At 74.1% G+C, this 55,334-nt stretch carries 50 protein-coding genes and 4 tRNA genes (1 of these 54 running past the window's edge); 23 read left to right on the top strand and 31 right to left on the bottom strand.

The window, feature by feature from the left end; genetic code table 11:
* Nucleotides 1–595: the 3' portion of a serine hydrolase domain-containing protein gene (locus ACFXDE_RS12280; protein WP_380439289.1), read on the top strand. The gene continues 245 nt to the left of window position 1, outside the view; the window shows 595 of its 840 coding nt (coding positions 246–840); its start codon lies off the left edge, out of view; it ends in the stop codon at nt 593–595.
* A 54-nt stretch (nt 596–649) separates the two neighbouring features.
* Here the strand turns inward: ACFXDE_RS12280 and ACFXDE_RS12275 are convergent, their stop codons facing one another.
* A complete protein-coding gene (locus ACFXDE_RS12275; protein WP_380493429.1) occupies nt 650–1,426 on the bottom strand; it encodes a pirin family protein in 777 nt (258 codons plus the stop codon).
* A gap of 206 nt (nt 1,427–1,632) precedes the next feature.
* Here ACFXDE_RS12275 and ACFXDE_RS12270 point away from each other — a divergent pair, with 206 nt between their 5' ends.
* The 5 genes from ACFXDE_RS12270 (at nt 1,633) to fabF (ending at nt 6,783) form a co-directional block, all read left to right on the top strand.
* Nucleotides 1,633–2,829 carry a PucR family transcriptional regulator gene (locus tag ACFXDE_RS12270; protein WP_380439440.1) on the top strand — a complete coding sequence of 399 codons (1,197 nt, stop codon included), beginning with the start codon at nt 1,633–1,635 and terminating at the stop codon, nt 2,827–2,829.
* A 90-nt stretch (nt 2,830–2,919) separates the two neighbouring features.
* On the top strand, nt 2,920–3,870 hold the full coding sequence (locus tag ACFXDE_RS12265) for an ACP S-malonyltransferase (protein ID WP_380439285.1): 951 nt from the start codon (nt 2,920–2,922) through the stop codon (nt 3,868–3,870).
* Between the two features lie 150 nt (nt 3,871–4,020).
* Nucleotides 4,021–5,052, top strand: coding sequence for a beta-ketoacyl-ACP synthase III (locus ACFXDE_RS12260; protein ID WP_380439283.1), 1,032 nt, complete (start codon nt 4,021–4,023; stop codon nt 5,050–5,052).
* A gap of 80 nt (nt 5,053–5,132) precedes the next feature.
* Nucleotides 5,133–5,381, top strand: coding sequence for an acyl carrier protein (locus ACFXDE_RS12255; RefSeq protein ID WP_380439280.1), 249 nt, complete (start codon nt 5,133–5,135; stop codon nt 5,379–5,381).
* A 133-nt stretch (nt 5,382–5,514) separates the two neighbouring features.
* Nucleotides 5,515–6,783: a beta-ketoacyl-ACP synthase II gene (gene fabF, locus ACFXDE_RS12250; RefSeq protein WP_380439278.1), complete on the top strand. Its 1,269-nt coding sequence runs from the start codon at nt 5,515–5,517 to the stop codon at nt 6,781–6,783.
* Nucleotides 6,784–6,863: 80 nt separating this feature from the next.
* On the opposite strand, the gene ACFXDE_RS12245 is transcribed toward fabF, so the two are convergent.
* Together ACFXDE_RS12245 and ACFXDE_RS12240 are read right to left on the bottom strand one after the other, a co-directional pair.
* On the bottom strand, nt 6,864–7,358 hold the full coding sequence (locus ACFXDE_RS12245; protein ID WP_359969683.1) for a DUF3145 domain-containing protein: 495 nt from the start codon (nt 7,356–7,358) through the stop codon (nt 6,864–6,866).
* A gap of 351 nt (nt 7,359–7,709) precedes the next feature.
* Nucleotides 7,710–8,735: an NADP-dependent oxidoreductase gene (locus tag ACFXDE_RS12240; RefSeq protein WP_380493425.1), complete on the bottom strand. Its 1,026-nt coding sequence runs from the start codon at nt 8,733–8,735 to the stop codon at nt 7,710–7,712.
* Nucleotides 8,736–8,856: 121 nt separating this feature from the next.
* On the opposite strand from ACFXDE_RS12240, the gene ACFXDE_RS12235 reads away from it, so the two are divergent.
* Entirely contained in the window at nt 8,857–9,324 is a 468-nt protein-coding gene (locus tag ACFXDE_RS12235) for a MarR family transcriptional regulator (protein ID WP_329931053.1), read from the top strand.
* Nucleotides 9,325–9,443: 119 nt separating this feature from the next.
* Nucleotides 9,444–10,934 carry an LCP family protein gene (locus ACFXDE_RS12230; protein WP_380493423.1) on the top strand — a complete coding sequence of 497 codons (1,491 nt, stop codon included), beginning with the start codon at nt 9,444–9,446 and terminating at the stop codon, nt 10,932–10,934.
* 15 nt (nt 10,935–10,949) lie between these two features.
* Here ACFXDE_RS12230 and ACFXDE_RS12225 read toward each other — a convergent pair whose 3' ends face one another.
* The 9 genes from ACFXDE_RS12225 to ACFXDE_RS12185 form a co-directional block, all read right to left on the bottom strand.
* Nucleotides 10,950–11,867 (bottom strand): 1-aminocyclopropane-1-carboxylate deaminase/D-cysteine desulfhydrase, encoded by a 918-nt coding sequence (locus tag ACFXDE_RS12225; RefSeq protein WP_380493421.1) that lies wholly within the window; start codon nt 11,865–11,867, stop codon nt 10,950–10,952.
* 9 nt (nt 11,868–11,876) lie between these two features.
* Nucleotides 11,877–12,524: a response regulator gene (locus tag ACFXDE_RS12220; RefSeq protein WP_380445347.1), complete on the bottom strand. Its 648-nt coding sequence runs from the start codon at nt 12,522–12,524 to the stop codon at nt 11,877–11,879.
* Between the two features lie 11 nt (nt 12,525–12,535).
* Complete coding sequence (locus tag ACFXDE_RS12215; protein WP_380493544.1) at nt 12,536–13,825, bottom strand: sensor histidine kinase; 1,290 nt, start codon at nt 13,823–13,825, stop codon at nt 12,536–12,538.
* Nucleotides 13,822–14,571, bottom strand: a complete 750-nt coding sequence (locus ACFXDE_RS12210; protein ID WP_380493419.1) for an ABC transporter permease — start codon at nt 14,569–14,571, stop codon at nt 13,822–13,824. Before ACFXDE_RS12210 ends, ACFXDE_RS12215 begins: the two co-directional genes overlap by 4 nt.
* Nucleotides 14,572–14,602: 31 nt before the next feature.
* Complete coding sequence (locus tag ACFXDE_RS12205) at nt 14,603–15,505, bottom strand: ABC transporter ATP-binding protein (protein ID WP_380493417.1); 903 nt, start codon at nt 15,503–15,505, stop codon at nt 14,603–14,605.
* Between the two features lie 242 nt (nt 15,506–15,747).
* Nucleotides 15,748–16,377, bottom strand: coding sequence for a GPP34 family phosphoprotein (locus tag ACFXDE_RS12200; RefSeq protein ID WP_380493416.1), 630 nt, complete (start codon nt 16,375–16,377; stop codon nt 15,748–15,750).
* Nucleotides 16,378–16,417: 40 nt separating this feature from the next.
* On the bottom strand, nt 16,418–16,642 hold the full coding sequence (locus tag ACFXDE_RS12195; protein ID WP_380445343.1) for a hypothetical protein: 225 nt from the start codon (nt 16,640–16,642) through the stop codon (nt 16,418–16,420).
* 14 nt (nt 16,643–16,656) lie between these two features.
* Entirely contained in the window at nt 16,657–17,616 is a 960-nt protein-coding gene (locus ACFXDE_RS12190; protein WP_380445342.1) for an SPFH domain-containing protein, read from the bottom strand.
* A gap of 271 nt (nt 17,617–17,887) precedes the next feature.
* Nucleotides 17,888–17,961 (bottom strand) — tRNA-Ile (locus ACFXDE_RS12185).
* 197 nt (nt 17,962–18,158) lie between these two features.
* Between ACFXDE_RS12185 and ACFXDE_RS12180 the strand changes: the two genes are divergently transcribed.
* Together ACFXDE_RS12180 and ACFXDE_RS12175 are read left to right on the top strand one after the other, a co-directional pair.
* Nucleotides 18,159–19,019: a hypothetical protein gene (locus ACFXDE_RS12180; RefSeq protein WP_380445351.1), complete on the top strand. Its 861-nt coding sequence runs from the start codon at nt 18,159–18,161 to the stop codon at nt 19,017–19,019.
* A gap of 138 nt (nt 19,020–19,157) precedes the next feature.
* Nucleotides 19,158–19,904 (top strand): trypsin-like serine peptidase, encoded by a 747-nt coding sequence (locus ACFXDE_RS12175; protein ID WP_380445341.1) that lies wholly within the window; start codon nt 19,158–19,160, stop codon nt 19,902–19,904.
* Between the two features lie 134 nt (nt 19,905–20,038).
* Here the strand turns inward: ACFXDE_RS12175 and ACFXDE_RS12170 are convergent.
* Nucleotides 20,039–20,111 (bottom strand) — tRNA-Asn (locus ACFXDE_RS12170).
* 62 nt (nt 20,112–20,173) lie between these two features.
* A tRNA-Asn gene (locus ACFXDE_RS12165) sits at nt 20,174–20,246 on the bottom strand.
* Nucleotides 20,247–20,489: 243 nt separating this feature from the next.
* On the opposite strand from ACFXDE_RS12165, the gene ACFXDE_RS12160 reads away from it, so the two are divergent.
* The 4 genes from ACFXDE_RS12160 to ACFXDE_RS12145 all read left to right on the top strand — a co-directional run bounded on the left by ACFXDE_RS12160 (nt 20,490) and on the right by ACFXDE_RS12145 (nt 25,296).
* Complete coding sequence (locus ACFXDE_RS12160) at nt 20,490–20,783, top strand: hypothetical protein (protein ID WP_380445340.1); 294 nt, start codon at nt 20,490–20,492, stop codon at nt 20,781–20,783.
* A gap of 116 nt (nt 20,784–20,899) precedes the next feature.
* The gene (locus ACFXDE_RS12155; protein WP_380493414.1) at nt 20,900–22,333 is read left to right on the top strand and encodes an FGGY family carbohydrate kinase; all 1,434 of its coding nucleotides are present in this window, start codon (nt 20,900–20,902) and stop codon (nt 22,331–22,333) included.
* A 103-nt stretch (nt 22,334–22,436) separates the two neighbouring features.
* Nucleotides 22,437–23,840 (top strand): glutamate decarboxylase, encoded by a 1,404-nt coding sequence (locus ACFXDE_RS12150; RefSeq protein WP_380493412.1) that lies wholly within the window; start codon nt 22,437–22,439, stop codon nt 23,838–23,840.
* A 427-nt stretch (nt 23,841–24,267) separates the two neighbouring features.
* Nucleotides 24,268–25,296, top strand: a complete 1,029-nt coding sequence (locus tag ACFXDE_RS12145; protein ID WP_380493410.1) for a helix-turn-helix domain-containing protein — start codon at nt 24,268–24,270, stop codon at nt 25,294–25,296.
* Between the two features lie 9 nt (nt 25,297–25,305).
* Here the strand turns inward: ACFXDE_RS12145 and ACFXDE_RS12140 are convergent, their stop codons facing one another.
* From ACFXDE_RS12140 to ACFXDE_RS12120, 5 genes are all read right to left on the bottom strand, one after another.
* Nucleotides 25,306–26,487 carry a sigma-70 family RNA polymerase sigma factor gene (locus tag ACFXDE_RS12140; protein ID WP_380493408.1) on the bottom strand — a complete coding sequence of 394 codons (1,182 nt, stop codon included), beginning with the start codon at nt 26,485–26,487 and terminating at the stop codon, nt 25,306–25,308.
* A gap of 140 nt (nt 26,488–26,627) precedes the next feature.
* Nucleotides 26,628–28,529 (bottom strand): DNA primase, encoded by a 1,902-nt coding sequence (gene dnaG, locus ACFXDE_RS12135; RefSeq protein ID WP_380493406.1) that lies wholly within the window; start codon nt 28,527–28,529, stop codon nt 26,628–26,630.
* 60 nt (nt 28,530–28,589) lie between these two features.
* Nucleotides 28,590–29,903 carry a deoxyguanosinetriphosphate triphosphohydrolase gene (locus ACFXDE_RS12130; protein WP_380445334.1) on the bottom strand — a complete coding sequence of 438 codons (1,314 nt, stop codon included), beginning with the start codon at nt 29,901–29,903 and terminating at the stop codon, nt 28,590–28,592.
* A 161-nt stretch (nt 29,904–30,064) separates the two neighbouring features.
* Nucleotides 30,065–31,069, bottom strand: coding sequence for an SGNH/GDSL hydrolase family protein (locus ACFXDE_RS12125; protein WP_380493404.1), 1,005 nt, complete (start codon nt 31,067–31,069; stop codon nt 30,065–30,067).
* 120 nt (nt 31,070–31,189) lie between these two features.
* Entirely contained in the window at nt 31,190–32,134 is a 945-nt protein-coding gene (locus ACFXDE_RS12120; protein ID WP_380445332.1) for a PAC2 family protein, read from the bottom strand.
* 667 nt (nt 32,135–32,801) lie between these two features.
* Here ACFXDE_RS12120 and ACFXDE_RS12115 point away from each other — a divergent pair.
* A complete protein-coding gene (locus tag ACFXDE_RS12115; protein ID WP_359969740.1) occupies nt 32,802–33,548 on the top strand; it encodes a GNAT family protein in 747 nt (248 codons plus the stop codon).
* Here the strand turns inward: ACFXDE_RS12115 and ACFXDE_RS12110 are convergent.
* Entirely contained in the window at nt 33,538–34,755 is a 1,218-nt protein-coding gene (locus ACFXDE_RS12110) for an ADP-ribosylglycohydrolase family protein (protein ID WP_380493401.1), read from the bottom strand. The genes ACFXDE_RS12115 and ACFXDE_RS12110 overlap by 11 nt on opposite strands.
* A 109-nt stretch (nt 34,756–34,864) precedes the next feature.
* Between ACFXDE_RS12110 and ACFXDE_RS12105 the strand changes: the two genes are divergently transcribed.
* On the top strand, nt 34,865–35,869 hold the full coding sequence (locus tag ACFXDE_RS12105; protein ID WP_380493400.1) for a hypothetical protein: 1,005 nt from the start codon (nt 34,865–34,867) through the stop codon (nt 35,867–35,869).
* Nucleotides 35,870–35,965: 96 nt separating this feature from the next.
* Here the strand turns inward: ACFXDE_RS12105 and ACFXDE_RS12100 are convergent, their stop codons facing one another.
* The 3 genes from ACFXDE_RS12100 to dhaK all read right to left on the bottom strand — a co-directional run bounded on the left by ACFXDE_RS12100 (nt 35,966) and on the right by dhaK (nt 38,272).
* Nucleotides 35,966–36,499, bottom strand: coding sequence for a ribonuclease (locus ACFXDE_RS12100; protein WP_380493398.1), 534 nt, complete (start codon nt 36,497–36,499; stop codon nt 35,966–35,968).
* Between the two features lie 120 nt (nt 36,500–36,619).
* Complete coding sequence (gene dhaL / locus ACFXDE_RS12095) at nt 36,620–37,255, bottom strand: dihydroxyacetone kinase subunit DhaL (protein WP_380493396.1); 636 nt, start codon at nt 37,253–37,255, stop codon at nt 36,620–36,622.
* Between the two features lie 21 nt (nt 37,256–37,276).
* Complete coding sequence (dhaK, locus tag ACFXDE_RS12090) at nt 37,277–38,272, bottom strand: dihydroxyacetone kinase subunit DhaK (RefSeq protein WP_380436663.1); 996 nt, start codon at nt 38,270–38,272, stop codon at nt 37,277–37,279.
* A 218-nt stretch (nt 38,273–38,490) separates the two neighbouring features.
* Between dhaK and dhaM the strand changes: the two genes are divergently transcribed.
* Complete coding sequence (gene dhaM, locus ACFXDE_RS12085; protein WP_359966560.1) at nt 38,491–38,883, top strand: dihydroxyacetone kinase phosphoryl donor subunit DhaM; 393 nt, start codon at nt 38,491–38,493, stop codon at nt 38,881–38,883.
* 28 nt (nt 38,884–38,911) lie between these two features.
* Here dhaM and ACFXDE_RS12080 read toward each other — a convergent pair whose 3' ends face one another.
* Nucleotides 38,912–40,642: a bifunctional 3'-5' exonuclease/DNA polymerase gene (locus ACFXDE_RS12080; protein ID WP_380493394.1), complete on the bottom strand. Its 1,731-nt coding sequence runs from the start codon at nt 40,640–40,642 to the stop codon at nt 38,912–38,914.
* 212 nt (nt 40,643–40,854) lie between these two features.
* Here ACFXDE_RS12080 and ACFXDE_RS12075 point away from each other — a divergent pair, with 212 nt between their 5' ends.
* Nucleotides 40,855–42,879, top strand: a complete 2,025-nt coding sequence (locus ACFXDE_RS12075; RefSeq protein ID WP_380493392.1) for a M3 family metallopeptidase — start codon at nt 40,855–40,857, stop codon at nt 42,877–42,879.
* 9 nt (nt 42,880–42,888) lie between these two features.
* Here the strand turns inward: ACFXDE_RS12075 and ACFXDE_RS12070 are convergent, their stop codons facing one another.
* A complete protein-coding gene (locus ACFXDE_RS12070; protein WP_380493390.1) occupies nt 42,889–44,340 on the bottom strand; it encodes a cellulase family glycosylhydrolase in 1,452 nt (483 codons plus the stop codon).
* A 79-nt stretch (nt 44,341–44,419) separates the two neighbouring features.
* Complete coding sequence (locus ACFXDE_RS12065) at nt 44,420–45,058, bottom strand: TetR family transcriptional regulator (RefSeq protein WP_380436669.1); 639 nt, start codon at nt 45,056–45,058, stop codon at nt 44,420–44,422.
* Between the two features lie 148 nt (nt 45,059–45,206).
* Here ACFXDE_RS12065 and ACFXDE_RS12060 point away from each other — a divergent pair, with 148 nt between their 5' ends.
* Nucleotides 45,207–46,430 (top strand): acyl-CoA dehydrogenase family protein, encoded by a 1,224-nt coding sequence (locus ACFXDE_RS12060; RefSeq protein WP_380436671.1) that lies wholly within the window; start codon nt 45,207–45,209, stop codon nt 46,428–46,430.
* A 7-nt stretch (nt 46,431–46,437) separates the two neighbouring features.
* Here the strand turns inward: ACFXDE_RS12060 and ACFXDE_RS12055 are convergent, their stop codons facing one another.
* The 3 genes from ACFXDE_RS12055 to ACFXDE_RS12045 all read right to left on the bottom strand — a co-directional run bounded on the left by ACFXDE_RS12055 (nt 46,438) and on the right by ACFXDE_RS12045 (nt 48,805).
* Complete coding sequence (locus ACFXDE_RS12055; protein ID WP_380493387.1) at nt 46,438–47,037, bottom strand: hypothetical protein; 600 nt, start codon at nt 47,035–47,037, stop codon at nt 46,438–46,440.
* 174 nt (nt 47,038–47,211) lie between these two features.
* The gene (locus ACFXDE_RS12050) at nt 47,212–48,075 is read right to left on the bottom strand and encodes an enoyl-CoA hydratase/isomerase family protein (protein ID WP_380493386.1); all 864 of its coding nucleotides are present in this window, start codon (nt 48,073–48,075) and stop codon (nt 47,212–47,214) included.
* Nucleotides 48,076–48,115: 40 nt separating this feature from the next.
* Entirely contained in the window at nt 48,116–48,805 is a 690-nt protein-coding gene (locus ACFXDE_RS12045; protein WP_380436677.1) for a TetR family transcriptional regulator, read from the bottom strand.
* Nucleotides 48,806–48,976: 171 nt separating this feature from the next.
* Here ACFXDE_RS12045 and ACFXDE_RS12040 point away from each other — a divergent pair, with 171 nt between their 5' ends.
* The gene (locus tag ACFXDE_RS12040; protein ID WP_380493383.1) at nt 48,977–50,476 is read left to right on the top strand and encodes an MFS transporter; all 1,500 of its coding nucleotides are present in this window, start codon (nt 48,977–48,979) and stop codon (nt 50,474–50,476) included.
* Between the two features lie 91 nt (nt 50,477–50,567).
* Here the strand turns inward: ACFXDE_RS12040 and ACFXDE_RS12035 are convergent, their stop codons facing one another.
* Nucleotides 50,568–51,116, bottom strand: a complete 549-nt coding sequence (locus ACFXDE_RS12035) for a GNAT family N-acetyltransferase (protein ID WP_380436681.1) — start codon at nt 51,114–51,116, stop codon at nt 50,568–50,570.
* Nucleotides 51,117–51,204: 88 nt separating this feature from the next.
* Between ACFXDE_RS12035 and ACFXDE_RS12030 the strand changes: the two genes are divergently transcribed.
* Nucleotides 51,205–51,882: a TetR/AcrR family transcriptional regulator gene (locus tag ACFXDE_RS12030; protein ID WP_380493381.1), complete on the top strand. Its 678-nt coding sequence runs from the start codon at nt 51,205–51,207 to the stop codon at nt 51,880–51,882.
* A 234-nt stretch (nt 51,883–52,116) separates the two neighbouring features.
* Here ACFXDE_RS12030 and ACFXDE_RS12025 read toward each other — a convergent pair.
* Nucleotides 52,117–52,192, bottom strand: a tRNA-Arg gene (locus tag ACFXDE_RS12025).
* A gap of 635 nt (nt 52,193–52,827) precedes the next feature.
* Here ACFXDE_RS12025 and ACFXDE_RS12020 point away from each other — a divergent pair.
* The gene (locus tag ACFXDE_RS12020; protein WP_380493379.1) at nt 52,828–53,454 is read left to right on the top strand and encodes a single-stranded DNA-binding protein; all 627 of its coding nucleotides are present in this window, start codon (nt 52,828–52,830) and stop codon (nt 53,452–53,454) included.
* Nucleotides 53,455–53,808: 354 nt separating this feature from the next.
* Nucleotides 53,809–55,266 (top strand): Cys-Gln thioester bond-forming surface protein, encoded by a 1,458-nt coding sequence (locus ACFXDE_RS12015; protein WP_380436688.1) that lies wholly within the window; start codon nt 53,809–53,811, stop codon nt 55,264–55,266.
* Nucleotides 55,267–55,334 lie beyond the last annotated feature (68 nt).

Raw genomic sequence — 55,334 nt, 5'->3', positions numbered from 1 at the left:
CGGCCTCGGCTTCGACGAGGACCGGGTGTTCGGCGAGCCGGGCAAGCGCCGCCTCTACTCCAACGCCGGCTTCGACGCGCTGGCGAACGCTCTCGCCACGGCCGCCGGGATCGAGTTCTCGCGCTACGCCGCCGAGGCCGTGTTCGAGCCGCTGGGCATGCACGACACCCTGGTCAACACCGCCCACAAGTCCCCGGCCGGCGCCGGCGGCCTGTCCACGCTCGCCGACCTCACCCGGTTCGCCGCCGAGCTGCAGTCCCCCAAGCTGCTCGACCCGTCCACCGTCCACCGGGCCACCCGCGAGGTCGCCTTCCCCGGCACCAGCGGCGTGCTGCCCGGCTACGGCCACCGCCGCCCCAACGACTGGGGCCTCGGCTTCGAGATCCGCGACGGCAAGACCCCGCACTGGACGGGCACCGCCAACTCCCCCGCGACCTTCGGCCACTTCGGCCAGTCCGGCACCTTCCTGTGGGTCGACCCGGCGGCCGGGGCCGCCTGCATCGCCCTCACCGACCGGGACTTCGGCCCCTGGGCGGCCGAGGCCTGGCCGCAGCTGTCCGACGCGGTGCTGGCCGAACTGCCGGGGCTGGCCTAGCTGCCGGGACTGGCCTGGCTGCCGGGGGCTGGCCGGCCGAGTCAGCCGGCCGAGTCAGCCGTACGAGACCGACGAGTGCATCTCCCACAGCAGGAGTTCGGCGCCGGTCCCACCGGCCGACGGATCCGCGAACGCGTCACCGGTGATCCGCACGCTGTCCCCCGGCACCATCGAACGCCCCTCGCCCTTCGGGCCCGGCACCGTCCGGTAGCCCAGCGCGCCGGCCGTCAGATGCGCGTAGCGCCAAGCGGCGGAGGGCAGTCGCGGCAGCGGCTGCCACGGCCCCGCGGTCGCCAGCCAGAGCGCGGCGTCGCTGCGCCGCAGCCGCAGGACGTCCGCCCCGGCGTCGCGCTCCAGCCCGGAGGCCAGCAGCGTCAACCCGTCCGCGGCCGCTTCCACCCGGCGCAGCCCGTACGCCGGGGGCGCGTCGAACGCGTCCGGCTGGAGCCACATCTGGACGAACCGGACCGGCCCCTCGGCACCGCCGACGTTGCGCTCGGTGTGGGTCACGCCCGAGCCCGCGCTCAGGTGCTGGACCATCCCCGGGCGCACCACGCCGCTGTGGCCGTGCGAATCCCGGTGCGCCAGCGCGCCCTCCAGGACCCAGGTGAGGATCTCGGTGTCCCGGTGCTTGTGCTCGTCGAACCCGGCCCCGGGCGCGAGGAGTTCCTCGTTGCAGGCGAGCAGCGCGCCGAAGTGCGTGTTCTTCGGGTCGTAGTGCCCCGAGAAGGAGAACGCGTGCCTGGTCTCGACGCCCTCCGCCGGGGTGGAGAGGTAACGCTCGGCGGTGCGGCGGTGGTCCGCGCGGGGGCGGGCGGGGGCGTCGGTCACGGCCCCACCGTAACCGGTGTGACGGGTGCCACCGCGGCGCTCCGCCGGGGGGTGTGCACGAGCAGTGACTCACGTGAGGCAGTCTTGTCCTTGTGCCAGCCGCTTCCTCAGACGCCACCAGCGACCCCACCGAGAATCCCGCGCCGGGCGGGAAGGCCCCGGCCTCCGCACCGGGCCGCCACCGCCCCGGCCGCTCCGCGCCGCGCCTGACCCCGCAGGAGCGCAGAAACGCCGCGGACCGCGCCGAGCGCCGGGCCGCGACGCTCAAGCGGCTGGAGAAGTCCTCGGGCAAGCTGGCCAGCGCCGCGATCGCGCGGATGGACGACCAGCTCGGCTGGTACCGGCGGATGCCGCCGGAGCACCGCTCCTGGATCGGCCTGGTCGCCCAGGCGGGCATCGCCGCCTTCACCGAGTGGTACCGCCAGCCGGAGGCCGCGCAGGCGATCTCCACCGACGTCTTCGGCACCGCCCCGCGCGAGCTGACCAGGGCGATCACGCTGCGCCAGACCGTCGAGCTGATCCGCACCACGATCGAGGTGATGGAGGAGGCCATCGAGGAGGTGGCCGCCCCCGGCGACGAGGCGGACATGCGCGAGTCCGTGCTGGTCTACGCCCGGGAGATCGCCTTCGCCACCGCCCAGGTCTACGCCCAGGCGGCCGAGGCGCGCGGCGCCTGGGACGCCCGGCTGGAGGCGCTGGTCGTCAACTCGCTGCTCTCCGGCGATGCGGACGAGGGAGTGCTCTCGCGCGCCGCGGCGCTCGGCTGGGGCCAGCCGAGCCAGGTCCGGGTGGTGATGGGCAGCGCCCCGGACGGCGACAGCGAGCTGGTCGTCGAGGCGATCCGCCGGGCCGCCCGCTACGCCAAGCTGAACGTGCTGACCGGCGTCCTGGGCAAGCGCCTGGTGGTCGTGGTGGGCGGCGACAAGGAGCCGGTGCACGCGGCCCGGGCGCTGATCGGCCAGTTCGCGCCGGGCCCGGTCGTGGTCGGCCCGACCGTGCCCGACCTGCTCTCGGCCACCCGTTCGGCGCACGCCGCCGCGGCCGGCCTGCGGGCCTGCGCCGCCTGGCCGGACGCCCCCCGCCCGGTGCTGGCCGACGACCTGCTGCCCGAACGCGCGCTCGCCGGCGACGAGGCGGCCCGCCGCCAGCTGGTGGAGGAGATCTACACACCGCTCGACGAGGCGGGCTCGGCCCTGCTGGAGACGCTGAGCGTCTACCTGGAGCAGGCCTCCTCGCTGGAGGGCGCCGCCCGGATGCTCTTCGTCCACCCGAACACGGTGCGCTACCGGCTCCGACGTGTGACCGACGTCACGGGCTACGCGCCATCGGACGTTCGATCGGCGTTCACGCTGCGGATCGCCCTGGCCCTCGGCCGACTGACGTCCGTCGGCGAGCAGGGCTGACCAGGATGTAGGGAACTTACAATCCCGGATGGTTTTCTTCGTTACCGTCGCCTACCCGCCCCCGGGCGCCTGGCGAGAGAGGGTTGAACCGTGCTCGTAATCGTCGCCCCTGGACAGGGTGCCCAGACCCCCGGTTTCCTCAGCCCCTGGCTGGAGGTCGACGGTGTCGCCGACCGCCTGAGCGGCTGGTCGGAGGTCGCCGGACTCGACCTCCTGCACGCCGGCACGGAGGCTTCCGCGGAGGAGATCAAGGACACCGCCGTCGCCCAGCCGCTGCTGGTCGCCGCCGGCCTGGTCACCGCCCGCGCGCTCTTCCCCGACGAGACCGCCGCCCGTTCCCTGGTCGGCGCCGTGGCCGGCCACAGCGTCGGTGAGATCACCGCCGCCGCCGGCGCCGGTGTGCTCGGCGCCCACGACGCGCTGACCTTCGTCCGGGAGCGCAGCCGCGCGATGGCCGAGGCCGCCGCCGTCACCGAGACCGGCATGACCGCCGTCCTCGGCGGCGACCCGGAGGCCGTCGCGGCCAAGCTGACCGAGCACGGCCTGACCCCGGCCAACAACAACGGCGGCGGCCAGATCGTCGCCGCCGGCACGCTCGCCCAGCTGGAGGCGCTGAAGGCGGACCCGCCGACCGGCGCCCGGCTGATCCCGCTGAAGGTGGCGGGCGCCTTCCACACCGAGCACATGGCCCCGGGCGTCGAGCGGCTGGCGAAGCTGGCCCCGACCCTGACCGTGGCCGATCCGCAGGTGCGCTACGTCTCCAACCGGGACGGCGCGGTGGTCTCCTCCGGCACCGAGGTGCTGGAGCGTCTGGTGTCGCAGGTCTCCAACCCGGTCCGCTGGGACCTCTGCATGGAGACGCTGGCCGCGCTGGGCGCGACCGCCGTGATCGAGCTGGCCCCCGCGGGCACGCTCACCGGCCTGGTCAAGCGCAACCTCAAGGGTGTGGCGACGCTCGCCCTCAAGACCCCCGCCGACCTCGACAAGGCTCGCGAGCTGATCGCGGAGCACGGCGGTAAGGACCAGGAGAGCCAGGCATGAGTGAGCGCAGCGAACGAATGATCGGCAGGTGCGCATCTTGCGAAGCGACCGCCGAGCGCAGCGAGGTGGCCGCATGAGTGAGCACAGCGAACGAATGATCAGCAGGTGCGCATCTTGCGAAGCGACCGCCGAGCGCAGCGAGGTGGCCGCATGAGCAAGCCGCAGATTCGTCCTTCGACCGGGGCCGAGTACTCACGGATCCACGGCGTGGGCGGTTACCGTCCCGTCCGCGTGATCCCGAACTCCGAGGTCCTGGAGTGGATCGAGTCCTCGGACGAGTGGATCCGCACCCGCAGCGGCATCGCCGAGCGCCGTTGGGCCGGTCCGGAGGAGAGCGTCGCCGAGATGTCGGTGCAGGCTGCCGGCAAGGCCATCGCCCAGGCCGGGATCGCCCCCGACCAGATCGGCGGCGTCATCGTCGCGACCGTCTCGCACCTCAAGCAGACCCCCGCGATCGCCACCGAGATCGCCGAGCGCCTGGGCTGCGGCACCGCCCCGGCCTTCGACATCTCGGCCGCCTGCGCCGGCTTCGGCTACGGCCTGGGCCTGGCCGACGGCATGATCCGCGGTGGCAGCGCCGAGTACGTGCTGGTGATCGGCGTCGAGCGGCTGAGCGACCTGACCGACCAGTCGGACCGCTCGACCGCGTTCATCTTCGGCGACGGCGCCGGCGCCGCGATCGTCGGCCCCTCCGACACCCCCGGCATCGGCAAGGTGATCTGGGGCTCGGACGGCTCGCAGAAGGACGTCATCTCGCAGACCCAGGCCTGGGACACCGCGTTCGCCAAGCCCGACGCCGTCAACGGCGCGGGTGAGGAGGCCAAGTGGCCGGCCCTGCGGATGGAGGGCCAGACGGTCTTCCGCTGGGCCGTCTGGGAGATGGCCAAGGTGGCCCAGCAGGCGCTGGACGCCGCCGGCATCACCGCCGACCAGCTCGGCGCCTTCATCCCGCACCAGGCCAACATGCGCATCACCGATGCCATGATCAAGGCCCTCAAGCTGCCCGACTCGGTGCCGGTCGCCCGCGACATCACCGAAACCGGGAACACCTCGGCGGCCTCCATCCCGTTGGCGATGGAGCGCATGCTGGAGAGCGGCGAGGCCCGCAGCGGAGACCTCGCGCTGATCATCGGGTTCGGGGCGGGTCTCGTGTACGCCGCGGCAGTCGTTACGCTCCCCTAGGCGCGTTTCGCCCCACTCATCCGCAAGCCTGCGTCCGTCCGCCGGTCGGACGCGTTCAACACCGAAGAGGAGCAGCCAGTATGGCTATGGACAAGGCCGAGGTCCTGGAAGGTCTCGCCGAGATCGTCAACGAGATCGCCGGCATCCCGACCGAGGACGTCCAGATCGACAAGTCGTTCACCGACGACCTGGACGTCGACTCGCTCTCCATGGTCGAGGTCGTCGTGGCCGCCGAGGAGCGCTTCGACGTCAAGATCCCGGACGACGAGGTCAAGAACCTGAAGACCGTCGGCGACGCCGTCGAGTACATCGTCACCAACGCCGCCTGAGCGGTCGCGTGATCGTCGGTCGGCTCGCCGAGTCGGCCGACCCGCCGGCCGGGCCGCCCCCACCGGGCGCCCGGCCGGGCCCCACCCCCCGGCTCGCCGCCGACCCCGCACCAACGTGAGAGAAGAAGAACCAGTGACCGCTGAAAACCGTACCGTGGTCGTCACGGGTATCGGCGCCTTCACGCCGCTGGGCGGCGACGCCGCCACCACCTGGGAGAACCTGGTGGCGGGCCGTTCCGGAGTGTCGGCCCTGACCGAGGAGTGGGCCGCGGACCTGCCCGTCCGCATCGCCGCCCGCACCGCGGTCGACCCCGGCGAGATCCTGCCCCGCCCGCTGGCCCGCAAGCTGGACCGCTCGGCGCAGTTCGCGCTGATCGCCGCCCGCGAGGCCTGGGCCGACGCCGGCTACGAGACCCCGGCCACCGACGAGTCCTCCAAGCTCGCCCCCGAGCGCCTCGGCGCGGTCATCGCCTCCGGCATCGGCGGCGTGACCACCCTCCTCGACCAGTACGACGTACTGAAGGAGAAGGGCTCCCGCAAGGTCTCCCCGCACACCGTCCCGATGCTGATGCCCAACTCCCCGGCGGCCAACGTCGGCCTGGAGGTCGGCGCCCGCGCGGGTGTGCACACCCCCGTCTCCGCCTGCGCCTCCGGCGCCGAGGCGATCGGCTACGCGATCGAGATGATCCGCAGCGGCCGCGCCGACGTCGTGGTGGCCGGCGGCACCGAGGCCGCGATCCACCCGCTGCCGATCGCCGCGTTCGCCAACATGATGGCGATGTCCAAGAACAACGACGACCCCGAGCGCGCCTCGCGCCCGTACGACAAGGGTCGCGACGGCTTCGTCCTCGGCGAGGGCGCCGGCGTCGTCGTGCTGGAGTCGGTCGAGCACGCCGAGGCCCGCGGGGCCCGGATCTACTGCGAGGCCGTGGGCCAGGGCCTGTCCTCGGACGCCCACCACATCGCCCAGCCCGAGCCGACCGGCGCCGGCGTGGCCCGCGCGCTGGCCGACCTGTTCGACCGCAACACCCTCGACAAGGCCGAGATCGTGCACGTCAACGCGCACGCCACCTCGACCCCGCAGGGCGACACCGCCGAGCTGAAGGCGCTGCGCAAGGAGCTCGGCGAGCACCTGGACCACATCGCCGTCTCGGCCACCAAGTCGATGACCGGCCACCTGCTGGGCGGCGCCGGCGGCATCGAGACCGTCGCCACCGTGCTGGCCCTCTACAACCGGCTCGCCCCGCCGACCATCAACGTCGAGGAGCTCGACGACGACGTGGACGCGGACATCGTGCGCGACGAGGCCCGCGCGCTGCCCGCCGAGGGCCGGATCGCGGCGCTGAACAACTCGTTCGGCTTCGGCGGCCACAACGTGGTGCTGGCCTTCCGCACCCGCTGACCCGCCCGTACGTCCGGAAGGGGCCGGCGCTCTTCGTGAGCGCCGGCCCCTTCCGTCGTTCCGGGGGTGCGTGCCGGAGGTCAGACCACCTGGTGCAGCCAGCGCACCGGCGCACCCTCACCGGCGTACCGGAACGGCTCCAGCTCGTCGTCCCAGGGCTTGCCGAGCAGCCGGGAGATCTCGGCCTCCAGGTCGGCCCCCTCGCTGCGGGCGCGCAGCAGGACGGCGCGCAGCCGGTCCTCGGGGATCAGGATGTCCCCGTGGATGCCCGTGACGGCGTGGAAGATGCCGAGCGAGGGCGTGCTGCTGTAGCGCTCGCCCTCCGCCGTGGCGCAGGGCTCGCTGGTGACCTCGTACCGCATCAGCTGCCAGCCGCGCAGCGCGGAGGCGAGCTTCGAGGCCGTACCGGGCTCACCCTGCCAGGAGAGCTCGGCGCGCCAGTGTCCGGGTGCGACCGGCTGGCGGATCCAGTCCAGGCTCACCCGCACACCGAGCACTCCCGCGACGGCCCACTCGACGTGCGGGCACAGCGCGCGGGGCGCGGAGTGGATGTAGAGAACTCCACGTGTCGTCACCGGGACCTCCAGGCTGTGGACGAGGGTCGCCTTCCCCAGCTGCCTCGTGCCTGCAGTTGATCCACAGTTACCCACGTTTGCCGACATTAAGCCACTAAATTGAGCAAAACGGACAGGCTTTCGCTCAATGCTAGTCGAATCCTCAACGAGGTCTACCCCTCGGCCGGATCTCTCCCCCGAACGGCCCCATCGCCAGGCGGGACCACCGTACCGCGCCGCCCCGCACGATGGATGACGTGCTTTCGGATCCGGCCGGAATACGGTAGTGCGACGCCCCTCCCTGCGCCGTGCATGCAAACCGCCCCGCGCGCCCGGGCGGGCGGCGGGGCGGTCGGATTCCCTGATGACGGGTCAGGCGCCCAGGCGGACGACCATCTTGCCGGTGTTGGCGCCGCGCAGCAGGTCGATGAAGGCCTCCACCGCGTTCTCGAAGCCGTCCACCACGGTTTCGTCGGAACGGAGTTCACCGGCCGCGAGCCAGCCCGCGACCTCGCCGACGAACTGCGGCTGGAGCGCGGCGTGGTCGCCGACCAGCATGCCCTCCAGGCGTAGCCGCTTGCCGATCGCGAGCGCGAGGTTGCGCGGGGCGGCGGGCGCGGTGGTGTCGTTGTACTGGGCGATGGCGCCGCAGAGCACCGCGCGGCCGTGCACGCCGAGCGCGCCGAGCGCGGCCTCCAGGTGGTCGCCGCCGACGTTGTCGAAGTAGAGGTCGATGCCCTCCGGGGCGACCTTGGCGAGCTGCTCGGCGACCGGGCCGTCCTTGTAGTTGAAGGCGGCGTCGAAGCCGTACTCGTCCACCAGCTTGGCGACCTTCTCCGCGGAGCCGGCCGAGCCGACCACCAGGGAGGCGCCCTTGAGCCGGGCGATCTGGCCGACCAGCGAGCCGACCGCGCCGGCCGCGCCGGAGACGAAGACCTTGTCCCCCTCCTTGAGGGCGCCCACGGCGAGCAGGCCCGCGTAGGCGGTCAGGCCGGGCATGCCGAGCACGCCGAGGTAGGCGGAGAGCGGGGCGGCGGTGGCGTCGACCTTGACGGCGCGCTTGGCGTCGACGGTCGCGTACTCGCGCCAGCCGAGGCCGTGCAGCACGGCGTCGCCGGGGGCGAAGCCCTCGGCCTCCGAGGCGACGACGTAGCCGACGGCGCCGCCGTCCATGGCCTCGCCCAGCCGGAACGGCGGCAGGTAGGACTTCACGTCGTTCATCCGGCCGCGCATGTACGGGTCGACCGAGAGGAAGGCGTTGCGGACCAGGATCTCGCCCGGGCCGGGGGTGCGGACCGGGGCCTCGACGAGGGCGAAGTCGGCCGGGACCGGCCAGCCCTGCGGACGCGCGGCGAGGTGCCACTCACGGGCGGTGGCCGGCGCTGCCTGCTCTGCCATCGGATTGTTCCTTTGTTCCTGGGAGTGATCGGCGGTGTCTCACACCTGAAAGGTTGAGTGAATGAAGTAACGATGGACATGAAAGGTTCAGGTTGTCAACTTTTCAGGTAGACTGTGCCCCATGGAGACGCAGCCGACCGCGGCCGCCACGCCGCAGCAGCCCGACGAGATCACCCGCGAGGTCGTCGACCTCATGGCCAACCTGGTCGCACTCTTCCACCGCGAGTACGAGGACGCCGCGGCCGCCCGGTCGCTCACCGGGGCCCAGGCCAAGGTGCTCGCCCTCCTGCGCCGGGGGCCGATGCCGATGCGGCAGATCGCCCAGACGCTCAGCTGTGAGCCGTCGAACATCACCGGCATCGTCGACCGCCTGGAGTCCCGCGGCTTCGTGACCAGGGAGGCCGACCGGCAGGACCGCCGGGTCAAGCTCGTCGCCGCCACCGACAGCGGCGCCGCCGCCTCCGAGGAGTTGCGCGAGTCGCTGAACTTCGCCCGCGAGCCGCTGGCCGCGCTCGGCCAGGACGAGCGGACGGTCCTGCGCGACCTGCTCCGACGGATGCTCACGGGCGCCTCCGGACCCGGAGCGTGACCAGCATCACAGGCGCGGGCGCCGAACCCGGACCTTCACCGAGGTAACCGAACGCCTTCCCGAAACGTCTAATGTTCGAACACCGAACAGCAACAGACGAAGACGGGGGGACCGCGACGATGAGCAGCAGCTCGCCCAGGCGGCGTTTCCTGCGGACCGCCATCGGCCTGGCCGCCGTCCTGGTGCTGTCCGTCGTGGGGGCCGGGGCCTGGTTCTACCACCGGCTCGACCACAACATCACCACGTTCGACGCGGGCGGCGTCGCCACCGAGCGCCCGCCCGCGCCCGCCCCGGCGACGCCGGGCGCCCAGGTGCCGGTCAACGTCCTGCTGCTCGGCTCGGACACCCGGGACGACGGCAACGACGCGCTCGGCGGCGGCGACGAGGGCGTCGGCAACTCGGACACCGCGATCCTGGTGCACATATACGCGGACCACAAGCACGCCGTCGGCGTCTCGATACCCCGGGACACCCTGGTCACGATCCCGTCCTGCAAGCTGCAGGACGGCACCTGGACCAGGCCGCGCAACGACCAGATGTTCAACTCGGCCTTCAGCCTGGGCCAGTTCGCGCACGGCAACCCGGCCTGCACGCAGAACACCGTCGAGAGCCTCACCGGCCTGCGGATCGACCACACCGTCGTGGTCGACTTCAAGGGCGCGGCCGCGATGACCGAGGCCATCGGCGGCGTGGACGCCTGCGTGCCCAACGACGTCGACCAGTACGGCATCCACCTCAAGAAGGGCCTGCAGAAGCTCTCCGGGCAGTCCGCGGTGGACTACCTGAGGACGCGGCACGGCATCGGCGACGGCTCGGACATAGGCCGGATGAAGCGCCAGCAGGCCTTCCTCTCCTCGATGATCAAGAAGGTCCAGGCCCAGGGCTTCTCGCTGCCCACCCTGCTGCCGCTGGCCGACGCGGCCACCAAGTCGCTCACCGTGGACGAGGGCCTCGGCACCGCGATGAAGCTCGTGGACTTCGCCCGGTCCGTCCAGGACATCAAGCTCTCCGACGTCACCTTCGTCACCGCGCCCTGGCGCTTCGCCGGGGAGCGCGTCCGGCTGGTGCAGCCCGACGCGGACACCCTGTGGAAGCTGCTCAAGGAGGACCGCACCCTCGACGGTCAGGGCACCGCGGGCACGGGCGCGGCCACCGCGTCCGCGAGCGCCGGCGCGACGGCGTCCGCCTCCGCCGGTCCGCTCGCGCCCGAGCAGGCCGCGGCGCCGGTCATCGTGGTCAACGGGGTCGGCACCTCGGGCCTGGCCGGCTCCGGCGCGGCGGCGCTCAAGGCGCGCGGCTTCACGAACGTCACGCTCGGCGCCAACGACCCCGGGCGGCAGACCACCCAGGTCTCCTACGACCCGGCGCTGAAGGCCGCCGCCGACCAGGTGGCCGCCCTCTTCCCGGGCGCCAAGGCCGTCGAGGAACCCGGCAGCGGGGCGGTCACCGTCACCCTCGGCCGCGACTACCAGCCGGCCGGCACCCAGATCAACGACCTGGGCGCGAGCCCGAGCCCGACCGCGACGGTGCCCGGCGGGATCCCGACGGGCATAGCGGAGAACGAGCGCAACGCCGACACCGACCCCTGCACGAACCTGACGTTCGGGTAGGACACCGGGCAGGGCTCAGACCGGGTCCGGCAGGCCCGTGACGACGGCCGTCAGACGGGTGCCGCGGGGGAACTCCCCCGCGGCGGCCAGGTCGTGGAGGGCGGCCAGGAGCTTCGCGACGTACCGGCGCTCCAGCGCGACGCCGTGCCGGCGCTCGAACCGCTCGGCGAAGGCGGCGAGTTCGGGCCGGACCTTGCCGTAGCCGCCGCCGTGGTGGGCGTGGTCGATCCGCCAGTTGCCGAACTCCCGCCCGTACGCGGCCCGGTGGAGCCGCGCGACCTCGTCCTCCAGGTAACCCGCGCCGCCGCGCAGCACCGCCACGCCGAGCGCCCGGGCGCCGGACGGCAGGCCGGCCGCGATCCCGGCCAGCGTGCCGCCGGTGCCGACCGGACAGCAGACGACGTCACGGGCGCCGAGGTCGGTCAGCTCGGCCGGGATCGCCGCCGCGCCGATCGCGGCGAGCGCGTTGGAACCGCCCTCGGGGAGCACCAGGCACGGGCCCCACCGCCGTTGCAGCGCCGCCCGGCCCTCCGCATCGGCGGAGCCATCGCGGCCGGTCGCCTCGCGATACTCCGTGCGGGACAGGAAGGCGAGCTCCATCCCGGCCGCCTCGGCCGCCCGCAGCGACCAGTTGCGCGGCCGGCCGGCCAGCTCGTCGCCGCGGACGAGTCCGACGCTCTCCAGCCCCAGCGCCGCGGCGGCCACCGCGACCGCGCGCAGGTGCGTGGAGTACGCGCCGCCGAAGGTGAGCAGCCGGGTGTGGCCCTGCTCGACCGCCGCCGCCAGGTTGGGCCCGAGCTTGCGCCACTTGTTGCCGGGGACGGCCGGGTGCAGGAGGTCGTCCCGCTTGAGCCGGAGCTCGACCCCGGCCCGGGCGAGCGCCTCGTCGGTGCAGTCCACCAGCGGGGTCGGCAGCAGAGCGGGTTCGAGCACCGTCCCAGGTTACCGAGGCGGCGTCGGCGTCAGCAGGCCCAGGTTGTAGCCGGCGGCGACGGCGGACGCGCGGTCCTTGACGTCGAGCTTCGTGTAGATGTGGATGAGGTGGGTCTTCACCGTCGCCTCGCTGATGAACAGCCGGGCCGCGGCCTCCCGGTTGGTCGCGCCGGAGGCGACCAGCTCCAGCACCTCCACCTCGCGCGGGCTGAGCGCCTCCCGGACCGGCTCGCGGACCTGGCCGAGCAGTTTGGCGGCGACCGTCGGCGCGATCACCGAGGCGCCGCGGGCGGCCTCCCGGACGGCGTGGAAGAGCTCCTCGCGGGCCGCGTCCTTGAGCAGGTAGCCGGTGGCGCCGGCCCGGACGGCGGGCAGCACGTCCGCGTCGGTGTCGTACGTCGTGAGCACCAGCACCCGGCTGGTCAGGCCGCGCTCGGCCATCGTGCGGATCGTCGTGACGCCGTCCATCCGCGGCATCCGCAGGTCCATCAGCACGACGTCCGGGAGCAGCGCGGCGATCAACGGCAGCGCCTCCGCGCCGTCGCCGGCCTCGCCGACCACCTCGAAGCCGGGGGCGGCGGTGAACATGCCGCGCAGCCCGTCCCTGACCACCGGGTGGTCGTCGACCAGCAGCAGCCTGATCGGTGCCTCGTTCACGAAGGTCCCCCTCATTCCTCGATGCCGATCGCCGGCAGGGTCGCGGTCACCGTGGTGCCGGCGCCCGGTTCGGTCTCCAGGTCGAGCCGGCCCGCGAGGCGCTCGGCGCGGCGGCGCATCACGGCGAGACCGTAGCCGCCGCCGGTGGCGCGGGAGGCCGGTTCGGCGGCCGGGTCGAAGCCGACGCCGTCGTCCCGGACGTCCAGGGTGACGAGGCCGGGCATGTAGGAGAGCGTCAGTCCGACCCGGCCCGCCCGCGCGTACTTGGCGGCGTTGGCGAGCGACTCCTGGGCGATCCGCAGCAGCGTCACCTCGACCTCGGGGTGCAGCGGGCGGGCCTCGCCGGTGACGGTCAGCCCGGCGGTCGTGCCGTTGCGCTCCTGCCACTGCTCGGCGAGCTCGGCCAGCGCCTCCGGCAGGGCGGCGCGCTCCAGTTCCAGCGGGCGCAGCGCGTGGACGGCCCGGCGGGCCTGGGTGAGGCTCTCACGGGCGAGGCCGGCCGCGTTGTCGAGGTGGCGGCGCCACTGCTCGACCGGGGTGTCCTGCTCGCGGGCCAGGTCGGCGGCCTGGAGCTGGGTGACGATGCCGGCCAGGCCCTGGGCGACGGTGTCGTGCAGTTCGCGGGCGAGCCGGCGGCGCTCGTCGGCGGCCCCGGCCTCGCGGGCCTGGACCAGGAGCTGGGCGTGCAGTCCGGCGTTCTCGGCGAGCATCTCGGTCAGCAGCCGGTTGGCCTCGGCGAGTTCGGCGTTGGTGGCCTTGCGGCGCAGGCTCAGCCGGTCGGTGACCTCGCTGAGCGCGAGGATCACGCCGACGACCACCAGGTTGAAGGCCATGACCGCGAGGAGCCCGCCGACCTGGGCGGCGCCGGCGGGCAGCACCCCGCCGGTCTGGGAGAGCGCGCTCGGCACGGTGGTGGCCGCCGCGCCGGCGATCCGGGCCCGGCCGCGCAGGTACCGGGCGGCGTGCAGGTAGCCGGTGAAGGCGAAGAACCCGAAGTACGGGTTGTCCAGCACCAGGACGGTGATCAGCACCAGCAGGACGGCGAAGTGGGCACCGGCCCAGCGGGCGCGCCCGTCCGGGACCGGCCGGCGGTCGAGGGCGGAGCGCAGCACCAGCCACAGGAACGCGGCGGCCGCCGCCGGGAGGGTGGCGGCGGCGGAGCGCGCGGTCGGGACCGGGACCAGGAGGGCCAGCGCGAGGGCGATCAGCAGGGCGACGTAGCACAGCGGGCCGATCAGCCGGTCCAGGCGGTGCTGCCAGTCGCCGAGGGTGTTCTCGTCCGCGGCCGGCTCCTTGATCATTCCCACCGGAACAGCTTGGCAGCGGCGGCGCCCGCGAGCACCGCGTACGCGGCGAGTGTGAGCAGGCCCACGGCGTGCGGGAAGTGTCCGTTCCAGGAGTCCTGGAGGGCCTGGACGGCGGCGCCGCTCGGGGTGAAGTCGCCGATCCGGTCGAGCAGCGCGGGCGACATGTCGCGGGGCAGCCAGATCCCGGAGAAGAACATCATCGGGAAGAAGGCGAGGGCGCCGACCGCGTTGCCGGCCTTGGCCGAGGGGACGAACGAGGCGATCAGCAGGCCGACCGACATCATCGCGGCGGCGGCGAGCACGAAGGCCAGCAGGAAGCCCAGCGGCTGGCGCGGCAGCGGCACCCCGAGGGCCAGCCCGCCGAGGACGACCAGCAGCACCGAGACGGTCGCGATGCCGACGTACATCGGCACGAGCGCGCCGAACAGCAGCCCCGGGCGGACCGGGCTGGCCGACATCCGGCGCAGCACGCCGCGCTCGCGGTAGGCGGAGAGCAGCGACGGCAGGCCGTTGAGGCCGAGCAGCAGCAGGGTGAAGACGGCCAGGATCGGCGCGTACAGCTGGATGGTACTCATGCCGTGCAGGTCGGGCGAGGTGCGGCGCAGGGCCGGGATGCAGCCGAGGACGACCAGCAGCAGGACCGGGAAGGCCAGGCTGAAGAACGCGGTCAGCGGGTCGCGGAGGAACAGGCGGGCCTCGACGGTGGCCAGCCGGCGGACGGCGTGGACGGTGTGGTTCATGGCGGTGGGTCCGTTTCTGGAGTGCGGTGGCTCAGGCGTGGTGGCGGGTGAGGGCGAGGTAGGCGTCGTCGAGGCTGTGCTCGCGGATCCGCAGGCCGGTGACGACGATGCCCTCGCGGGCGAGCAGGCCGGTCACCTCGTCGGCGAAGTCCCCGGTGCCGGTGACCTCGATCCGGCCGTCCCGCTCCTCGACGGCGGTGACCCCGGGCAGGGCGGCCAGCCGGGCGGTGTCCAGCGGCGCGGTGGGACGGAAGCCCAGGGTGCCACCGGTGCCGGAGCGGGCGACCAGCTCGGCCGGGGTGCCGGCGGCGACGATCCGCCCGCCGTCCAGGACGGCGGCCCGGTCGCAGAGCGCCTCGACCTCGTCCATGAAGTGCGAGACCAGCACCACCGTCACGCCGTTGTCGCGGATCCGGCGGACCAGCTCCCAGGTGTCCCGACGGCCCTGCGGGTCGAGCGCGGTGGTCAGCTCGTCCAGGAACGCCACCTCCGGGTCGCCGACCAGCGCGAGGGCGATGAACAGCCGCTGGCGCTGGCCGCCGGAGAGCTTGTCGAAGGGCGTCCGGACCTCGCCGGCCAGCCCCCACTCGTCGAGCAGCTCGCGCGGCTCCCGCGGCTTCGGGTAGAGGGCGGCGTACAGCTCCAGCGCCTCGCCGACCCGCAGCGCGCCCTGCAGCTGGGCCTGCTGGAGCTGGATGCCGATCCGGGGGCGCAGCCTGTGCGCGTCGCGGACCGGGTCCAGGCCGAGCACCCGGACGGTCCCGGAGTCGGCCCGGCGCAGGCCCTCGCAGCACTCGACGGCGGTGGTCTTGCCGGCGCCGTTCGGGCCCAGCAGGCCGAACACCTCGCCGCGCTCCACGGTGAAGGACACGTCCTCCAGCACCTGGCGCCGCCCGTACGCCTTCCGCAGGCCCGCCACCTCGATCACGGCCATCGTGCCGCTCCCTCCCGTTCGTCCCGGGCGCTCCCCGGCTCACAACGAGCTTCCCGCGCGGGGGCCTTGCGGCGGATCGACCAGCCGGTCCTATCGCTCGGACGATGCGGTGGAGCGCCGATCAACCGATCGGTGGATGGCGGGTGGCGGCGCCGGGGGCGGACAGCACGGAGCCCGGCCGCCGGATCGGCGGCCGGGCTCACGGTCGAGCGGTCGTGCGGTCGTGCGGTCGTGCGGTCGGGTCAGCCCGCCCCGCCGTCCGAGTTCCGTGCGTCGACCGCGCGGCGCAGGGCGCGCCGGATGGGGCCGGTGACGGGGGCCAGCTTGTCGATCCTGGCCCGGAACTCGCGGCGCCGGCGCCACGTCAGGACCGAGCCCAGCCGGGCGCCGTCGGCCAGCGCGACCAGGGCGGCGTCGGCCCGGTCGACCCGGCTGAGCGGGCCCTTCAGCGCCGACGTGATGCCCGAGGCCAACGCCTTGTGCACCCGGGGCTCCGGCAGGGTGACCCGGGCGACCGGGAAGATCCCGAGGACCCGGCGCTTCTCGACCCGGATCCGGCCGTCGGCGGCGAGCCCGTCGCGAACCATGTGCGACGGAAATCCCTGGCGCCCGATCCAGCTCTTCCAGCTGCGCCGGCGTCCCTGGCGAATCTGCTCCAGCAGCCGGGCGGACAGCGGGTCGAGGCCGTCGGCCGCGCCGTCGACGCCGACCGGGTGCCGGCCGTCGTCGCGGATCAGCCCGCGGTGGAGGAGTTCGGTGAGCGCCGCCGCCCGCAGGGCCGGGTCGAGGTTCAGGGTGCCGGTGTGCCGCCCGCGCTCGGGGTCGTAGGCCAGCAGGTACAGCTTCTCCGGGAGGGTGGTGGGCACGTCCATCGTGGGCTCCAGGCTGGGGACGGTTGGGTGGGCCGCCCGGTCAGTCGGCGTCGGGGCCGTCCTCCGGGCTCTCCTTGGGCGGTCGGCCGCGCCGGGGAAGCGTCGCCGCACCGCTGGGCATCCGCCCCGCGTCGGTGAGGGCTCGGCGGAGCAGGAACTCGATCTGTGCATTCGCACTGCGCAGTTCGTCCGCCGCCCACCGGGCCAGCGCGTCGTGCACCGCCGGGTCCAGGCGCAGCAGGATCTTCTTCCGCTCGGTCGCCAACGCCGCGCCGCTCCTTACTGGTAGAGGGAGCCCGTGTTCACGACCGGCTGGGTGCCGCGGTCTCCGCAGAGCACCACGAGGAGGTTGCTCACCATGGCCGCCTTGCGCTCCTCGTCCAGTTCGACGACGTCGCGCTCGGCCAGCCGGTCCAGGGCCTCCTCGACCATACCGACGGCGCCCTCGACGATCAGCCTGCGCGCGGCCACCACGGCCCCGGCCTGCTGGCGCTGCAGCATCACCTGGGCGACCTCGGGCGCGTACGCGAGCCGGGTGATCCGGGACTCGACGACCCGCACGCCGGCCGACACGACCCGGGCGCCGATCTCGGCGGAGAGCTTGCGGGTGATCTCCTCGGCGCCGTCGCGCAGCGACAACTCGCCCTCGCGGTGGGCGTCGTAGGGGTAGCTGCCGGCGATGTGCCGGACGGCGGTCTCGGTCTGGATGGCGACGAAGTCGGTGTAGTCGTCGACCTCGAACACGGCCTTGGCGGTGTCCTCGACCTGCCAGACCACGACGGCGGCCATCTCGATCGGGTTGCCGTCGGCGTCGTTGACCTTGCTGGTCTCGGTCTCGTGGTTGCGGATCCGGGTGGAGATCCGGCGACGGCTGGTGAAGGGGTTCACCCAGCTCAGGCCCTCGGTGCGGATGGTGCCGCGGTAGTCGCCGAGCAGCTGGACCACCCGGGCCTCGCCGGGCGAGACCACGGTCAGGCCGGCCAGCACCACCAGCGAGGCCAGCGCGAGCACCGGCCCGGCGACCACCAGGGCGGTGCCGAGGCCCTTAGTGCCGCCGGCGATCTGCACGCCGCCGACGATGACCAGGGCGGCGCCCGCGACCAGCCCGAGCAGGCCGGCCCCGAGGACCGGCAGGCCGGCACGGGGGGTGATGAGGCGTTCGGTGATCTTGGGGACCGGGAGGTCCAGGACGGGGCCGTCTTCGTCGTCGACGTCGACGGGGATGCGCGGTGTGGTCATGGGACCGGCTCCTCCAGCGAGTGATTCCGCCTAGCAATCAAAGTGATATCACTTTTCGCGCAAGCGGGCCAGGGGCCGGAACGGAACGACGGGAGGTGGCGGCCGAGAGACCGCAAACGCGCTGCTCAGGCGCCCGGAACGTCAGCGAAACGTTCCCGGGCCCTTACCGAGCGGGTGAACTTCGGCGTGTAATCACCGCCGGACGGTCGCCGTTCGCCTACAGTTCTCGCAGGTCAGCGACCCCGCGGCCCGATGGGCCGGTCGATCTGGGTGGGGCGGGTGGGACTCGAACCCACGACCAAGGGATTATGAGTCCCCTGCTCTAACCGGCTGAGCTACCGCCCCGGTTCGCCGCGCGCGCCGGTCGTCGGCCACGGCAGCAGCAGACGGCCCCGAAAGGCCGTCCCGGGCAGCATAGCCGGTCGATCACCCGCGGTGCGCGCCGGGGGCGCACATGGGGTGCGCAGGCGTGCACGCGGTTTCCGTGCGGACCAGTCCGGTTGGCACGCGCGGCGGCGGGCGGGCAGCCTGAGCGGGTGACGATGCGTGAGGCGGGAGTGGCGGCGGGCACCGTGCTGGTGCTGCTGGCGGCGGCCGGCTGCACCACGGCGGCCCGGCCCGGCGCCGGCGCCCCGACCGTCACCTCGGCCCCGGCCTCGCCCGGTGCCTCGTCCGCCACGTCGGACGGCGCCCACGGCTGGAGCCGCCAGCGCCTCAAGGGCGCGATCGGCAAGCACACCGGGATCACCCGCACCGCCCGGCCCACCGTGCTCAACGGCCTGGTCGGCGCCGTCTTCACCCGCAACGCGGACGGCGACCACTTCTGCACCGCCAGCGTGGTCGACAGCGCCGGCCAGAACCTCGTCGTCACCGCCGCGCACTGCGTCTGGGACCCGAAGCTCGGCCAGCGCAGCGACCTGGTCTTCGTGCCCGGCTACCGCAACGGCGACACCCCGAGCGGCATCTGGCCGCTGGTGGCCGTCACCGTCGACGACGGCTGGAAGGACCACGCCGACCCGGACGTCGACGTCGCCTTCGCCGTCGTCGGGCCTCAGAACGGGCAGCAGGTGCAGCAGGTGCTCGGCGCCAACAAACTGGGCGTCGACCTCGGCTACCAGCTCCCCGTGCGGGTCACCGGCTACCCCGGGACCAGCGACGTCCCGATCACCTGCGCCAACAACACCGTCGAACAGAGCCCCACCCAGCTGCGGATCGACTGCCCCGACTACACCGGCGGCACCAGCGGCAGCCCGTGGGTCACCGACTTCGACCCGAGCACCAGGACCGGCACGGTGGTCGGCGTGATCGGCGGCTACCAGGAGGGCGGCGACAACCCCGACATCTCGTACACCAGCTACTTCGGGGACCGCGTCCAGGCGCTCTACGACCGCGCGACCCAGTAGCCGGGCGGGTCCGGGCGCCCCGCCGCGGTGTGATCGAACGACCGGCAGTGGCGCTGCCGCGCGCGGCCTGGTAGATCTTCCTCACGAACGGCGGATCGAAGGACCCGCACCCGCCCCGAGGAACGAGACGGAGCCCCGATGGCCCCCCGCCCGGCACGGCCCGCGCGCGCCGCACGGACGGCCGCGCTGACGGCCCTGCTGCTCGCCGCCGGCACCGCCTGCGCCGGGACGGACCAGGCGCCCACCGCCGAGGTCGCGCAGCAGAGCGCGGCCCGCGACCGCATCGGCACCCTCTCGGTCCGCACCCCGCAGGGCCCGCGGGCCTGCACGGCCAGCGTCGTCCAGAGCCCCGGGCACAACCTGCTGGTGACCGCCGCGCACTGCGTGCACAACCGCAGGGTCGGCCTGCTGGACGGCCTGGTGTTCACCCCGGGCTACCGCAACGGATACTCCCCCTACGGGAGTTGGCCGGTGCAGTCGATCACCGTCGACCCCCGCTGGGCGGACGACGACGATCCCGAGTACGACGTGGCGTTCATCACCGTCCGCCCGGTCGACGGCCGGGAGGTCGAGGACGCCGTCGGCGGCAACCGGCTCGCCACCGGCCAGGGCTTCGGGCTGGACGTGTCGGTCACCGGCTACCCCAACGAGCGCGACGAGCCGATCACCTGCTCGGTCCGGACCCGCTCGCAGAGCCCCACCCAGGAGCGCTTCGACTGCGGCGGCTACACCGACGGCACCAGCGGCAGCCCGTGGGTCACCCCCGGCGGGACGGTCGTCGGCGTCATCGGCGGCTACGAGGAGGGCGGGGACACCCCCGGCACGTCGTACAGCATCACCTTCGACGGCCGGGTCTCCGACCTGTACCAGCAGGCGACCGCCTGACGGCCCGGGGGTGACGGGGCCCGGGGTGACAGAGCTCGGTGTGACGGAGACGACACGGGGGCGGGAAACACGAAGGCCCCCCGGTCGTCCGAGGGGCCTTCGCTCTGAGCAGTCACCGGGCGCACCCGGTGCAGCTCCCGCATTTGGACTCGAACCAAAAACCTGCCGGTTAACAGCCGGCTGCTCTGCCAATTGAGCTATGCGGGATCGCGGTACACAACTGCCGTACCACGGACGGAAGAACGGACCCCGAGGGACCGCTTCCGGAGCTCCCCCAATTGGACTCGAACCAATAACCTGCCGATTAACAGTCGGCTGCTCTGCCAATTGAGCTATGGGGGATCGGCTTCCGCTCCGGCCCCCGGTTCCCCGGGCTCCTCGGCGTTCGCTGCGGGACATACATTAGCGCACTCGGGGGGGTGGTCCGCCAATCGCTTTCCCCCGCCGCCCCGGAGCCCCGTGCGGCGTGCCCCGCGCGCGCCGGGCGCACCCCCCGGGGATGCTGGGGACGCGGACGGTTCACCGTCCCGACGGACGGGTAGGGCAATGCGGCAGAAGGCCGCCAGGAGAGGGTGGAATCCGATCATGTGGAAGCTGTCGTTGGCCGTCGGACTCGCGGCCGGCTACGTCCTTGGCTCCCGGGCCGGGCGCCAACGCTACGACCAGATCGCCAAGGTCACCCGGCAGATCGCCCGGAGCCCCAAGGTCCAGGGCGCGACGGACCGGGCCAGGCAGCAGGCCGGCGCGGTGGCCGGGAAGGCCGCCGGCGCGGTCGCGGACCGGGTCGGCGACCACCTGCCGGCCGCCGTGACCGACCGGGTGCCGTACTTCAACCGGGCCCGCCCGGAGGACGACGGCTGGGGTACCTTCCGGCCGTGACACCCCGGTGAAGCCCGGGTGTCCGGGGGGCCGAAGACAGGCCCCCCGGGTACCGAACGGGCAAAGGCCTCCCCGGTCCGGACGCGTCCCGGGCCGGGCTGAGGCATGATCTCGACATGGCCATCGTCGCGGGGATAGACAGCTCGACCAGTCGCACCCGGATCGTCGCGTGCGACGCCGAGACCGGTGCCGTGCTGCGCTCCGGGAAGGCTCCGCACCCCGTCCCCGAGGGCACCGAGACCCGGGCCGGCGAGGCCGACCCGCAGGTCTGGCTGCACTCCCTCGGCGACGCGGCCGCCAGCGGCCTGCTGGAGGGCGTCCGCGCGATCGGAGTCAGCGCGCAGCAGCACGGCATGATCGGCCTCGACGCGGGCGGCGTGCTGGTGCGGCCCGCGATCCTCTGGCACGACCCGCGCTCCAGCGGGGCCGCCGCCAAGCTGCTCGACGCCCTCGGCGGCCCGGCCGCCTGGACGGCCGCGATCGGCGCCGTCCCCGGGCCGACGTACACCATCGCCAAGCTGCGCTGGCTGGCCGAGTTCGAGCCCGCCAACGCCCGCCGGGTGGCCGAGGTGCTGCTGCCGCACGACTGGCTGGTCTCCCAGCTGCTCGGCAGCCCCAAGCGCCGCACCACCGACCGGGGCGACGCCTCCGGCACCGGCTACTGGTCCCCGATCACCGGCGAGTACCGGCAGGACCTGGTGAAGCTCGCGCTCGGCCACGAGCTGAAGCTGCCCGACGTCCTCGGCCCCGCCGAGCCCGCCGGGCACACCCCCGAGGGCCTGCTGATCTCGGCCGGCACCGGCGACAACATGGCCGCCGCGCTCGGCCTCGGCCTGCGCCCCGGCGACGCGGTGGTCTCGCTGGGCAGCGCCGGGACGATCTTCGCGGTGCACGACCGGGCCGTCGTGGACGCCACCGGGCTGGTCTCCTCCTTCGCCGACGCCACCGGCCACCACCTGCCGATGGTCGCCACCCTGAACGCCGCCCAGGTCCTCCGCTCCACCGCCGCCCTGCTCGGCCAGGACCTCGACGGGCTGAGCGACCTCGCCCTGCACTCCTCCCCCGGCGCGTACGGCCTCGTCCTGCTGCCCTACCTGGACGGCGAGCGGACCCCCGCCCTGCCGCACGCGGCCGGCACCCTGTCCGGCCTGCGGGCCGAGTCGATGGCCCCGCAGCACCTGGCCCGGGCCGCCGTCGAGGGCATGCTCTGCAACATCGCGGACGCCCTGGACGTCCTGCGCGCCCAGGGCGTGGGGATCAAGCGGGTGTTCCTGCTCGGCACCGCCGGACGGCTGCCCGCCGTCCGGCACGTGGCCCCGCTGGTGTTCGGCGTCCCCGTCGTCATCCCCCCGCCGGGCGCCCACGCCGCCCGCGGGGCCGCCCGGCAGGCCGCCTGGGCGTTGGCCGGCACGCCCGGGCCGCCGCAGTGGGAGCTCGCCGGGGCCGAGACCGTCGAGCCCGAGGGCGACCAGGACCTGGCGATCGGCTCCGCGGTGCTGCGCCAGTACCGGGCCGCCCGGGAGCGGATCCACCCGGAGACGGCCGCCTGAGCCGTCCGGCTCCGCGGATCCGCCCGATGAAGGTGCGTCAGCCCGCCCCCGGTGGCAGCGTGGGACGGGACACGGCCACCCGAGCGAAGGGCGACAGGCACCCATGGCGCTGCACAAGGGGGCCGGCGACGACCGCCGGCTGAGCATCAGCCCGTTCGTGGCCACCGCCGACCCGCTCGGCGCGATGGAGCTGGCTCCGCCGCTGCACCGCCTCGGCGACGGCCCCGTCCCGGCCGACACCGCCTACCAGCTGATCCACGACGAGCTGATGCTGGACGGCAACGCCAGGCTCAACCTGGCCACCTTCGTCACCACCTCGATGGAGGCGCAGGCCACCCGGCTGATGACCGAGTGCCTGGACAAGAACATGATCGACAAGGACGAGTACCCGCAGACCGCCGAACTGGAGCGGCGCTGCGTGGCGATCCTCGCCGACCTGTGGCACGCCCCCGACCCGGACGCCGCCGTCGGCTGCTCCACCACCGGCTCCAGCGAGGCCTGCATGCTGGCCGGCCTCGCGCTCAAGCGCCGCTGGATGCGCCGCAACGCCGAGCGCTACGCGGCCGGGGCCCGGCCCAACCTGGTGATGGGCGTCAACGTCCAGGTGTGCTGGGAGAAGTTCTGCACCTTCTGGGAGGTCGAGGCGCGCACCGCCCCGATGGAGGGCGAGCGCTTCCACCTCGACGCCCTGCGCGCGGTCGAGCTGTGCGACGAGGACACCATCGGCGTCGTCGGCGTCCTCGGCTCCACCTTCGACGGCTCCTACGAGCCGGTCGCCGAGATCTGCGCGGCCCTGGACGAGCTCCAGCGGCGCACCGGCCTCGACGTCCCGGTGCACGTGGACGGCGCCTCCGGCGGCATGGTGGCGCCCTTCCTCGACCCCGACCTGGTGTGGGACTTCCGGCTGCCCAGGGTCGCCTCGATCAACACCTCCGGCCACAAGTACGGGCTGGTCTACCCCGGCGTCGGCTGGGCGCTGTGGCGCGACCACGAGGCGCTGCCGCAGGAGCTGGTCTTCCGGGTCAACTACCTCGGCGGCGAGATGCCCACCTTCGCGCTCAACTTCTCCCGGCCCGGCGCCCAGGTGGTCGCGCAGTACTACACCTTCCTGCGGCTCGGCCGGGAGGGCTTCCGGGCCGTCCAGGGCGCGTCCCGGGAGGTCGCGACCTACCTGTCCGGGAGGATCGGCGAGCTCGACGGCTTCCGGCTGCTCACCCGCGGCGACCAGCTGCCGGTGTTCGCCGTCACCACGGACGACGGCGTCCCCTTCGACGTGTTCGACGTGTCCCGGCGCCTGCGCGAGCGCGGCTGGCAGGTGCCCGCGTACACGTTCCCGGCGAACCGGGAGGACCTGTCGGTGCTGCGGGTCGTGTGCCGCAACGGCTTCTCCCGCGACCTCGCCGACCTGCTGCTGGCCGACCTCGGCCGGTTGCTGCCCGAGCTGCGGCGCCAGCCCGTCCCGTTGAAGGAGCTCGGGGTGCCGGCCCGGACGGGGTTCCACCACTGAACCGTCCCCGCCGGACCTCCCAGTGAACGGCCACGACGGGGAGGGCGCCGGAGCGCCCTCCCCGTCGTGCGTCCCGGTACGTCCGGGGCAGCCTCCCCCCGCGAGGCTGCCCCGGACGGTGGGGGTACCGGGACCTGGGTGTCGGACGGACGACCGCTGAACGGTCCGCGTCCGAACGAAGCGTCCGGTGGGCGAACCGCACCGGCTAGAGAACTGTGCACGACGGAGACACGATTGTTCGAGCGTCCCCGGGGGTTGTGAGACACTTCGGTCCGTCTCAGCGCCAGGACCTGGGGTTTGGGACGGCCGAAGGTTGAGGTTGGAGAAGCGGAGACACCCGAACGGCCCGGGGTCGGAGCCCCCCTCACCCGGAGCTCCCCCCGATCGATCCTCCCGATCCACCGTCTCGATTGCATGGAAGGGCCGCATGGGTTCCGCCTGGAAGCAACTGCCCGAGGAGCTGACCGGGCCCGCTCGAAGCCTTGCCGAGGAACTGCGCACGCTCAAGGACGCCGCCGGGCTCTCGCTGTCCGAGCTCGCCACCCGGACCCACTACAGCCGGGCCTCCTGGGAGCGCTGGCTGAACGGCAAGCGGGTCATCACCGAGCAGGCCCTGGACGCGCTGATCGGGGCCGTCGAGTGCGACGGGCCCGCCCTGCGGGCGCTCTGGCAGCACGCCGCGGCCGGGCCCTCCGACGCGGAAGCCGGTGCGCAGGACACGGCCGCCGAGGCCGACGCGGACGCTCCGCGGGTCGTCGGCGTCCAGGACACCGCCGAACCGGTCGAGGTCCTCCCGGCCGGCGAGCCCGAACCCGCCACGGCCTGGTGGCGGCGCCCCGCCCCGCTGCTGGCCTGCGCGGCCGTGGTGGCCCTCGTCCTGGTCCTGGTGGGCCTGCGGGCGACCCGGCACGACAATCCGTCGACGCCCCTCGCCGACCCCGGCACCTCCTCCGCCCCCGTGACGGTGCCCGCCAAGCCCGTCTCGTCCGACCCCACCTGCCAGGCCATGGGCTGCGCGCACAAGAACCCCAAGGACACCGGCTGCGGCAAGGACGCCCGCACGCTGCAGTCCGACGTCATCGGCAAGGTCGTCATCTACCTCCGCTACAGCCAGAAGTGCCAGGCCGTGTGGGCGGCGATCAACGAAGGCCAGCCGCAGGACTACGCGACCATCACCAGCAGCACCGGTGAGAGCGAGCAGGCGCTGATCCACTACGGCTACGACAACTACTCGCTGATGCTCAGCGCGGCGGACCCGGCCGTCACCTTCCAGGTCTGCGGGCACCAGCCCGAGGGCAACCTGTGCATCGCGCCGATGTCCGACCCGGCGGGCATGGTGGCGTCCACCCCGATCCCGGTCGGACCCGCCTCGCCGCCCCCGGGGGTCGGGGGCACGGCGAGTCCCACGGCCGACGCCACCGCGAGCCCGTCCGCCGCTCCCACGGCCGTGTCGTAGCGGCGCCGCTCAGTCGAGGTACCCGCGCAGCTGCGCGGCGAAGGCGTGCTCGCGGAGCTTGACCAGCGTCTTCGACTCGATCTGGCGGATCCGCTCGCGCGTCACCCCGAACACCGAGCCGATCTCCTCCAGCGTGCGCGGGCGCCCGTCGTCCAGCCCGTAGCGGAGCTGGACCACCTGGCGCTCGCGCTCGCCGAGGGTGGCCAGCACCGCCTCCAGGTGCTGGCGCAGCAGGAGGAAGGTCGCGGACTCGGCGGGCGAGGCGGCGTCGGCGTCCTCGATCAGGTCCCCGAGCGCGACGTCGTCCTCCTCCCCCACCGGGGTGTGCAGCGAGATCGGCTCCTGCGCCAGCCGGAGCAGCTCGCGCACCCGCTCCTCCGTCAGTTCGAGCGCCGTCGCGATGTCGCCCGCGCCCGGCTCGACACCGCGCTCCTGGAGCAGCGCCCGCTGCACCCGGACCACCCGGTTGATCAGCTCGACCACGTGCACCGGCACCCGGATCGTCCGGGCCTGGTCGGCCAGGGCCCGGCTCATCGCCTGCCGGATCCACCAGGTGGCGTAGGTGGAGAACTTGTAGCCGCGCGCGTAGTCGAACTTCTCCACCGCCCGGATCAGGCCGAGGTTGCCCTCCTGGACCAGGTCCAGCAGGGTCAGCCCGCGGCCGACGTAGCGCTTGGCGACGGACACGACGAGGCGCAGGTTCGCCTCGATCAGGCGGCGCTTGGCGATCCGGCCGAGCACCACGAGGCAGTCCAGCTCGTCGGCCAGCGGGTCGGGCGGCGGGGGTTCGCGGTGCAGGCGCTCCTCGGCGAACAGGCCCGCCTCGATCCGGCGGGCCAGCTCCACCTCCTCGGCGGCGTTGAGCAGCCGGATCCGGCCGATCTCGCGGAGGTACTGGCGGAGCAGGTCCGCGGCCGAGCCCCCGGTGTCGGGACGGCTCCGGTCGTCGGGCTCCTCGTCGGGATCGACCTCCGTCGCCGCCCCGGCCACGGGCACCGGGACGTCCGGGGCTTCGGGGTGGCCCTCCGGCCGGCCCTGGGCGGGCACCCGGGCACCGTCCGGGGGCGGGGCGCCGGCCCGGCCGTGGTCCGCCTCCTCGCAGGGGATCGGCACCGGGCCGGCGGGCGGCGCGGGGGGATTCGGTCTGTCGGTCGGACTGGAGGTCGCGGCAAGGCCTTGGTCCACGGGCATCCCCTCGGGGCGCGCGCGACTCTGGCGGACCCGCGCTGTACGGTGCTGGGACGCCCTCCAGTGTGCGGTACGCCACGCTCCGTGGCCGAGACTCGTGCGCCGACTTTCTGGACGCGCCCCGCGCGCCGCCCGCGCCCGCGTCAGAGCGCCGCGGCGCCCCCGCTGCGCAGCTGCTGCCCGTACTGCTGGAGCTGCCACAGCTCCGTCTGCACCGCGTGCTGCTGCTCGGCGTCGGCCCGCGGGCCGAGCCGCTGGAGGTAGCCGCGGACCTCGGCGATCCGCCGGTCGACGGCCAGCAGGCGCAGCTTGACCAGGAACTCCCCCGCGTAGACGGCGTCCGCCTTGCGGCGCGAGCGCACCGGCTCCACGATCAGCTCGGTCACCAGCGAGCGCACCCGGTCGTCCGGGGCCGCCTCGCGCACCGCGCTCGTGAAGTCCGGCAGGGTCGCCCCGTACGCGGCGCCGCCGGCCTTGGCGATCGCCTGCCGCACGGCCGTGTAGGGCGCGGTCGGGAACTCGTCCTCGCCGTAGTGGTCGAAGGCCGGGCTGACCAGGTCCGGGTGCTGGAGCGCCAGCTTGAGCAGTTCGCGCTCCACGAACTGGGCCGGGTCGCGCGGGTTCAGCACGAAGGCGGGCCGGGCCGGGCGGACCTGCTCGGACTCCGGGCGGCGCTGGGCGGCGCCGCGCGGGTTCTGCTGGCGCTCGCGGTCCCAGCGAGCGAGCTGGGAGACCCGGCGGACGACGAAGGGCTCGTCCAGGATGCCGAGCATGCCGGCCAGGCGGACGGCGTACTCGTGCTGGATCGAGCGGTCCTTGATCTTGGCGACGATCGGGGCCGCCTCCTCCAGCGCCGCCGACCGCCCCTCCGGGGTGTCCACCCGGTGCCGGGCCACCGCCGAGGTCAGCGCGAACTCGAACAGCGGGACCGGGTTGTCGATCAGCTCGCGGACCGCGTCGTCGCCCTTGGCCAGCCGCAGCTCGCACGGGTCCATGCCGCCCGGGCTGACCGCGATGGAGGTCTTGGCGGCGAACTTCTGGTCGTCCTCGAACGCGCGCAGCGCGGCCTTCTGGCCGGCCGCGTCGCCGTCGAAGGTGAAGACCGTCTCGCCGCGGTACTGGGAGGTGTCCATCAGCAGCCGGCGGATGATCTTGATGTGGTCCTCGGCGAAGGCCGTGCCGCAGGTGGCCACCGCCGTGGTGACGCCCGCCAGGTGGCAGGCCATCACGTCGGTGTAGCCCTCGACCACCACCGCGCGGCCGGACTTGGCGATCTCCTTCTTCGCCAGGTCGATGCCGTACAGCACGTGGGACTTCTTGTAGATCGGCGTCTCGGGGGTGTTCAGGTACTTCGGGCCGTTGTCGTCCTCGCGCAGCCGGCGGGCGCCGAAGCCCACCACCTCGCCCGCGATGTCCCGGATCGGCCAGACCAGCCGGCCCCGGAAACGGTCGATCAGGCCGCCGCGCTGCCCCTGCGAGGCCAGGCCGCCGAGCAGGATCTCCTTGTCCGAGAAGCCCTTGCCGCGCAGGTAGCGGACCAGGTGCTCCCAGCCGGCCGGGGCGTAGCCGACGCCGAAGGTCCGGGCGGACTCCTCGTCGAAGCCGCGCTCGGCCAGGAAGCGGCGGCCGATCTCCGCCTCCGGCGAGGCCAGCTGCTCCTGGTAGAAGGCGGCGGCCACCTTGTGCGCCTCGACCAGGCGGGTGCGCTCGCCCTGCTGGTGGCGGGGGCTGTAGCCGCCCTCTTCGTAGCGCAGGGTGATGCCGGCCTGGGCGGCCATCCGCTCGACGGCCTCGGCGAAGGTGAAGTGCTCGATCTTCATCAGGAAGGCGATGGTGTCGCCGTTCTCCTGGCAGCCGAAGCAGTGGAAGACGCCCTTGGCGGGGTTCACGTAGAAGGAGGCGGACTTCTCGTCGTGGAAGGGGCAGACGCCCTTGTACTCGCCGCCGCCACCGTTGGTCAGCTGTACGTAGTCGCCGACCACCGCGTCGATGGGCAGTGCGCTGCGCACCGCCTGCACGTCTTCGTCCCTGATCCGCCCGGCCACCCCGGAAGTCTACTGGGGTGGCCGGGGTTTCCGGCGGGCGCGATCCCCCCGTTCCCTCCGCTACTTCCAGGCGGCGCCGACGAGCTTGGCGTGGAGGGCCAGCGCCGAGGCGTCGGTGAGGGTGGCGATCTGGTCGATGACCGTCCGCAGGGCCGCCCGGTCGTCCTCGGCCTCGTGGTACTGGGCGGCGAAGACCGGGTCGAGGCCCTCGGGCGCGCGCTCGGTCAGCACGTAGGCCAGCTCGGCGATCACGATCCGCTGGCGGGCCCGCAACTGGGCCTGCTCGTCGCGCTGCATCACGTAGCGGACGGCGACCGCCTTGAGCACCGCGCACTCCAGCCGGACGTCCCGCGGCACCACCAGCTCGGCCGCGTAGCGGGTCAGCCGGCCGGGGCCGTAGCGGGCCCGGGTGGCCTGCTCGGCGGCCAGGCAGAAGCGGCCGATCAGCTGGCTGGTGAGGTCCTTCAGGCCGGCCCGGGCGCGCGCGGTGCCGTCGTAGGAGCGCGGCCACCACTCCTGGGCGAGCAGCCGGTCGAGGGCGGCGGCGAGCTCCTCGGGCTCGGCGTCGCGGGCGTAGCGCTCGGCGACCTTGAAGAGCTCCTCGCGCTCGCCGGGGGCGCGCAGCGCGGCGGGGTCGATGTGCCCGGCCTGGAGGCCGTCCTCGACGTCGTGGGTGGAGTAGGCGACGTCGTCGGACCAGTCCATGACGGTGGCCTCGAAGCACTTGCGCCCGGCCGGGGAGCCCGCCCGCAGCCAGCGGAAGACCGGCAGGTCGTCGGCGTAGACGCCGTACTTGGGCGAGGCCGGGTCGCCCGGGTGGGCGCCGTGGGTCCACGGGTACTTGGTGGCGGCGTCGAGGGCGGCGCGGGTCAGGTTGAGGCCGACGCTGCGGCCCGGCCAGGGGGCGAGGCGGGCGGCGGGCTGCTCGTCCTGCGGGGCGAAGCGCTTGGGTTCCAGCCGGGTGAGGATGCGCAGGGACTGCGCGTTGCCCTCGAAGCCGCCGCAGGCCTCGGCGGCCTGGTCGAGGGCCTCCTCGCCGGTGTGGCCGAAGGGCGGGTGGCCGATGTCGTGGGCCAGGCAGGCCGTCTCGACGAGGTCCGGGTCACAGCCCAGGGCCGCGCCCAACTCCCGGCCGACCTGCGCGCATTCGAGGGAGTGGGTGAGCCGGGTGCGGGGGAAGTCGCTGCGCATCGGGGCGACCACCTGCGTGGTGCCGGCCAGGCGGCGCAGCGCGGCCGAGTGCAGCACCCGGGCGCGGTCGCGCTGGAAGGCCGTGCGACCGGGACGCTTGTCGGGTTCGGGGACCCAGCGGGCCTCCGCGGCGTGGTCGTACGGGTCGGGGGCGGCGGCGGGGCGGTGCGCAGTGTCGTCCATATGGGCTTCACCGTACGCCGCGCCTCCGACACGCGGGGTGTGCCGCGCGCGAAGGGGCGCGGACCGGGGCGTGAATCCTTTGCGTACGCGCCGTGCCCTGCCGTTCGGGCCCTTCGGCCCTTCGGCCCACTTCAGCCCTGTTCAGCCTTGTTCGGCCCTCTTCAGCCCTTGACGGCCTTGAGGACGACGGCGGCCACCGCCTCCTGGCCCTTGGCGTTCGGGTGGATCGCCGCGAGGCCCGGGGCCGGGAACGGCGGCTCCACCCAGCGAGCCCCACCGGCGCACATGTCGTGCCCTGCGGAGGGGGTGGCCGCGTCCACGAAGACCGCGCCGGCGCTCTCCGCGCGCTTGCGGAGCATGCCGTTGAGCTGCTGCTCCTTCTCGACCAGGAAGCCGAGGTCGGCGGGGGCGAGGGTGCTGCCGAGCACCGGCCCGCAGCTCGCCGGGTCGGCCGGGAGCAGGGCCGGGTAGCCGACCACGTACACCCGGGCCTGCGGGGAGCGGCGCGCGATCTCCTTCAGGGCCCGGCCGAGCCGGTCACCGGCCGCGTCGACCTTGCGCTGCACCTCGTCGGTGCCGCCGGCGGCGTAGCGGTCCCGGCAGGGCGAGGCGGCGCGCCCGCTGCCGACGAGGCCCTTCACCGCGTCCACCAGGTTGTCCTTGGCGCACTGGGTGACGACCTCCATGAAGCCCGCGTCGTTGCCGCCGATCCCGACCGTGACCAGGCGGGTGGCCGGGGTGAGCGCGTCCAGCTGGGGCGGGTTGGCGCCGCCGTCGGTCTGCTGGGGGCTGGTGAGGTCGCCGGTGCGGGCGCCGCTGCAACTGACGTCCTGGAACTGGCCGGGTGCCAGCCCGAGTGCCTTCGCCACCAGGGACGGGTAGTTGACCCCGGAGCGGTCACAGCCCTTCGGGTCGCCGACCTGCGGGGCGATCTTGATGCCGGCGGTGTAGGAGTCGCCGAGCGCCACGTAGGGCCCGGCGGGGAGCGGAGTCGGCGTCGGCGTGGGTGTCGGCGTGGCCGTGGGCGTCGCCGGGGCGTGAGCGGGCAGCGCGCCCGCGAAGCCCTTCCCGGACGCGCCGTCCGACCCGCTCCCGGAGCTGCAGGCCGCGAGCAGCACCGCGGCCAGCCCGGCGGCCGTCACGGCGGCGGCCGGGCGTGTCGTCATTGGCAAAGCATCCCCCCGGGGGCAGCAGTCGTCTCGCTGCGGCGACCCGTCCCCCGGGCACCGCAGGGGCCAACGAACGGCGGGCGCCGGATGACTCCCGGTCGGCTGTCCCGCTATTCCCTATTCCGTGCCGCGCTCGTGCTCGGCCAGGAACTGCTCGAAGCGGCGGCCCAGCTCGTCCGCCGAGGGCAGGTCGACCGGCTCCGCCAGCAGGCTCTCCCGGCTCTCCGCGCCCGCCACGGCGTCGTACTGGCCCTCCATGCCGCGGATCGCGGACCGCAACTCGCCGTCCCCCTGGGACAGCTGCTCCTCGATGTCGGCGTGGACCTCGTCCACCCGGCGGCGCAGTCCGGTGCCCGGGAGCACCAGGCCGGTGGCCGACTGCACGGCCTCCAGGATCAGCACGGCGGCCGCCGGGTAGGCCGAGCGCGCCACGTAGTGCGGCACGTGCACGGCGAAGCCCAGGACGTCGTGGCCGGACTCGGCGAGCCGGTACTCCAGCAGCGCCTGCGCGCTGCCGGGGACCTGCGCCTGCTCGAACCACTGCGGGTGGTCGGCGGCCAGGTCGAGCCGGTTGCCGTGCGGCGTCAGGCCGACCGGGCGGGTGTGCGGCACGCCCATCGGGATGCCGTGGAAGTCCAGGCTCAGCCGGACCTCGAAGCGCTCCACCAGCTCGCGGACGGCGCCCGCGAAGCGCTCCCACTCGACGTCCGGCTCGGGGCCGCTGAGCAGCAGGAACGGCGCGCCTGCGGCGTCGCGCACCAGCTGGAGCAGGATCTCCGGCGGGTCGTACGACGTCCAGTGGTCGCGGTCGAAGACCATCGACGGGCGGCGGGCCCGGTAGTCCACCAGGCGGTCGTGGTCGAAGCGGGCGACGACCTGCGGCGACCCCGACTCCAGCAGGTGGTCCACCACCTGCCCGCCGGCCTCGCCGGCGTCCATGAAGCCCTCGAAGTGGTGGAGCAGCACGAGGCCCGCACCGGTGTCGCTCAGCTCGGCGTTCGCCGCGGCCACGGCGGCCACGCCCTGCTGATCCAGCTCGTACAGCGCCTGGAAATCACGCACCGCGCACCCAACCCCGTTCTCTGCTCGTCCCGGCGGACCCGGCTGTTCGCCCTTCTCGTCGTCTCCAGCGTGCGGCGCGCCGCCGGAATTCCCGCCCACCCGGACGACGTCGCCGCGGCCGCGGCCGACCGCCGCGAACCATGATCGCATCCGATCGAAAAGCCGCTGGTCAGGGGGGTCGCCGAGGGGTCCCGGCAGCAAGATCCGAAGCGCGCCGCGACGACCCGAGCCCCCAAACGCGCGCCGCGAAGTGACGCACCGCCTTCTGGCGGGTATCGTCCTCTCGCTGCCTCGCATCGTCGCGTCGTCATCACGTCGTCCGTAACGCCGTCGATCACGTCCCGGACCGGTGCCGGCAGAACCCACGACGCATCTTGCCTTCATCTGGCCGCCCGCTTCCTTTCGCGCTCTCGTTCCTCCTCGGCCATTTCGCGGACGCATACTGTCCCCTCGCACATCCCGCCGGACCGGTCCGTGGACCCGTGACCATTCCGGCACCCGCGCCGCCCGCCCCGGGCCGCCGCCCCCGCCCCGCCCGACCGGACCTCCGGCGCGCACCGGGGTACCCGGCGACCGGTCACCGGGCCGGGGCGAACCAGTCCACCGCAGCCCGCGCCGCACCCCGGCGCGAGATGCCCCCTACGACCGATGAAGGACAGAAGGTTCCGTGCCCGTACCTGTCACCCTCACCGGCCGCACCGTGCGGCTGGAGCCCCTCGCCGCGCACCACGCCGAGGCCATCGCCGAGGCCGGCGCCGAGGACCGTACGACCTACGCCTTCACCCCCGTCCCGCACGGCCTCGAAGCGGCCCGCGACTACGTCGCGCGCGCCCTCGCGGACCAGGCCGCGGGCCGGTCGCTGCCGTTCGCGACGGTGAACGCCGCCGACGGCCGGGTGGTCGGATCCACCCGCTTCCTGGAACTCGACTACTGGCAGGGCCCGCTGGTGTGGCCGCCGGTCCCGGGCGTGCCGCACGGCGACCCGGCCACCGCCGTGCCGGACGCCGCGGAGATCGGCAACACCTGGCTCTCGCCGCGGGCCCAGGGCACCGGCATCAACACCGAGGCCAAGCTGCTGATGCTGCGCCACGCCTTCGAGACCTGGGGGGTGCAGCGGATCTCGCTGCGCGCCGACGCCCGCAACCTGCGCTCGCGCACGGCGATCGAGCGGCTGGGCGCGACCTCCGAGGGCGTCCGCCGGGCGCACTCGCGCGGCCTGGACGGAGTGGTCAGGTCCACCGCGTTCTACTCGATCCTGGACGCCGAATGGCCGGCCGTCCGGGACATCATCGAGCTGCGGATCGCCAACGCCACGTCGCCGAGCGCCCCGGATCCGGAGATCAACCAGGAGTGCCTTAGACACGGCGGCAGCGGCTCCGGCCATCTGAGCTACGGCCTGAGCGTCACGGCCTGAGCGGCCCACCGTCGGCGGACCCCAGGACCCGGGCGGGGGCGCCCGGGTCCCACGGCCCGCGCCGTCCGGCCTCGACGACCGCCGAGGCCGGACGCCAGCCGCCGCGCACGCGCGTGACCGCCACCTCCCACACGGGGTGCCCGGTCACGGCGTCGCAGATGCTCAGGACGCCCTCCCCGGTGTGGACGGCCCAGCCGTCGAGCCCGGTCCGCAGGCGCCGCCACTGCTCGTCGCTCCACACCACGTCGGGGACGGGGTGCGGCCGCGGCACCAGCAGCTCGGCGCGGGCGCGGGCGGCCGGGACGGACCCCGGCACCGGGAACGCCCAGGCGGGCAGCGGCTCGCGGGCGGACCGCCAGGCCTCCGGGACGCCGGCGGTGCCGGTGTGCGCGGCGACCACTCCCCCGGTGATGGCGACGACGGTGTCCACGTCGCCGCCGGCCGCGATCGCCTCCCACACGGCCGCCGGATAGTCGCCGAGCCGGCGGGCGGCGCACCACAGCGCGTACGGGACGGTGTCGGCGGCGGACGTCCGGCTGCCGTTGCCGAGCACCTTCGCGGCGACGCGGAAGTCCGGCTCCGCGAGCAGGTGGAGCGCCTCGGCGAGCCCGTCCCGCACGGCCCCGTCCGGGGTGTGGTGCAGGACCTTCCGCAGCAGGCCGTCCGGCGTCAGCGGCTCGCGCCGGGCCCGCACGGCGTACGCGGCGGCCACCGCGACGGCGACGGCGCCGTCCACGGCCTGCGGGTGGGTGTGCGTGATCACCGCGGTGCGCGCGGCCAGCCGGACGCACGCGTCCGGGTCGTCGGCGAGCGCGGCGCCGAGCGGGGCGACCCGCATCGCGGCGCCGTTGCCGTACGAACCCTGGCCGTCGAAGAGTCCGGCGGCCAGCGCCGCGGCGTCCCCGCCCTCGCGGATCAGCCGGAGCATCCGGTTGGCGGCGGGGCCGTAGCCGCGGTCGAAGTCGTGGCGGAGGGCGAAGGCGTAGGTCAGGTCGAAGGTGTCGACGGTGCCGCGCTCGGTGTGGGCGGCGTACACCGAGCAGGCCATCTCGGTGTCGTCGGTCCACGGCCAGGGCGCGGGCGGAGTCGTGCGGGCGGCGAGGTGCGCGGCGGCGACCTCGGGGACGAAGAACTGGGCGCCGAGGGCGTCGGCCACGGAGAGGCCGACGAGCGCGTCGAACGCGGGGCCCTGGTGGGGAGTCGTCATATGCCCCCCAGCTCACCGGCCCGGCCGAGGCCGCGTCAACCTGTTTTGCCGGGCCCCTCCCACGGGCGATGTTTCGCATACATCCGATCCTGGTGGGAAGCACCGTGACATGACCTGCGCCATTCCCCTCGACTCCCTCGACCCCGTCGCCCTGCTCGGCGCCGACCAGCAGCACGTCGTCACCCGGGCGCAGCTGCGTCGCCTCGGGGTGCCGTCCGGCACGATCGCCCACCGGCTGCGGCCGGGCGGGCCGTGGCAGCAGGTGCTGCCCCGGGTGATCTGCCTGCAGACGGGGCGGCTGACCGCACATCAACGGCTGCGCGCCGCACTGGCGTACGCGGCACCGAAGGGGCGCTCGCCGCAGACCGGGGAAGTCCTGCTGACCGGGTTCGCGGTGCTCGCGGACGCGGGTCTGCCGAGCGCCGGGCACCCGGCCGACCTCATCGGCGTCGACGTGCTGATCCCGGGGCAACGCCGGGTCGGCGACCGCGAGTTCGTCCGGATCCACCGGGCGGCCGGGCCGATGCCGAGCGGGTACCAGCGGGACGACGGGCTGTGGAGCACCACCGTCGCGCGGGCCCTGGCGGACCTCGCCCCGCGCGAGCCGGGCCTGCGGCGCTTCCGGGCGCTGTGCGCGGAGGCGGTCCAGCGGCGGCACTGCGAACTCGGCGAGCTGCTGGACCACTTGCTCGCCCGGCCGGGTGCGCTCGGGCTGCCGCAGGTCGCCCAGGTGGTCGAGGACCTGACGTCCGGGGTGCGGTCGGTGGTCGAGGGCGAGGCGCGCGACCTCCTGCGGGGCTCGGGCCTGTCGGAGCCGCTGTGGAACCCGGTGCTGTTCCTGGACGGCCGCTTCCTCGCCGTGCCCGACGCCTACTGGCCGCACGCGTGCGTGGCGCTGGAGATCGACTCACGGGCCTGGCACCTGCGCCCGGCCGACCACGAGCGCAGCCTGGTCCGGGCCAACCGCCTCACCACCGCGGGCCTCCCGGTCGTCCGCACCACCCCGGTCCAGCTGCGCCGCGACCCGACCCCGGTCCTCCACGAGCTGACCGCCCTATTGACCACCGGCCCCCACGGCCCGCACGCCAGGGTCACCTGGCGGCGGGCGCGTTGAGGACGTCAACTCCCTTGCTGCGACCGGGCCGCGTGCTGGGCTCCGGCGGCCTCGGCCGCAGCGACGAGTCGCCGGAGTCCTGGCTGGAAGGTACTTTCAGCAGCGCGGGTCGATCTCCTGGAAGGTCGCGTAGTGGTCGGGGGACCAGTACTGCTCGCCGGCGCCGCCGGTGACGACGCGTCGGGTGCCGCGGTCGTTGGAGCCCGGGGTGACGACGGTGAACTCGTGGTAGTAGCCGTCGGACTTCTTGGGCAGGCGGCTCTCGCGGTTCTCGAAGACGATGCCGTCGCGGTTGTACGGGTAGGGGCCGCCCTTGTCGATCAGGCCGAGGGTGTCCTGGGCCTGGCTGGGGAGCTTGGTGCGGCAGACGTCGGCCAGCGCGGGGTCGGCGGGCACCCAGGTGCCGCTCGGGGCGGGGGTGCGGCCGGCGGGCGGGGACGGCTTCGGGGCCTGGGACTTGGCGCCCGGGGAGCCCGCGGAGTTCGCGGCGGCCGCGGCGGCCGTGGTGGAGGAGCCGGAGGCCTTGGAGTGGCTGCTGCCGCCCTTGCCGGCGAGCAGGTACCCGACCGCGCCGAGGACGGCCAGGATCAGGACGGCCACGACTACGAGCGGGCTTTTGCGTCTGGTCATGCGCACCAGCTTGCCAGCACCGGGGGAAGGCCCATGGGTGGGTGGCCGCCGCAACACACGTACGGCCGGGGGGGGGGGGGGGGCGGGCGGGGGGCCCCCCGCGCCCCCCCCCCCTCCCGGCTAGCCCGCCGTGACGTCGGCCAGGGTGCGGAAGATCAGGGCCGTCGAGGTGGCGCCCGGATCCTGGTGGCCCTTGCTGCGCTCGCCCAGGTAGGAGGCACGGCCCTTGCGGGCCTGCAGGGCGGTCGTGTCGCGGGCGCCCTGTTCGGCGGCGTCGGCCGCCGCCGCGGCGGCCTCGGGCAGGTCGGCGCCCGCGGCCGCGGCGGTGCGGAAGGCGGCCACGGCCGGGGTGTACGCGTCGACGATGGTCTTGTCGCCGGGTTCGGCCTTGCCGAGGGCGCGGACGGCGTCGAGGCCGGCCGCGAGGGCCTCGGCGAGGGCGGCCGGGCCCGCCGGTGCGGGCAGGGCGGCGCCGATCGCGCGGAAGGCCTTGCCGTACAGCGGGCCGGAGGCGCCGCCGACCTTGGAGATCAGCGTGGTGCCGGTCTTGGTGAGCACCGTGCCGGGGCCGGCCGGCCGGGGGCCGTCGAGTGCGGCCAGGGCGGCCAGGACGGCGGCGAATCCGCGCTGGAGGTTGCTGCCGTGGTCGCCGTCGCCGATCGCGGAGTCCAGCTCGGTGAGCCGGCCCTGCTCCTTCTCGACGGCGGCGGCGATCGCGCGGATCCAGGCCTCGGCCAGCGGGGTGTCGAAGTCCACGTGCGTCTCCTCGCTCAGGGCTCAGGCCCGCTTGAGGGCGGGGGTGTCGACGGGGGCGTCCCAGAGGTCCAGCAGCTGTTCGTCCGCCTTGGTGAGGGTGAGCGAGAAGCCCGCCATGTCGAGGCTGGTGACGTAGTTGCCGACGAGGCTGCGGGCCACCGTGATGCCGCGCTCGGCGAGCCGGGCGGCGACCTCGCCGTAGACGACGTACAGCTCCAGCAGCGGGGTGCCGCCCAGGCCGTTGAGCAGGGCGATGACCTCGTCGCCGGGGGCGAGGTGGTGGTCGGCGAGGATCGTCCCGACGACCTCGGCGGCCAGGTCGCGGGCCGGGCGCAGCTTCTCGCGGCGGCGGCCGGGTTCGCCGTGGATGCCGACGCCGACCTCGATCTCGTCCTCCGGCAGGTCGAAGCCGGGTTTTCCGGCGGCGGGGACGGTGGCGGCGGTGAGCGCGATCGCGAAGGAGCGGGAGGCGGCGTTGACGCGCTCGCCGAGGGCGGCGACGTCGTCGAGCGGGGCGCCGCGTTCGGCGAGGGCACCGGCGGTCTTCTCGACGATGACGGTCGCGCCGGTGCCGCGGCGCCCGGCCGTCCAGGTGGAGTCCTCGACCGCGACGTCGTCGTCGACCAGGACGGTGCGGACCTCGACGCCCTCCTCGGCGGCGAGTTCGGCGGCGAGCTCGAAGTTCATGACGTCGCCGGTGTAGTTCTTGACGACGAGGACGACGCCCGCGCCGGAGTCGACGGCCTTGACCGCGGCCAGCACCTGGTCGGGCACGGGGGAGGTGAACACCTCGCCGGGGCAGGCGGCGTCGAGCATGCCGCGGCCGACGTAGCCGGCGTGCAGCGGCTCGTGCCCGGAGCCGCCGCCGGAGACCAGCGCGACCTTCGGCGCGCCGGGGCGGGCGGCCCGGGTGACCACGCGGTTGGCGACGTCCACCGTCAACTCGGGGTGGGCGGCGGCGAATCCGGTCAGCGCGTCCTCCAGGACGCTCTCCGGGGTGTTGATCAGCTTCTTCAACGTTCTTCGCTCCCTCGGTCAGGACGCTGCTGCCGTGATTGCTGTCGCCCCGACGCTATGCCAGCCGGGGGCGCGACGGCACGGGATGCGACACGCGCGGCCCCCGCCGCCCGCCCGGCGCGGCTTTCGGAGCGGCCCGCGGAGTGGCTTCCGGAGCGACCTGCGGCGCGGCTTCCGGAGTGCCTTTCGGAGCGGCGCGGCGGTCGTAGGGTCGGGGCATGACCGAACACGTGGGTATCGTCCTGGTCTCGCACAGCGCCCAACTCGCCGCCGGGCTGCGGGAGCTGCTCGGCGAGCTGGCCCCGGACGGGGTGCGGGTGGTGGTCGCCGCCGGGACGGAGGACGGCGGGCTCGGCACCAGCTACGACCTGATCGCCCGGGCCGTCGGCGAGGCGGACGGCGGGGCGGGCGTGGTCGTGCTGCCCGACCTCGGCAGCTCGGTGCTGACCGCGGTGACCGTGCTGGAGGACGCGCCGCGGCCGGGCGTGCGGCTGGTGGACGCGCCGTTCGTGGAGGGCGCGGTGGCCGCCGCGGTGACCGCGTCGACCGGGGCGGGGCTGGCCGAGGTGGTCGCGGCGGCCGAGGAGGCGCGCGCCTTCCGCAAGCTGTGACGGCCGGCCGCTGCTCCTACTCCTGCTCCTACTTCGCGTCCGCGTAGCAGTCGACGACGGCGGTGGTGAGCGGGAAGCGGACCGGGGTGTCGCCGAAGACCAGCAGCCGGGCCTCGTCGGCGGCCTCGGCGACGGCGGCGGCGACCTCGTCGGCGAGGTTGGCCGGGGTGTGCACGATGACCTCGTCGTGCTGGAAGAACACCAGGTGCGGGCGGTCCTCCGGGACGGCCGCGGGCAGGGTGTTCAGCCGCCGGCGCAGCGCCGCGAGCAGGGCGAGGGCCCAGTCGGCGGCGCTGGCCTGGATGACGAAGTTGCGGGTGAAGCGGCCGCGGGCGCGGGCCCAGCGGCCGCCGGCCTCGGCGGCGGTGTCGGGCGCCTCGGTGAGGTCGAGGAAGTCGGCGGAGGCGGGCGGGCAGGCCCGGCCGAGCCGGGAGACGACCACGCCGCCGTCCTCGCCGGTGCGGGCGGCGGCCTCGACGTAGCCCATCGCGGCGGGGTAGCGGTGGCGCAGGGTGTTGAGGAGGGGGCCGATGTCGCCGCTGGTCTGCCCGTACATGGCGCCGAGCAGGCCGAGCTTGGCCTTGTCGCGGTCGCCGCGGAAGGCGCTGGCGGCGAGGGCCTCGTAGAGGTCGCCGCCGGCGGCGGTGCGGGCGAGGCCGGCGTCCTGGGAGAGCGCGGCGAGCACCCGGGGCTCCAGCTGGGCGGCGTCGGCGACGACGAGCAGCCAGCCGGGGTCGGCGACGACGGCGCGGCGCAGGATGCGCGGGATCTGGAGGGCGCCGCCGCCGCGGCTGGCCCAGCGGCCGGAGACGACGCCGCCGACGACGTACTCGGGCCGGAACCGGCCGCCGCGGGCCCAGGCGTCCTGCCAGGCCCAGCCGTGGGCGGCGTGGATCCGGGCGAGCTCCTTGTAGCGGATGAGCAGCTGCGCGGCCGGGTGGTCGACGCGCTTGAGCTCCCAGGACCGGGTGGAGCTCAGCTGGATGCCCCGGTCGGCGAAGGCGCGCAGCACCTGGGTGTGCGAGTCGGGGTTGAACGGGCGTCCGCCGAGGGAGCGCTGGAGTTCGGCGGCGAGGTCGGCGAGCAGTTTGGGCTGGGCCCCGGGCACGGTGGGGCGGGGGCCGAGGAGTTCGGTGAGCAGGGCGTCGTGGACGTCGGCGCGCCAGGGCAGGCCGTCGTGGGCCATCTCGGCGGCGACCAGGGCGCCGGCGGACTCGGCGGCGACCAGCACGCGGAAGCGGTGCCGGGCGGCCGGGTCGGTGATCGCGGCGATCCGGCGCTGCTGTTCGGCGTGGACGGCGACGACGGCGGCCAGCGGGTCGGCGCCGGGCGGCAGTTGGAGCCGGTCGGGGGCGAAGAGGGTGTCCTGGCCGTCGTCCGTCTCGGCGGAGCCCGGCTCGGGCAGGTCGTCCGGGACGGGCAGGCCGCGCAGCCGGGACCAGGCGGCGCCGAGCGAGCGGGGCGCGCCGAAGCGGCCCTCGTGGGCGAGCAGGAGGGCCTCGACGAGTCGCAGGTCGTGGCAGCGGCCGACCCGGTCGGGCAGTCGGGGCAGCAGCGGGGCGTAGGCGCTGTCGGCGGCGGCCCAGACCCAGCGGGGCCCCGGCCGGGAGTCGCCTCCGGTGGCCTCCCGGGCGGCGACCGCGGCGGCGAGGTCGGGGACGGTCTCGGGCGGGCCGAGCGGGGCGCCGGCGTCGTCGAGCGGCTGGAGCCGGCCGCCGCGGCCGTGCGGATCGGGGACCAGGGCGGTTCTGGGGGCCACGGGGGCTCCTCCTCTCGGGGCGCGGGGGCGGCTCTCGGTGTCGGTGGCGGTCGTCGGTGGCGGTGCCGGCGGCGCCGGTGTACGGGTCGGGTACGCGTGTGCGGACCTGCGGGGGTCCGGGATCGACGGTAGCCGGTGGGTACGACAACGGCGGACGACGCGGGGCCGGAATCGCGTAGGCAGCGCGCGGGACACGGCGTAGGGTCCGTGAAATGACCGAGAACCCGTTCTTCAAGGCCAGCACCCTGGTCTTCGAACTGCCGCCCTTCGCCGAGATCCGTGAGGAGCACTACCTGCCGGCCTACGAGCGCGGGATGGCCGAGCAGCTGGCCGAGATCGCCGCGATCACGGCCGATCCGCAGCCGCCGACCTTCGCCAACACGCTGGTGGCCCTGGAGCGTTCCGGCGAGGTGCTGCGCCGGGTGGGGGTGGTCTTCCGCAACCAGGTGTCGGTGGACACCAACGACGTCGTCGACGAGGTGGACGCGAAGGTGAGCCCGCTGCTGGCCGCGCACCACGACGCGATCCACCTGGACCGGGCCCTGTTCGCCCGGATCGAGGACCTGTACGGGCGCCGCGCCGAGCTCGGCCTGGACCCGGAGTCGCTGCGGCTGCTGGAGCGCCGGCACACCGCGTTCGTCCGTTCCGGCGCCCGGCTGGGCGCGGCCGAGCAGGAGCGGCTGCGCGAGCTGAACGCCGAACTCGCCGCCCTCGCCACGACCTTCCAGCAGAACGTGAACGCCGCCACCAAGGCCGCCGCGCTGGTCCTGGACTCCGCGGGCGAGCTCGACGGCCTGTCGGCCGACGCCGTCGCCGCGGCCGCCGAGAACGCCCGGGTGCTCGGCCACGACGGAAAGTACGTGCTGAGCCTGCGCAGCACCTCGGGTCAGCCCGAACTGGCGCTGCTGACCGACCGGTCGGTGCGCGAGCGCCTGCTCGCCGCCTCGCTCGACCGGGCCGCGGACGTCAACGGCCCGGTCGCGATCCGGATGGCCGCCCTGCGTGCCGAGCGGGCCGGGCTGCTCGGCCACCCGACCCACGCCGCGTACGTCGTGGCCGACGAGACCGCGGGTTCGGTCGAGGCGGTGTCCGGGCTGTTGTCGCGGCTGGTGGGGCCAGCGGTGGCGATCGCCCGCCGGGAGGCCGCCGAACTGGCGGAGGCGGCCGCGGCGGACGGGATCGAGGAGCTCGCCGCGCACGACTGGGCGTACTACTCGGAGAAGGTCCGGCAGGCCTCGTACGAGGTCGACGCGGCCGCGCTGCGCCCGTACTTCGAGCTGGAGCGGGTGCTGCACGGCGGCGTGTTCTTCGCCGCCGGGCTCGCGTACGGGATCAGCTTCACCGAGCGGCCGGACCTGACGGCCTACCACCCGGACGCCCGGGTCTTCGAGGTCGCCGAGGAGGACGGCACCCCGCTGGGCCTGTTCGTCGGGGACTTCCACGCGCGCGCGTCCAAGCGCGGCGGCGCGTGGATGGACGAGCTGGTGTCGCAGTCCGCGCTGACCGGCCGGCGGGCCGTGGTGATGAACAACCTGAACGTCCCGAAGCCGGCTCCGGGCGAGCCGGTGCTGCTGACCTGGGACGAGGTGCGCGTCCTCTTCCACGAGTTCGGGCACGCGCTGCACGGGCTGTTCTCGGACGTGCGCTACCCGCTGTTCGCGGGCACGGCCGTGCCCCGGGACTTCGTCGAGTTCCCGTCGCAGGTCAACGAGATGTGGATGGTCCGGCCCGAGGTGCTGGCCAACTACGCCCGCCACCACGTGACGGGGGAGCCGCTGCCGGCCGAGCTGGTCGAGCGGATGGTCGCGGCCGAGGGTTTCGGCCAGGGCTTCCGGACGGTGGAGTACCTGGCGGCGACGCTGCTGGACTGGGCCTGGCACACCCTGCCTCGGGGCCGGGAGGTCGCCGACGCAGGGGAGTTCGAGGCACGGGTGCTGGAGGAGGCCGGGCTCGCGGTGCCGGCGATCCCGCCGCGCTACCGGTCGGCCTACTTCCAGCACGTCTTCGCGGGAGGTTACAGCGCCGGGTACTACGCGTACATCTGGTCGGAGGTGCTGGACGCGGACACCGTGCGGTGGTTCGGGGACAACGGCCGCTCGGTGCGGGAGAGCGGCGAGGAGTTCCGGCGCGAGCTGCTGTCGCGCGGGTTCAGCCGCGACCCGCTGGAGTCGTTCCGCGCGGTGGTCGGGCGGGCACCGGAGACCGGGCCGCTGCTGGCGCGCCGGGGGCTGGCCTGATCGCCCCGGTCAGTTCGGGGTGAGCGTGACCGTCACCGGGGTGCCCGGGCGGGCGTGCGGGAGCCGGATCCGGACGCTGCCCGCGCGCCCGTCCGCGGGCGGGCGGACCTCGACCCGGGCGTCGGCGGGCGAGACGGCGACCTGCGCGCCGCGCGGGAACGCGGCGGGCGGCAGGACGAGTTCGCTGCCGCGCCCGGTGCCGTCGGCGTCCCAGCGGACGGTGTCCGGGCCGGTGCGCACGTCCGTCCCGGCGACGGCCGCGGGGTACGGGCCGAACGCGGGCCCGTCGCCGGGGGCGGGCCGGCCGGCCGGGTCGAGCGCGCAGTAGCCGCCGTCGCCGCGGCACCAGTACCACATCGTCCAGCCCGCGGCGAAGCCGTCCATCGCCGCGACCTGCTCCCGGACCAGCCGGGTGTTGCCCGGTGTGCGGGAGTCGGGCGGGCCCCACTCGCCGACCAGGACGGGCAGCCGGTGCGCGGCCGGGTAGGCGGTGACCGCGGCGGTGTAGTGCTCGACGAAGCCGTCGGACGGGTCCCAGTCGGCGCCGTTCTCGACGGCGGTGTCGTAGAAGTGCGGCGCGTAGCCGAGCCGGGGCGCGCCGGGCCGGGGGTCGTCGAAGCCCGGCAGCCGGGTGGGCACGCCCTGGCCGACCAGGACGGTCGGTTCGACGAACAGCCAGGCGCGGCGGTCGACGTGGCGGACGGCGGCGATCAGGCGGCGGTACATGTCGGCGAGCCGGCCCTGTTCGAGGGCGGCGGAGGCGGCGGCGAGGACGGCCGGGTCGGTGGGGTCGCCGTCCACCGGGCCGAAGGGCTCGTTGAACAGGTCGTAGCCCAGCAGCGAGCGGTGGCCGCGCAGTTCGCGGGCGAGCCGGGTGTAGAAGTCGGCCTGCCAGGCGCGCAGGTCGGGGTCGTCGTAGAGGTGGCGGAAGGCGGCCTGGACGGCGGGCTGGAAGTAGCCGGCGAACCAGTCGTTCGGATCGGGGGTGAACGGCAGGCCGTCGTCCCGGGTGGCCCAGCGCGGGATGCCGCGGTCGCCGCCGCCGAACGCGGGCCCGTAGACGTCCTGGTGGAAGTCGACGAGGGCGAGCACGCCGTAGCGGTCGGCCCAGCCGAGGAGCCTTTGGAGGCGGTCGAGTTCGGCCGGGTCGAGGCGGCCTCGCTCGGGCTCCAGCCGGTTCCAGGAGACCGCCACGCGGATCAGGGTGAAGCCCTGGGCCGCGACGGACCTGACGTCCGCCTCGGTGGCCTCGGCGTACTTGTCGAGGTTGAAGCCTCGCAGCTGGAGCCGGCGGCCCCGGGCGTCGGTGAGCGCGGTGCGGCCGTCCGGGCCGGTGGCGGTGCCGGTCGGGAAGCGGGCCGCCGTGGCCCCGGCGGCCTCACCGGCGGACGCGCCGGGGGTGCCGGCCAGGACGGCGGTGGCGGCGAGCAGCAGGGCAACGGCGGTGCGGCGCAGGCGCATTCGGACCTCGCACGGCGGTGGGTGGGGCCCGATGATGCCCGCGCTGCCGGGGCCGGCACAAGGGTCCGGACGAAAGGCTTCAGACGGCGCCGTTCGCCTCGGCCGGTTCGGCGGGCGCGGTCGGCAGGACGGCGGTCGGCAGGTCCGCGGCGGCGGCGAGGCGGCCCCAGAGCAGGTCGGCGAGCGCCTGGACCATGCGGGTGCGCGAGCAGGGCTTGGACTCCAGCCACCAGTCGCCGGCCGCCAGCACCATGCCGGTGATGCCCCGGCCCCAGGCCTCGGCGAGCAGGTCGCGGTCGGCGCCGAGGTCGACCTGGCTCTGCACGGCCCGGGTGATCTCCTCGGCGATCTGCCGCAGCGCGGGGGCGAGGGCGTTGCCCGCGCCGGTCGGGTCGCCGGGCTCGGGGTGGGTGAGCAGCCGGTAGACCTGCGGGCGGGCCTCGATGCCGGCCAGGTAGGTGTCCAGGACGTGCTCGACCCGGTCGCGGCGCTCCAGCGGTGCGGCGAGCGCGGCCCGCACGGCGGCCAGCAGGCCGCCGGTGTGGCGCTCGGTCAGGGCCCGGATGAGGCCGTTCCGGTCGCCGAAGTGCCGGTAGAGGATCGGCTTGGTGATGCCGGCCTCGGCGGCGATGGCGTTCATGCTCGCGGCCGGGCCCTCGCGCTGGATGACCCGGTCGGCGGCGTTGAGCAGCTGCTCGCGGCGGGGCTCTCGGGACATGCGCTGCTCCTCGGGTCGGGTGGGCCGGCGCGGGGGGCGCCGGGCGGTGCGGGGCGTTGACACCGGTTACCAATCAGTAGCAGACTCCGACGATGTTACCCCGGGTAACACCCCGGTCGGCCGTACCCCTTCTGCGGAGGCAAGCACCATGAGCAGCACGTTCTCGATGGACCCGGGTGCGGACCAGCTCGCCGTGCGCGACTGGCTGCACGGCTTCGCCGCCGACGTGGTGCGGCCCGCCGCGGCCGAGTGGGACGAGCGCGAGGAGACCCCCTGGCCGGTCATCCAGGAGGCCGCCAAGCTCGGCATCTACTCGCTCGACTTCTACGCCCAGCAGTACTTCGACCCCTCCGGCGTCGGCATCCCGATCGTCATGGAGGAGCTGTTCTGGGGCGACGCGGGCATCGGCCTGTCCATCGTCGGCACCACGCTGGCCGCCGTCGCCGTGCTCGCCAACGGCACCGACGAGCAGATCGGCACCTGGACGCCGCAGATGTTCGGCACCCCCGACGACGTCAAGGTGGCCGCCTTCTGCTCCTCCGAGCCGGACGCCGGCTCCGACGTCTCCGCGCTGCGCACCCGGGCCGTCTACGACGAGGCCAAGGACGAGTGGGTGCTCAACGGCACCAAGACCTGGGCCACCAACGGCGGGATCGCCGCCGTCCACGTCGTCGTCGCCACCGTCGACGCGGAGCTCGGCGCCCGCGGCCACGCCTCCTTCGTCGTCCCGCCGGGCACCCCCGGACTGAGCCAGGGCCAGAAGTTCAAGAAGCACGGCATCCGCGCCTCGCACACGGCCGAGGTCGTCCTGGACGGCGTCCGGGTGCCCGGCAGCTGCCTGCTCGGCGGCAAGGAGAAGCTGGACGAGCGGCTGGCCCGCGCCCGCGAGGGCGTGCGCAAGAGCGGCCGGGGCAACGCGGCCATGGCCACCTTCGAGGCCTCCCGCCCGGCCGTCGGCGCGCAGGCGATCGGCATCGCGCGGGCCGCGTACGAGGTCGCGCTGGACTACGCGAAGACGCGCGAGCAGTTCGGCCGCCCGATCATCGACAACCAGGGGGTCGCCTTCCAGCTGGCCGACATGCGGACCCGGATCGACGCCGCCCGGCTCCTGGTGTGGCGGGCCTCCTGGATGGCCGTCAACAACCGGCCGTTCACCGCGGCCGAGGGCTCGATGTCCAAGCTGTACGCGGGCGAGACGGCCAAGTGGGTCACCGCGCAGGCGATGCAGATCCTCGGCGGCAACGGCTTCACCCGGGAGTACCCGGTGGAGCGGATGCACCGGGACAGCGCGATCTACTCGATCTTCGAGGGGACCAGCGAGATCCAGCGGCTGGTGATCGCCCGCGCGATCTCGGGGATGCCGATCCGCTAGCCGGGCCTCAACGGGCCAGCCAGAAGGTGAGCCCGGCGCTGAGGGCGCCCACCACCGTGCCGACGACGGTCTGCGCGGTGGTGTGGTCCCGCAGCACCGTCCGGGACCAGCCGACGACGGCGACCAGCGGGGAGAGCGCGAGCCACCACGGGCCGAGCGCGATCGCCAGGCAGACCACCGCGCCGCTGGTGACGGCGGTGTGCACGGAGACCTTCCACCACACGGTGATCACCAGGATCGGGATCAGCGACGCGAACATCGCGGCCACCAGCGCGGTCAGGTCGGCCGGGGCGGCGAGCCACAGCATCACCGCGAAGGCGATCGCGACCGAGCCCATGATGAACGGCAGGACCGTCAGCCGGCTCTGCCGGTGGCCGACGTGCCGGTCCCCGACGGTGCCCCGGCGCATGGCGCGCTGGATGAACAGGGTCGGGATCACGGCCGCGAACAGCGCGGCGAAGGCCGCCCAGGCGATGCCCTTCCAGCCGTAGCGCAGGCCGCCGAGCAGCGGCAACAGCACGATGATCACGTTCTTCGGCTCGACGCCGTCGGTGATCCGCCGGGCCCAGAGCGTGCGGGGGGCGGGGGCGGTCGCGGCTTCGGTCATCGGGGTCGCTGCTCCGGGGATCGGTCTGGTCGCTCTGGGCGGCCCGGGTGGTCGTGGGGCGGTCGGGCCGGATGATCGTACGTGCGCGCGGCCGCCGGCCCGCGGTCGGGCCGGTGGGAAACGGGCCGGTGGGAAGCGGGCCGGTCGCACCTGCGCCGGTGGGAAACAGGCCGGTCAGAACCGGGCCGGGCGGCCCTCCAGGAACGCGGCCAGCCCCTCGTGCACGTCCGAGGCCTCCCGGGAGCGCCGCTCCCACGGCTCCAGGGCCGCCGCCGCCCGCTCCTCCGGGACGGCCAGGGCGGCCTTCACCGCGCCGATCGTCTGCGGCGAGCGCCTGGTCAGCAGCCGGGCGAACTCCAGCGCGGCGGCGTCCAGTTCGGCGTCCGGCAGGGCCCGCTCGGCGAGACCGAGCGCGAGCGCGTCCCGGCCCCGCACCAACTCGCCGGAGAACAGCAGGTACTTGGCGCGCGCCGGGCCGACCAGCCGGGCCAGCCGCAGGGTCGGCACCGCCGGGTAGACCACGCCGAGCTTGGCCGGGGTGATCCCGAGCCGGGCGTCCTCGGCGACGAACCGCAGGTCGCACGCGACGGCCAGCTGGCAGCCGCCGCCGACGCAGGCGCCCCGGACGGCGGCGATCGTCGGGTGCGGGAAGGCGGCCAGCGCCTCCTCGGCGGCGACGTTGACCGCGTGGTAGGCGTCCGCGCGCTCCGGATCGCCGTACACCTCGGCGAGTTCGGCGATGTCCGCGCCCGCGCTGAAGGTGCCGCCGGCGCCGGTCAGCAGCAGGGCGCGGACGCCCGCGTGCTCGGCGAGCTCCCGCAGCACCCCGGGCAGCGCCCGCCAGATCGCCAGGGTGACCGCGTTGCGCCGGTGCGGGCGGGCGAACTCCAGCACCGCGACGCCGTCCTCGCCGACGTGGGCGTGCAGCCCGTCGGCCCGGGCGGGCAGGGTGGTGCGCTCCCGCGTCAGCAGCGACCGGTCCGTGCGGTCCTCGTGGTCCGTGCGGTCCTTGTGGTCGCCGTGGTCCGTGGGGTCCATGCGGGCGGCACCTCCGGGGTCTCGTGGTGCGCCCACTCTCTCAGGCGGCGCCGGCGCAGTAGTCGCCGAGGCCCCGCTCGACGAGGGCGAACGCGCGGTGGGCGCGGTCGAGGGCGGCGGGCAGGGCCTCGGCGGCGCGCTCGCCGGCCAGCACGCGGAGCTGGTTCTCCGTGGTCAGGGTCACCCGGACGGCCAGCAGCTGGGCCCCGGCGACCCGGGCGGTGAGCTCGTCGTGGGCCGGGTCCTGGGCGAGCAGTTCGGCGGTGAGCAGCGCCTGGGCCTCGCGGCCGAAGCCGGCGGTGGCGCGCGTCGCGAGGGCGGGGGTGCCGTGCACCAGCCGGACCACGTCGAGCACGACCCGGTCGTCGTTGAGGCCGGTGGCCGGGTCGAGCCGTTCCAGTGCGGCCAGGAAGTGGTCGCGCAGGGCCGTCACCGCCGAGGCGCCCGGGGCGCGGTCGCGCACCACCCGGGCCGGTTCGTCGAGGTGCTGCTCCATCGGGCCCATGACCAGGTCTTCCTTGGTGGGGAAGTAGTTGAAGACGGTCATCTTGGACACCTCGGCGGCGGCCGCGATCTCGGCCACGGACACCTGGTCGAAGCCGCGTTCGGCGAACAGCCCGATGGCCGCGCGGAAGATCCGGATGCCGGTCTGGATCTTCTTGCGCTCGCGCAGCGGGAGCGCGTCGAGGTCGCGGCCGGGGCCGAGGTCCAAGCCGTGGTTCGTCGCCATGGCCCGACTGTACCAGGCTCAAAGATGGTCCGGGATGAAGTTTTGTCTCGGCCGAAGAATCGATCGAGCTAAAGAATTGACTCGGTACATGTTGGCTGCCATCGTGGTGGACGTGCCGCCGGGCCGCACCGGTCCGGCTCCGAACTCCACCGTCTCCGGGGGGACTTACCGATGGCATCCGAAAGCCCGATGACACCCGCCCAGCGCAGACTGGGCATGCTGCTCTGCATGGTCACGATCGTGCTGGCCATCCTCGACTCGAACATCGTGTCCGCGGCCACCGTGCCGATCGTCCGCGACCTCGACCCGGTCCACGGCGTCGACCGGCTGCCCTGGCTGATCAGCGCGTTCTCGCTGGCCGCGACCGCTCTCCTGCCGCTCTACGGCAAGCTCTGCGACGTCTACGGCGCCAAGCGCGTGCTGCTCGGGGCGGTCGGCACCTTCCTGCTCGGCTCGGCGGCCTGCGGCGCGGCGCAGACGATGGGTCAGCTGATCGCCTTCCGGGCCGTCCAGGGCATCGGCGGCGGCGGGCTGATGAGTGTCACGATGGTCGTCATCGCCCACCTCAAGGACCCGGCGGAGCGCGGTGCCGGCAAGGGCGGCGCCATGGGCGGCATCTTCGCGGGCGTCGGCATGGCCGTCGGCCCGCTGGTGGGCGCGCTGTTCACCGACCACGTCGGCTGGCGCTGGATCTTCTACGTGAACCTGCCGCTCGGCCTGCTCGTCCTGGTCGGCACCGCCCTGGTGCTCAAGCTGCCGCGGACGGTCGGCCGCCGCGGCCTGGACTTCCTCGGCGCCGCCCTCGCGGCCGCCTTCGCCACCGGCCTGCTGCTGGTCACCGAGTGGGGCGGCAAGGACTACGCCTGGACCTCCCCGGTGATCCTCGGGACCGCCGCCGCCACCCTCGCCGCGCTCGGCCTCTTCCTGTGGCGCCAGGCCACCGCCGCCGAACCGGTGCTGCCGCTCTCGCTGTTCCGGATCCCGGTCGTGCGGATCGGCTTCGCCGTCCAGGGCCTCGCCGGGATGGGCATGATGGGCGCGATCGTGTACGTGATGATCTACCTGCAGATCGCCCGGGGGGTCGCCCCGACCTCGGCCAGCCTCTACCTGATCCCGATGGCCGCCGGGATGACCGCGTCCGGCGTGCTGGTCGGCCGGCTGACCGCCCGGGGCCACGCGCCGCGCACCTTCCTGGTGGCCGGGGCCGCCTTCGGCGCGCTCGCCCTCGCCCTGCTGGGGCTCAGCGGCCCGGACACCGGCCTGTGGGCGGTCGGCCTCGAACTCGCCCTGCTCGGCGCCGGGTTCGGCCAGCTGATCGGCCAGCTGATCCCGCTGGTCCAGGACGCCGCCCCGCGGCACCAGCTCGGCGTGGCGACCACCGGCATCCGGTTCTTCCAGACCCTCGGCAACGCGCTCGGCGCGGCGCTCTTCGGCACGCTGCTGGCCCGGGTCTTCGCGGAGGGCGAGCCCGGCCGGTCGATGGGCGCGCTCCGGACGCTGACCGGGGCGGCCCGGGACCACGCGGTGCGCAGCTTCACGGACGCGGTCGACGTCGTCTTCCTGTCGGCGGCCGGGGTGATGGGGCTGGTGCTGCTGCTCGCGCTGCGGCTGCGGACGCCGGCTGCGGAGGTGGCGGCCGACGCGGCGGACCGGCCGGTGCTGGCGGCCTGAGCGGGGCCAGTGCGTGGTCGGTGCGTCGAGGAGCAGGGCCCGGTGGATCGTGGGGAATCCACCGGGTCCCGCTCTTCGTGCGGCCCGGCCGTCAGGCCTGCGGCTTCCACTCGGTCGCCAGGATCCCCCAGATCTGCTTGTCGTGGCGGACGCCGTTGTGCGGGTACCACTCGCGCAGGGTGCCGTCCAGCGTCATGCCGAGCCGCTCGGCGACGGCGCGGCTGCGGGCGTTCCCGGCGGAGCACCACCACTCGGCGCGGTGCAGGCCCCGGGTGGCGAAGGCGTAGTCGAGCAGGTGCCGGACGGCGGCGGTGATCAGCCCGCCGCCCTCGCCGGCCGGCTCGGTCCAGGCACCGATCTCGCAGACGCCGTTCTGGGTGCTGAAGCTCACGAACATCACGCCGCCGACGAGCGTGCCGTCGCGCCAGATGCCGAAGATCCGGCCGGCGTCGGCGGCCTGCTTGTCGGCGTAGCGCTGCAGGGTGGCGCGGGCCGAGTCGAGGTCGGTGGAGTAGCCGGCCCACGGGATCCACGGGTCGGTGTGGGCCCGGGCGCGGTCGATGTGGGCGAGGAACTCGGGGGCCTGCCACGGCTCCAGCGGGCGCAGTTCGGCGTTCTCGGCGAGCGGTACGGCAAACAAGGGTGGGGCCTTTCCGGGGAGGGCGCGGGACGGGCGTTCCGCCTGGAGCATCATTCATAACAAACGTTTGGTATGTACGATAGCCCCCATGACACCGGCCCGTGGAGACCATGACGCCCGCCGCCTCGAAGTCTCCGAGGGAGTCTGGCGGGTGCTCTCGACCCGCGGCTTCGAAGGGCTGACGCTGCGCGCGGTGGCCGCCGAACTGGGCGCCTCCACCGGTCTGCTGACGCACTACTTCCCCAACAAGCGGGCCCTGCTGGGCCACGCGCTGGAGGAACTGGACCGGCGCTCGCTCTCCCGGCCCCGGCGCACCGCCCCGGCCGACGGCACCCCGCCGCCGCCCGCCGGGCTGGCCCGGCTGCGGGCCGCACTGCTCGACGTCCTGCCGCTGGACGAGGCCGCCGTGGCCGGCAACCGGATCTGGGTCGGCTCCTGGGACGTCGCCCTGGCCGACGCCGAGCTGACGGCCGCCCACGCGGGCCGCTACGGGCGCTCGCGCGAGGCCCTGGCGGGGCACGTGGCGGACGCGCAGCGGCTCGGGGAGCTCCCGGCCGGGACGGACGCCGGGGAGCTCGCGGCGGGCGCGCAGGCCTTCGTGCTGGGGCTGGTGGTGCAGGCGCTGTTCTCGCCGGGGGAGTTCCCGCCGGAGCGGCAGGTCGCGCTCCTGGACGCCCACCTGGCGGGGCTGGCGGGGCCTCCGGCGCCTTCCGGGCCCTCCGGGCCTCCTGCGCCTTCCGGGCCTTCGGTGTCGGACGCGGGCTGAACTCCGAGGCGGAGCCCGGGGCCGGTCGTGCGCCGGAACGGCCGAATCCGCACCGAGAGGGCGGATTCGCCGGATTTCCGTCGTTCGGCGGGCGTCGTGCGTTTGGTCCTCAGTGGCGCCGAATGCCGGACTGAGTTTCTCGCGATGCCCATGACACGCATTGTCACGGGTTATGAGCGGTGCGTGTGCGGGTGATTTCCCGGCGGCCGCGACCGCGGCCCGCGAATTGGCAGGTGGTGCCCCCAGCAGGATTCGAACCTGCGACCTACCGCTTAGAAGGCGGGTGCTCTATCCGCTGAGCTATGGGGGCGGGACGGGCGGCGCCCGGGTGGGCGTGACCGTTGCCGGGATCGGGCGGCGGGCGCGTGGGGCGCCCGGGTCCGTCCCCGTACCTGAGGGTTGGGGGTGGGGGTTGGCAAGCCCTCGCCCTGTCGGGGACAGGATAAGGGTGTCCAGTTCCTCGGCCGGGTTCGACGGCACCGCCGTTGGTGTGTCGGCTCCGGTGGAGCGGTCCGATAATCGCAGGTGAACGCCGTGTGTGCAGCGTTCTGGCAGCGTTCCGCGCCGGACGTTGTGCAGTCGTTACGGGGCTGCCGCCTCACCCGTTATGGATTCGGCACGGAGAAACTACCGCGTGCGGCGCGGGTGGGGGACCCTATTCGGCTTCCTTCGGTCGGATGACGTGGGCGGACGGCGGGCGGTCCGCGTTCCCCGGCGGAGGGGAGGGCCGGGAAGGGTCCCGATTGTTGTCATGCTCGCGAAGAGTCGGGGGTCCGCAGGGGAGTGGAAGGGCGAAATTCACCCCTGCGAGTGACAAGAGTTTTCCACAAGGCCGAGTTGTCCACAGGATTTCGGAACTTCCTGGCGGGGATTTCCCGTGAAGCGCACTCTCGTCCCGCACCGGTCGATTCCGTACGGTGCATCGGCGAGAACGGAGAGTGCGTTGTGAACGAGACTCAGGTGACGGTGATCGGCAATGTCGCGACGGAGGTGAGCTACGGCGAAACGGGCAGCGGCGTGCCGATGGCCAACTTCCGGCTCGCGTCCACCGAGCGGCGGTACGACCGCGAGCGCCAGTGCTGGGTGGACGGCGAGACGCAGTGGGTGACGGTGACGGCCTGGCGGGCGCTGGCGGTGAACCTGATCGGCTCGCTCTCCAAGGGGGATCCGGTGGTGGTGAGCGGTCGGCTCCGGGTGCGGGAGTGGGCCGAGGGCGAGGGCAAGCGCGGCCGGGTGGAGGTCGACGCCAGATCGGTCGGACACGATCTCAACCGCGGTACCTCGGCGTTCCGTTGGGCGGCGGGTGCGCGGGGGCACCCGCCGGCGGCGGTCGTCACGGCGGGCGGCGAGCCCGGCGGGTCGCCCGCGGGCGAGGCGGTGCCGGGGTGGATCGCGGACGCCCTGGCCGCGCGGAAGGCCTCGGTGGCGGCCTCCACGGCGGTCGCGGCGCCGCCTGACGGTGGGGCGGATGGGGCGGATGGGACGGATGCGGCGTCCGGGCGGGCGTCCGGTGACGGTGGCGAGGTGTCCGGAAAGGGAAGCGGAGGTGACGTCCAGGGGCTGCTGATCTGACGCCGGGTCGATCAAAAGTGTCGACAAATATGTAGATCGAGGCGGTTGTTGCGCCCGCACGCGCAATCTCCGCCGGATAACAGAAAGTGGCGGAGAGTTTCTGGCCGATCGTCAGCTTGTGTGGAAACTGGGAGGGTTGATAACGATACAGATACGGAATCGTCCTGATTTCGCATGGAGGTTTCCGGACCTCTGGGGGTCAATAGGATTCATCTGGTTCATACCCCGCAGCGGCGCCACAGGGGGCGCGCGCGGCAAGGCAAGTCGGCGGGCTGCCCATCGGCACGGCCCGGCCCGGAGGGAAACCAGATGGTTCAGATGCAGGGGCGGAGTCTTCCCCGCATAGCTAGTGTCATGCTCACGACCAGCATTGCGCTGGGCGGAGGTCTGTTCGCGGCCGGTGCGGCGGCTGCGGCCGCACCTGGCTCGGGCGTGACCGCCATCGTCCAGGACACGATGCTCGGCGAGCGGATCGACATCGAGGGCGGCGACACCGTCAACGGCGGTCTGTTCACGCTCAAGACGGACAGTGGCGAGCTCAAGACCTACTGCATCGACTTCGGCAACCCCGTGTACCTCGACAGCGGGGCGCAGTACCAGGAGTCGGACTGGAAGTCGAGCTCGCTCGGCCGCAAGGACAAGGCGCAGGACGCCTCCAAGATCCGCTGGATCCTGGAGAACTCCTACCCGCAGGTCACCGACCTCGCCAAGCTGTCCACGGACGCCGGCGTCACCGGTCAGCTCTCCCCGGAGGACGCCGCGGCCGGCACCCAGGCCGCGATCTGGAAGTTCTCGGACGGCAAGAACGCCACCCCGCAGGACTCCAAGGCCAAGCAGCTGCGCGACTACCTGATCGGCGACAAGAACAAGGGTGTCGCGGCCGAGCCGAAGCCCTCGCTCACCCTCGCCCCGGAGTCCGTCTCCGGGAAGTCGGGCGGCAAGCTCGGCCCGTTCACGCTCAACTCCAGCGCCGCCCAGGTGAAGCTGGCGGTGGCCGGTTCGGCCGCCGACAAGATCAAGGTCCTCGACAAGGACGGCAAGCAGGTCAACGGCGTCCTGAACGGCCCGATCGCCAAGGACACCCAGCTCTTCCTCGACGTCCCGGCCGGCACCCCGGACGGTGGGGCCACCCTCACCGCCTCGGCCGAGACCGTCGTCCCGAGCGGCCGCGTCTTCCTCAGCGAGGGCTACACCCCCGAGAAGCACAGCCAGACCATGATCCTGGCCGGCTCCAGCAAGCTGAGCGTCAGCGCCACCGCCAAGGCCACCTGGAAGCAGGGCAAGGGCGCGCTGCTCGACAGCATCGCCCAGGTCGAGTGCGACAGCAACGGCGTGCGGGTCACCGTCGCCAACGGCGGTGACGAGGCCGGCACCGTCAACGTGAAGCCGGTGGGCAAGGACCTGGTCGTCCAGCCCGGCAAGACCGAGAGCCTGGTCGTCCCGGTCACCAACAAGGCCGCCTACGACATCACCGTCACCGGCCCGAACGGCTACACCAACAACTTCAAGGGCATCCTGGACTGCAAGGGCACCGGCACCACCCCGGTGACCCCGAGCTCCGGCCCGTCCACCCCGGCCGCCACCGGCAAGCCGTCCACCCCGGCCGGCACCCCGTCCGCCTCGGTGAGCACCGCCGCCCACCCGGCCCCGGCCGTCACCAGCTCGGCCCCGGGCACCGGTGGTCTGGCCCAGACCGGTGCCAGCAGCAACACCCCGATCCTGGCCGGCGTCGCCGGCGCCCTGGTCATCGCCGGTGGTGCCGCGGTCTTCTTCCTGCGTCGCCGTGGCCGCCACGGTGGCAGCGCCGCCTGAACCGGTAGCACGCACTAGCCGCACGGCTCGGTAGTGCGACGGCCCGGCTCCCCTCACCAGCTGCGGGG

Source organism: Kitasatospora sp. NPDC059408 (assembly GCF_042751525.1).
Classification (GTDB): domain Bacteria; phylum Actinomycetota; class Actinomycetes; order Streptomycetales; family Streptomycetaceae; genus Kitasatospora.
This window is presented reverse-complemented; position numbering and strand designations above follow the sequence as displayed.

Bases quoted from the DNA above. Each gene is read 5' to 3' on its own strand.
- ACFXDE_RS12040 (WP_380493383.1), top strand. From the start codon at position 48,977: ATGGCATCCGAAAGCCCGATGACACCCGCCCAGCGCAGACTGGGCATG.
- ACFXDE_RS12190 (WP_380445342.1), bottom strand. From the start codon at position 17,616: ATGACCACACCGCGCATCCCCGTCGACGTCGACGACGAAGACGGCCCC.
- ACFXDE_RS12065 (WP_380436669.1), bottom strand. From the start codon at position 45,058: ATGTCCCGAGAGCCCCGCCGCGAGCAGCTGCTCAACGCCGCCGACCGG.
- ACFXDE_RS12055 (WP_380493387.1), bottom strand. From the start codon at position 47,037: ATGACCGAAGCCGCGACCGCCCCCGCCCCCCGCACGCTCTGGGCCCGG.
- ACFXDE_RS12145 (WP_380493410.1), top strand. From the start codon at position 24,268: ATGGGTTCCGCCTGGAAGCAACTGCCCGAGGAGCTGACCGGGCCCGCT.
- ACFXDE_RS12180 (WP_380445351.1), top strand. From the start codon at position 18,159: ATGCGTGAGGCGGGAGTGGCGGCGGGCACCGTGCTGGTGCTGCTGGCG.
- ACFXDE_RS12215 (WP_380493544.1), bottom strand. From the start codon at position 13,825: ATGATCAAGGAGCCGGCCGCGGACGAGAACACCCTCGGCGACTGGCAG.
- ACFXDE_RS12235 (WP_329931053.1), top strand. From the start codon at position 8,857: ATGGAGACGCAGCCGACCGCGGCCGCCACGCCGCAGCAGCCCGACGAG.
- dhaM (WP_359966560.1), top strand. From the start codon at position 38,491: ATGACCGAACACGTGGGTATCGTCCTGGTCTCGCACAGCGCCCAACTC.
- ACFXDE_RS12205 (WP_380493417.1), bottom strand. From the start codon at position 15,505: ATGGCCGTGATCGAGGTGGCGGGCCTGCGGAAGGCGTACGGGCGGCGC.
- ACFXDE_RS12140 (WP_380493408.1), bottom strand. From the start codon at position 26,487: ATGCCCGTGGACCAAGGCCTTGCCGCGACCTCCAGTCCGACCGACAGA.
- ACFXDE_RS12100 (WP_380493398.1), bottom strand. From the start codon at position 36,499: ATGACCAGACGCAAAAGCCCGCTCGTAGTCGTGGCCGTCCTGATCCTG.
- ACFXDE_RS12175 (WP_380445341.1), top strand. From the start codon at position 19,158: ATGGCCCCCCGCCCGGCACGGCCCGCGCGCGCCGCACGGACGGCCGCG.
- ACFXDE_RS12075 (WP_380493392.1), top strand. From the start codon at position 40,855: ATGACCGAGAACCCGTTCTTCAAGGCCAGCACCCTGGTCTTCGAACTG.
- ACFXDE_RS12105 (WP_380493400.1), top strand. From the start codon at position 34,865: ATGACCTGCGCCATTCCCCTCGACTCCCTCGACCCCGTCGCCCTGCTC.
- ACFXDE_RS12050 (WP_380493386.1), bottom strand. From the start codon at position 48,075: ATGGACCCCACGGACCACGGCGACCACAAGGACCGCACGGACCACGAG.
- ACFXDE_RS12045 (WP_380436677.1), bottom strand. From the start codon at position 48,805: ATGGCGACGAACCACGGCTTGGACCTCGGCCCCGGCCGCGACCTCGAC.
- ACFXDE_RS12160 (WP_380445340.1), top strand. From the start codon at position 20,490: ATGTGGAAGCTGTCGTTGGCCGTCGGACTCGCGGCCGGCTACGTCCTT.
- ACFXDE_RS12030 (WP_380493381.1), top strand. From the start codon at position 51,205: ATGACACCGGCCCGTGGAGACCATGACGCCCGCCGCCTCGAAGTCTCC.
- ACFXDE_RS12240 (WP_380493425.1), bottom strand. From the start codon at position 8,735: ATGGCAGAGCAGGCAGCGCCGGCCACCGCCCGTGAGTGGCACCTCGCC.
- ACFXDE_RS12015 (WP_380436688.1), top strand. From the start codon at position 53,809: ATGCTCACGACCAGCATTGCGCTGGGCGGAGGTCTGTTCGCGGCCGGT.
- ACFXDE_RS12070 (WP_380493390.1), bottom strand. From the start codon at position 44,340: ATGCGCCTGCGCCGCACCGCCGTTGCCCTGCTGCTCGCCGCCACCGCC.
- ACFXDE_RS12155 (WP_380493414.1), top strand. From the start codon at position 20,900: ATGGCCATCGTCGCGGGGATAGACAGCTCGACCAGTCGCACCCGGATC.
- ACFXDE_RS12110 (WP_380493401.1), bottom strand. From the start codon at position 34,755: ATGACGACTCCCCACCAGGGCCCCGCGTTCGACGCGCTCGTCGGCCTC.
- ACFXDE_RS12255 (WP_380439280.1), top strand. From the start codon at position 5,133: ATGGCTATGGACAAGGCCGAGGTCCTGGAAGGTCTCGCCGAGATCGTC.
- ACFXDE_RS12230 (WP_380493423.1), top strand. From the start codon at position 9,444: ATGAGCAGCAGCTCGCCCAGGCGGCGTTTCCTGCGGACCGCCATCGGC.
- ACFXDE_RS12150 (WP_380493412.1), top strand. From the start codon at position 22,437: ATGGCGCTGCACAAGGGGGCCGGCGACGACCGCCGGCTGAGCATCAGC.
- ACFXDE_RS12060 (WP_380436671.1), top strand. From the start codon at position 45,207: ATGAGCAGCACGTTCTCGATGGACCCGGGTGCGGACCAGCTCGCCGTG.
- ACFXDE_RS12200 (WP_380493416.1), bottom strand. From the start codon at position 16,377: ATGGACGTGCCCACCACCCTCCCGGAGAAGCTGTACCTGCTGGCCTAC.
- ACFXDE_RS12130 (WP_380445334.1), bottom strand. From the start codon at position 29,903: ATGGACGACACTGCGCACCGCCCCGCCGCCGCCCCCGACCCGTACGAC.
- ACFXDE_RS12210 (WP_380493419.1), bottom strand. From the start codon at position 14,571: ATGAACCACACCGTCCACGCCGTCCGCCGGCTGGCCACCGTCGAGGCC.
- ACFXDE_RS12125 (WP_380493404.1), bottom strand. From the start codon at position 31,069: ATGACGACACGCCCGGCCGCCGCCGTGACGGCCGCCGGGCTGGCCGCG.
- ACFXDE_RS12260 (WP_380439283.1), top strand. From the start codon at position 4,021: ATGAGCAAGCCGCAGATTCGTCCTTCGACCGGGGCCGAGTACTCACGG.